This is a genomic window from Arthrobacter sp. Y3221087 (assembly GCF_059089905.1).
Genome location: NZ_JBNHFE010000001.1, coordinates 671,772 through 728,277 on the forward strand (window position 1 = coordinate 671,772; position 56,506 = coordinate 728,277).

54 protein-coding genes and 1 pseudogene (2 of these 55 only partly in view) are annotated in these 56,506 nt (G+C 62.0%); 29 read left to right on the forward strand and 26 right to left on the reverse strand.

Features of this window, described 5'->3' with window-relative positions:
* Positions 1–280, forward strand: partial view of an SGNH/GDSL hydrolase family protein gene (locus tag AC5RUO_RS03190; protein ID WP_494010362.1) — the end only. It extends 587 nt beyond the left edge of the window; the window shows 280 of its 867 coding nt (coding positions 588–867); its start codon lies off the left edge, out of view; its stop codon occupies positions 278–280.
* Positions 281–373: 93 nt separating this feature from the next.
* On the opposite strand, the gene AC5RUO_RS03195 is transcribed toward AC5RUO_RS03190, so the two are convergent.
* A complete protein-coding gene (locus AC5RUO_RS03195) occupies positions 374–835 on the reverse strand; it encodes a hypothetical protein (RefSeq protein ID WP_494102791.1) in 462 nt (153 codons plus the stop codon).
* A gap of 349 nt (positions 836–1,184) precedes the next feature.
* On the opposite strand from AC5RUO_RS03195, the gene AC5RUO_RS03200 reads away from it, so the two are divergent.
* The 7 genes from AC5RUO_RS03200 to AC5RUO_RS03230 all read left to right on the forward strand — a co-directional run bounded on the left by AC5RUO_RS03200 (position 1,185) and on the right by AC5RUO_RS03230 (position 6,971).
* Positions 1,185–1,592 carry an MmcQ/YjbR family DNA-binding protein gene (locus AC5RUO_RS03200; RefSeq protein WP_494103369.1) on the forward strand — a complete coding sequence of 136 codons (408 nt, stop codon included), beginning with the start codon at positions 1,185–1,187 and terminating at the stop codon, positions 1,590–1,592.
* 401 nt (positions 1,593–1,993) lie between these two features.
* Positions 1,994–3,013, forward strand: coding sequence for a 1,2-phenylacetyl-CoA epoxidase subunit PaaA (paaA, locus tag AC5RUO_RS03205; RefSeq protein WP_494102792.1), 1,020 nt, complete (start codon positions 1,994–1,996; stop codon positions 3,011–3,013).
* Positions 3,010–3,432, forward strand: a complete 423-nt coding sequence (gene paaB / locus AC5RUO_RS03210; RefSeq protein ID WP_494102793.1) for a 1,2-phenylacetyl-CoA epoxidase subunit PaaB — start codon at positions 3,010–3,012, stop codon at positions 3,430–3,432. Before paaA ends, paaB begins: the two co-directional genes overlap by 4 nt.
* On the forward strand, positions 3,429–4,349 hold the full coding sequence (gene paaC, locus AC5RUO_RS03215; RefSeq protein WP_494102794.1) for a 1,2-phenylacetyl-CoA epoxidase subunit PaaC: 921 nt from the start codon (positions 3,429–3,431) through the stop codon (positions 4,347–4,349). The genes paaB and paaC overlap by 4 nt, the downstream gene beginning before the upstream one ends.
* Positions 4,350–4,357: 8 nt before the next feature.
* On the forward strand, positions 4,358–4,903 hold the full coding sequence (paaD, locus tag AC5RUO_RS03220) for a 1,2-phenylacetyl-CoA epoxidase subunit PaaD (protein WP_494103370.1): 546 nt from the start codon (positions 4,358–4,360) through the stop codon (positions 4,901–4,903).
* 9 nt (positions 4,904–4,912) lie between these two features.
* Positions 4,913–6,154 carry a 1,2-phenylacetyl-CoA epoxidase subunit PaaE gene (paaE, locus tag AC5RUO_RS03225; protein WP_494102795.1) on the forward strand — a complete coding sequence of 414 codons (1,242 nt, stop codon included), beginning with the start codon at positions 4,913–4,915 and terminating at the stop codon, positions 6,152–6,154.
* A 31-nt stretch (positions 6,155–6,185) separates the two neighbouring features.
* Positions 6,186–6,971 carry an enoyl-CoA hydratase/isomerase family protein gene (locus AC5RUO_RS03230; RefSeq protein WP_494102796.1) on the forward strand — a complete coding sequence of 262 codons (786 nt, stop codon included), beginning with the start codon at positions 6,186–6,188 and terminating at the stop codon, positions 6,969–6,971.
* 75 nt (positions 6,972–7,046) lie between these two features.
* Here AC5RUO_RS03230 and AC5RUO_RS03235 read toward each other — a convergent pair whose 3' ends face one another.
* The 9 genes from AC5RUO_RS03235 to AC5RUO_RS03275 all read right to left on the reverse strand — a co-directional run bounded on the left by AC5RUO_RS03235 (position 7,047) and on the right by AC5RUO_RS03275 (position 15,585).
* On the reverse strand, positions 7,047–8,480 hold the full coding sequence (locus AC5RUO_RS03235; RefSeq protein WP_494103371.1) for an ABC transporter ATP-binding protein: 1,434 nt from the start codon (positions 8,478–8,480) through the stop codon (positions 7,047–7,049).
* 2 nt (positions 8,481–8,482) lie between these two features.
* Positions 8,483–9,367: an ABC transporter permease gene (locus tag AC5RUO_RS03240; RefSeq protein ID WP_494010365.1), complete on the reverse strand. Its 885-nt coding sequence runs from the start codon at positions 9,365–9,367 to the stop codon at positions 8,483–8,485.
* A complete protein-coding gene (locus AC5RUO_RS03245) occupies positions 9,367–10,356 on the reverse strand; it encodes an ABC transporter permease (protein WP_494010140.1) in 990 nt (329 codons plus the stop codon). Before AC5RUO_RS03245 ends, AC5RUO_RS03240 begins: the two co-directional genes overlap by 1 nt.
* 17 nt (positions 10,357–10,373) lie before the next feature.
* A complete protein-coding gene (locus tag AC5RUO_RS03250; protein WP_494102797.1) occupies positions 10,374–11,927 on the reverse strand; it encodes an ABC transporter substrate-binding protein in 1,554 nt (517 codons plus the stop codon).
* A 28-nt stretch (positions 11,928–11,955) separates the two neighbouring features.
* A complete protein-coding gene (locus AC5RUO_RS03255) occupies positions 11,956–12,438 on the reverse strand; it encodes a Fur family transcriptional regulator (RefSeq protein ID WP_494102798.1) in 483 nt (160 codons plus the stop codon).
* Position 12,439: 1 nt separating this feature from the next.
* On the reverse strand, positions 12,440–13,354 hold the full coding sequence (locus AC5RUO_RS03260; RefSeq protein WP_494010143.1) for a metal ABC transporter permease: 915 nt from the start codon (positions 13,352–13,354) through the stop codon (positions 12,440–12,442).
* Complete coding sequence (locus AC5RUO_RS03265) at positions 13,354–14,142, reverse strand: metal ABC transporter ATP-binding protein (protein ID WP_494010144.1); 789 nt, start codon at positions 14,140–14,142, stop codon at positions 13,354–13,356. Before AC5RUO_RS03265 ends, AC5RUO_RS03260 begins: the two co-directional genes overlap by 1 nt.
* 3 nt (positions 14,143–14,145) lie before the next feature.
* On the reverse strand, positions 14,146–15,183 hold the full coding sequence (locus tag AC5RUO_RS03270; protein ID WP_494010145.1) for a metal ABC transporter substrate-binding protein: 1,038 nt from the start codon (positions 15,181–15,183) through the stop codon (positions 14,146–14,148).
* An 81-nt stretch (positions 15,184–15,264) separates the two neighbouring features.
* On the reverse strand, positions 15,265–15,585 hold the full coding sequence (locus tag AC5RUO_RS03275; RefSeq protein WP_494102799.1) for a hypothetical protein: 321 nt from the start codon (positions 15,583–15,585) through the stop codon (positions 15,265–15,267).
* Positions 15,586–15,736: 151 nt separating this feature from the next.
* Between AC5RUO_RS03275 and AC5RUO_RS03280 the strand changes: the two genes are divergently transcribed.
* Both AC5RUO_RS03280 and ykgO read left to right on the forward strand, forming a co-directional pair.
* Positions 15,737–16,834, forward strand: a complete 1,098-nt coding sequence (locus tag AC5RUO_RS03280; protein WP_494010147.1) for a GTP-binding protein — start codon at positions 15,737–15,739, stop codon at positions 16,832–16,834.
* A gap of 29 nt (positions 16,835–16,863) precedes the next feature.
* On the forward strand, positions 16,864–16,986 hold the full coding sequence (gene ykgO / locus AC5RUO_RS03285; RefSeq protein WP_011693081.1) for a type B 50S ribosomal protein L36: 123 nt from the start codon (positions 16,864–16,866) through the stop codon (positions 16,984–16,986).
* Between the two features lie 586 nt (positions 16,987–17,572).
* On the opposite strand, the gene AC5RUO_RS03290 is transcribed toward ykgO, so the two are convergent.
* From AC5RUO_RS03290 to AC5RUO_RS03305, 4 genes are all read right to left on the reverse strand, one after another.
* Positions 17,573–18,748, reverse strand: coding sequence for a serine hydrolase domain-containing protein (locus AC5RUO_RS03290; protein ID WP_494102800.1), 1,176 nt, complete (start codon positions 18,746–18,748; stop codon positions 17,573–17,575).
* A gap of 600 nt (positions 18,749–19,348) precedes the next feature.
* Positions 19,349–19,762: a PadR family transcriptional regulator gene (locus AC5RUO_RS03295; protein WP_494051230.1), complete on the reverse strand. Its 414-nt coding sequence runs from the start codon at positions 19,760–19,762 to the stop codon at positions 19,349–19,351.
* Positions 19,749–20,180, reverse strand: coding sequence for a hypothetical protein (locus tag AC5RUO_RS03300; RefSeq protein ID WP_494102801.1), 432 nt, complete (start codon positions 20,178–20,180; stop codon positions 19,749–19,751). The genes AC5RUO_RS03295 and AC5RUO_RS03300 overlap by 14 nt, the downstream gene beginning before the upstream one ends.
* A gap of 777 nt (positions 20,181–20,957) precedes the next feature.
* Positions 20,958–21,749, reverse strand: coding sequence for a GAF domain-containing protein (locus tag AC5RUO_RS03305; protein WP_494102802.1), 792 nt, complete (start codon positions 21,747–21,749; stop codon positions 20,958–20,960).
* 381 nt (positions 21,750–22,130) lie between these two features.
* On the opposite strand from AC5RUO_RS03305, the gene AC5RUO_RS03310 reads away from it, so the two are divergent.
* The 7 genes from AC5RUO_RS03310 (at position 22,131) to galU (ending at position 27,951) form a co-directional block, all read left to right on the forward strand.
* On the forward strand, positions 22,131–22,286 hold the full coding sequence (locus AC5RUO_RS03310; protein ID WP_494010166.1) for a hypothetical protein: 156 nt from the start codon (positions 22,131–22,133) through the stop codon (positions 22,284–22,286).
* A 191-nt stretch (positions 22,287–22,477) separates the two neighbouring features.
* Entirely contained in the window at positions 22,478–23,005 is a 528-nt protein-coding gene (locus AC5RUO_RS03315) for a hypothetical protein (RefSeq protein ID WP_494102803.1), read from the forward strand.
* Between the two features lie 2 nt (positions 23,006–23,007).
* The gene (locus AC5RUO_RS03320) at positions 23,008–23,289 is read left to right on the forward strand and encodes a PqqD family protein (RefSeq protein WP_494102804.1); all 282 of its coding nucleotides are present in this window, start codon (positions 23,008–23,010) and stop codon (positions 23,287–23,289) included.
* A gap of 19 nt (positions 23,290–23,308) precedes the next feature.
* Positions 23,309–24,502, forward strand: coding sequence for a PqqD family protein (locus AC5RUO_RS03325; protein ID WP_494102805.1), 1,194 nt, complete (start codon positions 23,309–23,311; stop codon positions 24,500–24,502).
* 11 nt (positions 24,503–24,513) lie between these two features.
* Positions 24,514–26,094 carry a tyrosine-protein kinase domain-containing protein gene (locus AC5RUO_RS03330; protein ID WP_494102806.1) on the forward strand — a complete coding sequence of 527 codons (1,581 nt, stop codon included), beginning with the start codon at positions 24,514–24,516 and terminating at the stop codon, positions 26,092–26,094.
* A gap of 8 nt (positions 26,095–26,102) precedes the next feature.
* Positions 26,103–26,999 carry a nucleotidyltransferase family protein gene (locus AC5RUO_RS03335; protein WP_494102807.1) on the forward strand — a complete coding sequence of 299 codons (897 nt, stop codon included), beginning with the start codon at positions 26,103–26,105 and terminating at the stop codon, positions 26,997–26,999.
* A 61-nt stretch (positions 27,000–27,060) separates the two neighbouring features.
* Positions 27,061–27,951: a UTP--glucose-1-phosphate uridylyltransferase GalU gene (gene galU / locus AC5RUO_RS03340; RefSeq protein ID WP_494102808.1), complete on the forward strand. Its 891-nt coding sequence runs from the start codon at positions 27,061–27,063 to the stop codon at positions 27,949–27,951.
* A 15-nt stretch (positions 27,952–27,966) separates the two neighbouring features.
* On the opposite strand, the gene AC5RUO_RS03345 is transcribed toward galU, so the two are convergent.
* From AC5RUO_RS03345 to AC5RUO_RS03365, 5 genes are all read right to left on the reverse strand, one after another.
* Entirely contained in the window at positions 27,967–28,368 is a 402-nt protein-coding gene (locus AC5RUO_RS03345) for a VanZ family protein (protein WP_494102809.1), read from the reverse strand.
* A 190-nt stretch (positions 28,369–28,558) separates the two neighbouring features.
* Positions 28,559–29,152 carry an LPXTG cell wall anchor domain-containing protein gene (locus AC5RUO_RS03350; RefSeq protein WP_494102810.1) on the reverse strand — a complete coding sequence of 198 codons (594 nt, stop codon included), beginning with the start codon at positions 29,150–29,152 and terminating at the stop codon, positions 28,559–28,561.
* Between the two features lie 181 nt (positions 29,153–29,333).
* A complete protein-coding gene (locus AC5RUO_RS03355) occupies positions 29,334–30,929 on the reverse strand; it encodes a DUF4012 domain-containing protein (protein WP_494102811.1) in 1,596 nt (531 codons plus the stop codon).
* 301 nt (positions 30,930–31,230) lie between these two features.
* Complete coding sequence (locus AC5RUO_RS03360) at positions 31,231–32,667, reverse strand: sugar transferase (protein WP_494102812.1); 1,437 nt, start codon at positions 32,665–32,667, stop codon at positions 31,231–31,233.
* A gap of 133 nt (positions 32,668–32,800) precedes the next feature.
* The gene (locus AC5RUO_RS03365; RefSeq protein ID WP_494102813.1) at positions 32,801–34,177 is read right to left on the reverse strand and encodes a tyrosine-protein kinase domain-containing protein; all 1,377 of its coding nucleotides are present in this window, start codon (positions 34,175–34,177) and stop codon (positions 32,801–32,803) included.
* A 445-nt stretch (positions 34,178–34,622) separates the two neighbouring features.
* Here AC5RUO_RS03365 and AC5RUO_RS03370 point away from each other — a divergent pair, with 445 nt between their 5' ends.
* Together AC5RUO_RS03370 and AC5RUO_RS03375 are read left to right on the forward strand one after the other, a co-directional pair.
* Positions 34,623–35,765, forward strand: coding sequence for a glycosyltransferase (locus AC5RUO_RS03370; RefSeq protein WP_494102814.1), 1,143 nt, complete (start codon positions 34,623–34,625; stop codon positions 35,763–35,765).
* Between the two features lie 193 nt (positions 35,766–35,958).
* Positions 35,959–37,134 carry a lipopolysaccharide biosynthesis protein gene (locus AC5RUO_RS03375; RefSeq protein ID WP_494102815.1) on the forward strand — a complete coding sequence of 392 codons (1,176 nt, stop codon included), beginning with the start codon at positions 35,959–35,961 and terminating at the stop codon, positions 37,132–37,134.
* Between the two features lie 817 nt (positions 37,135–37,951).
* Here AC5RUO_RS03375 and AC5RUO_RS03380 read toward each other — a convergent pair.
* Together AC5RUO_RS03380 and AC5RUO_RS03385 are read right to left on the reverse strand one after the other, a co-directional pair.
* Complete coding sequence (locus AC5RUO_RS03380; RefSeq protein WP_494102816.1) at positions 37,952–38,659, reverse strand: glycosyltransferase; 708 nt, start codon at positions 38,657–38,659, stop codon at positions 37,952–37,954.
* Positions 38,660–39,066: 407 nt separating this feature from the next.
* Positions 39,067–40,353: a nucleotide sugar dehydrogenase gene (locus AC5RUO_RS03385; protein ID WP_494102817.1), complete on the reverse strand. Its 1,287-nt coding sequence runs from the start codon at positions 40,351–40,353 to the stop codon at positions 39,067–39,069.
* Positions 40,354–41,029: 676 nt separating this feature from the next.
* On the opposite strand from AC5RUO_RS03385, the gene AC5RUO_RS03390 reads away from it, so the two are divergent.
* The gene (locus tag AC5RUO_RS03390) at positions 41,030–42,181 is read left to right on the forward strand and encodes an O-antigen ligase family protein (protein WP_494102818.1); all 1,152 of its coding nucleotides are present in this window, start codon (positions 41,030–41,032) and stop codon (positions 42,179–42,181) included.
* Positions 42,182–42,208: 27 nt separating this feature from the next.
* Positions 42,209–42,307 (forward strand): annotated as a pseudogene (locus tag AC5RUO_RS03395) (MinD/ParA family protein); the annotation flags it as partial.
* 138 nt (positions 42,308–42,445) lie between these two features.
* Here the strand turns inward: AC5RUO_RS03395 and AC5RUO_RS03400 are convergent.
* The 3 genes from AC5RUO_RS03400 to AC5RUO_RS03410 form a co-directional block, all read right to left on the reverse strand.
* On the reverse strand, positions 42,446–42,703 hold the full coding sequence (locus tag AC5RUO_RS03400; RefSeq protein WP_494102819.1) for a hypothetical protein: 258 nt from the start codon (positions 42,701–42,703) through the stop codon (positions 42,446–42,448).
* A 15-nt stretch (positions 42,704–42,718) separates the two neighbouring features.
* On the reverse strand, positions 42,719–43,960 hold the full coding sequence (locus AC5RUO_RS03405) for a hypothetical protein (protein ID WP_494102820.1): 1,242 nt from the start codon (positions 43,958–43,960) through the stop codon (positions 42,719–42,721).
* Between the two features lie 403 nt (positions 43,961–44,363).
* Complete coding sequence (locus tag AC5RUO_RS03410; RefSeq protein WP_494102821.1) at positions 44,364–44,570, reverse strand: hypothetical protein; 207 nt, start codon at positions 44,568–44,570, stop codon at positions 44,364–44,366.
* Positions 44,571–44,957: 387 nt separating this feature from the next.
* Between AC5RUO_RS03410 and AC5RUO_RS03415 the strand changes: the two genes are divergently transcribed.
* The 3 genes from AC5RUO_RS03415 (at position 44,958) to AC5RUO_RS03425 (ending at position 49,539) form a co-directional block, all read left to right on the forward strand.
* The gene (locus tag AC5RUO_RS03415) at positions 44,958–46,049 is read left to right on the forward strand and encodes an acyltransferase family protein (protein WP_494102822.1); all 1,092 of its coding nucleotides are present in this window, start codon (positions 44,958–44,960) and stop codon (positions 46,047–46,049) included.
* A gap of 1,791 nt (positions 46,050–47,840) precedes the next feature.
* Positions 47,841–47,990: a hypothetical protein gene (locus AC5RUO_RS03420; RefSeq protein WP_494102823.1), complete on the forward strand. Its 150-nt coding sequence runs from the start codon at positions 47,841–47,843 to the stop codon at positions 47,988–47,990.
* Between the two features lie 325 nt (positions 47,991–48,315).
* On the forward strand, positions 48,316–49,539 hold the full coding sequence (locus AC5RUO_RS03425; protein WP_494102824.1) for a MinD/ParA family ATP-binding protein: 1,224 nt from the start codon (positions 48,316–48,318) through the stop codon (positions 49,537–49,539).
* A 47-nt stretch (positions 49,540–49,586) separates the two neighbouring features.
* Here AC5RUO_RS03425 and AC5RUO_RS03430 read toward each other — a convergent pair whose 3' ends face one another.
* The gene (locus AC5RUO_RS03430; RefSeq protein ID WP_494102825.1) at positions 49,587–50,051 is read right to left on the reverse strand and encodes an Lrp/AsnC family transcriptional regulator; all 465 of its coding nucleotides are present in this window, start codon (positions 50,049–50,051) and stop codon (positions 49,587–49,589) included.
* Positions 50,052–50,212: 161 nt separating this feature from the next.
* Here AC5RUO_RS03430 and pdhA point away from each other — a divergent pair, with 161 nt between their 5' ends.
* Genes pdhA through AC5RUO_RS03445 form a run of 3 tightly spaced genes read left to right on the forward strand, consistent with a single transcriptional unit; the run spans position 50,213 to position 54,106 of the window.
* Positions 50,213–51,463 carry a pyruvate dehydrogenase (acetyl-transferring) E1 component subunit alpha gene (gene pdhA / locus AC5RUO_RS03435; protein WP_494102826.1) on the forward strand — a complete coding sequence of 417 codons (1,251 nt, stop codon included), beginning with the start codon at positions 50,213–50,215 and terminating at the stop codon, positions 51,461–51,463.
* Positions 51,460–52,572, forward strand: a complete 1,113-nt coding sequence (locus tag AC5RUO_RS03440; protein ID WP_494102827.1) for an alpha-ketoacid dehydrogenase subunit beta — start codon at positions 51,460–51,462, stop codon at positions 52,570–52,572. The genes pdhA and AC5RUO_RS03440 overlap by 4 nt, the downstream gene beginning before the upstream one ends.
* A 4-nt stretch (positions 52,573–52,576) precedes the next feature.
* Positions 52,577–54,106, forward strand: coding sequence for a dihydrolipoamide acetyltransferase family protein (locus AC5RUO_RS03445; protein ID WP_494102828.1), 1,530 nt, complete (start codon positions 52,577–52,579; stop codon positions 54,104–54,106).
* Between the two features lie 105 nt (positions 54,107–54,211).
* Here the strand turns inward: AC5RUO_RS03445 and AC5RUO_RS03450 are convergent, their stop codons facing one another.
* On the reverse strand, positions 54,212–54,433 hold the full coding sequence (locus AC5RUO_RS03450) for a hypothetical protein (RefSeq protein ID WP_494010193.1): 222 nt from the start codon (positions 54,431–54,433) through the stop codon (positions 54,212–54,214).
* A gap of 357 nt (positions 54,434–54,790) precedes the next feature.
* Between AC5RUO_RS03450 and AC5RUO_RS03455 the strand changes: the two genes are divergently transcribed.
* Together AC5RUO_RS03455 and AC5RUO_RS03460 are read left to right on the forward strand one after the other, a co-directional pair.
* The gene (locus AC5RUO_RS03455) at positions 54,791–56,317 is read left to right on the forward strand and encodes a sensor histidine kinase (protein WP_494010194.1); all 1,527 of its coding nucleotides are present in this window, start codon (positions 54,791–54,793) and stop codon (positions 56,315–56,317) included.
* On the forward strand, positions 56,295–56,506 hold the 5' end (the start) of the coding sequence (locus AC5RUO_RS03460) for a response regulator (RefSeq protein WP_494010195.1). Its footprint extends 460 nt past the window's final position; the window shows 212 of its 672 coding nt (coding positions 1–212); it begins with the start codon at positions 56,295–56,297; the stop codon falls past the right edge of the window. The genes AC5RUO_RS03455 and AC5RUO_RS03460 overlap by 23 nt, the downstream gene beginning before the upstream one ends.

Consider the following 56,506-nt stretch of genomic DNA (forward strand, 5'->3'; position numbering starts at 1 on the left):
GCATGCCCTCCAGCCGATGGAACCCAGGGAGCTGCCGGAAAGCAGCTGGCGCCAGGCTAGGACCAGCGACGTGATGTGGGCCAGGGACCATCTGATCCCTTGGGCGCTGCGGCAACTCAGGCACCAGGCGACCAGAGAGGAACTTCGGGCGAAGCGGCCGGAGGCCAGCCCGGTACTTCCGATGAGCAGCAGTCCGGGGCGCGCGCACGCGCAGGACCCGCAAAAGTCAGTGCCCGGCGTCGAACGGTTTCTTAACCCCAACCAGCTTCTATTCGGCTGACAGGGCAGACTTGCAGTATGCGAAGTTTCGGGGTGGAAGAGGAATTCAGCGAGCACAAGGCCAGCCAGCGTCCTAGTCCCACGCCTTAAGCTGTCAGTTCGCCACAGTAAAGGGAACCACGGTCACCCCGGAGTTCGTCGACTCCTGCCTGTCATCGCGGCAGGACGTCCGCAGGTGCAACTTGTGCACGCCGTTGGACAGGGTCCTGGTGTCGATCGAGATGGGGGCCGCGCCCGAGGGCTCGGACCCGTATGGCTCTGCCGCATCCACCAGCACTGCTCCGGGGCTGGGCGGAACGGCGTGGAAGTCGGGGTCGATCGCAACGAAGGAGTGGGACGCCGGGCGCGAGTCACTGCCGGAGTGCGTGGTCAGGCCCACCAACGGACTCCAGATGCCGGACACCGGGCCGTCGGGAAGGGGAACCGAACGGAACGAGGCCTCACAGTACCCGGCGCGCGTGTACCAACCCTTGCCGCGCAGAAACGCGTCGTCCGATACGTCCGAGCCGGACCTACCATTTTGGATGTTGACCTGCCAATTGAAGTTGGCCCGCATCTCCTTGCGTTGTTGGGCTGGTCAACGTCCGGCATCCACCACGACTGGGTGTCCACGAACTGCCGGGTTTCCGGGTAGATGGTGCTGTCGGCGCCCGGCGCGCCCATACACAGTCCCGGCTCGGCCCTGGCAGGTCCCGAGTGCATTACGGGCAGGCCAAACAGGCGGACAGTATATGCCCGGGCATTGAGGCAAACCAGACTTGCCTCTTGCTGGCGGCAAGCATGTGCGGGCGACCAGGATATGCCCGGACGCCCAGGAGGCGTACGACGGCGGCACGCACCTACCAGCCGTACCTTCCGGTATTGCCCCTCATCGCATGCGGGGCTACCTTGTCGCCATGGATCACATGGCCGTACCCGGGGACGTTGGCGCCATCTGCAGGGGCCTGCCGGAAGTTGAGCTTGGGACTTCCTGGGGTGACCGTCCAACGTACAAGGTTCCCCGCGGGCCGAAAGGTCGCGGTTTTGTCATGTACCGGGCGCCGCACAAAACGGCCGTGGACCCGGAAACCGGTGAGCCCTACCGCGACCTGCTGGTCATCGTGGTCCCGGATGACGCCGCTAAGGCAGCCCTGGTCGAGGACCCGTCCGTCCCCTTCTTCACCGTTCCGCATTTTGACGGCTACAACGCTGTCCTGGTGCAGGAGTCGCGGCTGGGCGAGATCGCGCGCGACGAGCTGGCCGAGATCATCGTCGAAGCCTGGGCAGCGCGGGCGCCGAAAAGGCTGGTGACCCAGTTCTTCGCCGGCCGTTGAACGCGTGCATCGGCGTCGGGAAGAGGGCAGCCGTAGGTGATAGAGGGCCGCCATAAGTGAGCGCGCGTTCTAGGAACAGCCGCCATAAGTGAGCGCGCGTTCTGGGAACAGCCGCCATAAGTGAGCGCGCGTCTGGGGAACAGCCGCCATAAGTGAGCGCGCGTTCTAGGAACAGCCGCCATAAGTGAGCGCGCGTTCTGGGAACAGCCGCCATAAGTGAGCGCGCGTTCGGGGGAGAGCAGTCATAAGTGAGCGGGCGTCGCAGGGAGAGCAGTGATAAGTGAGAGAGCGTCGCAGGGGGAGGGGCGGCGCTTGACGGCCCCAAATGCTTCCGCATATCCTGAACGAACGGTCGGTAAATAATTCCGCACGTCCCAGAAGGTCATTTCATAGGAGCAACCATGGCAGCGCAGAACCTGCAGTCAGTGCCCGCTGAGCCAACAGCCGGAACCAGCGAAGCGGCAGAAGCGGAGGCCCAGGCCCACTTCGACCGCGCCATGGCCGAGGACTCACGCATCGAGCCCAGGGACTGGATGCCGGCGGCCTACCGCAAGACCCTGCTGCGCCAGATTTCCCAGCACGCGCACTCCGAGATCATCGGCATGCAGCCCGAAGCCAACTGGATCAGCCGGGCCCCCAGCCTGAAGCGCAAGGCCATCCTCATGGCCAAGGTCCAGGACGAGGCCGGCCACGGGCTCTACCTCTACTCAGCCGCGGAGACCCTCGGCCAGACCCGGGACGAAATGATGGACGCCCTCATCGCCGGCAAGGCCCGCTACTCCAGCATCTTCAACTACCCGGCCCTGACCTGGGCGGATATGGGCGCCATCGGCTGGCTGGTGGACGGCGCAGCCATATGCAACCAGGTCCCGCTCTGCCGCGCCTCCTACGGACCCTACGGCCGCGCCATGGTCCGCATCTGCAAGGAGGAGTCCTTCCACCAGCGCCAGGGCTTCGAGATCCTCCTCGAGCTCTCCAACGGCACCCCCGAGCAGAAGCAGATGGCCCAGGACGCCGTGAACCGCTGGTACGCCCCGGCCCTGATGATGTTCGGCCCGCCGGACGACGATTCCCCCAACTCCAAGCAGTCCATGGCCTGGAACATCAAGCGCTTCAGCAACGACGAGCTCCGCAGCCGCTTCGTCGGCATGATGGTGGAGCAGGTTAGGGTCCTGGGCCTCACCCTCCCCGATGACCAGATCCGCTTCAACGAGGACACCAAGAAGTGGGAGCACGGCCCCCTGAACTGGGACGAGTTCCACGAAGTCCTGGCCGGCCGCGGCCCCTGCAACGCCCAGCGCCTGGAGCGCCGCAGGGAAGCGCACGACGACGGCGCCTGGGTCCGCGAGGCAGCCGCCGCTTATGCGGACAAACAGCGAGCAAAACAATCAGCAAAGATGCAGAAGGAATACGCAGCATGAGTCCCCACGGCAACCCGGAAGAGCCGGCAAGCGCGGCCGCAGAAATCAAGCGCGAAGCCCCGAAGGCGTCGCCGGCGGTTGAGCCAAGTGAGGTCAAGGCCCCGGCATCACAGCCGGCACCGCAGGAGCACCACGACCGCTCCGCCTGGGGCCTGTGGGAGGTCTTCGTCCGGTCCAGCCGCGGCCTGAGCCACGTCCACGCCGGCTCCCTGCACGCACCGGACGCCGCAATGGCCCTCCGCAACGCCCGCGACCTCTACACCCGCCGCAACGAGGGCGTCTCCATCTGGGTGGTCCCCGCGGAAGCCATTGCCGCCAGCGACCCAGACTCCAAGGGCTCCTTCTTCGAGTCGCCGCAGGGCAAAGACTACCGGCACGCCACGTACTACACCAAGAGCGAAGGGGTGAAGCACCTGTGAGCACACCCGAAGCAACAGAGACGACAGGCCATGGCGACATCTCCACCGGCGTGGCAGGCGGCGACAGCAACGCGTCTGCCACCCGCATCACCCCCGGCAACGCCCTCCGCCCGGAGGACATCGCCCTCGAGGTGAAGACCGGCCTGGCCAAGCCCAGCGAGGACATCGCCGAGTACGCCCTGCGCCTCGGCGACGACGCCCTGATCCTCGCCCAGCGCCTGGGCCACTGGATCTCAAGAGCCCCCGAGCTGGAGGAGGACGTGGCCCTGGGCAACATCGCCCTGGACCAGCTGGGCCACGCCCGCTCCTTCCTCAGCTACGCCGGCGGCGGGCTGACGAACGAGGACGGCAGCACCAAATCCGAGGATGATCTGGCCTACTTCCGCCGCGAACACGAATTCCGCTCAGTCCAGCTGTTCGAACAGCCCAACGGCGACTTCGCTGCCACCATCGCCCGCCAGTTCGTGGTGAGCTACTACCAGTTCGAGCTGTACCGCCGGCTCACGGAATCAACGGACGAAACGCTGGCCGCCATCGCAGCCAAGGCCGTGAAGGAGGTGGACTACCACCGGGACCACAGCGCCCAGTGGGTCCTCCGGCTGGCCGGCGGCACCGAGGAGTCGAGAACCAGGATGATCCACGGCCTGCGCCTGATGTGGCCGTACGTCAACGAACTGTTCCAGGACGATGACCTGACGCGCCGGCTCGCGGAGGCGGGTGCCGCCGTCGCGCCTTCCAGCCTGCGGGAGGACTTCGACCGGCTCAGCGGAGAGGTCCTGCGCGAGGCCGAGCTGGAGGTGCCGGACGTCCCGGCGGCCCCCGGCGGCGGCCGGCACGGCAAGCACTCGGAGCACCTGGGCTACATCCTTGCGGAGATGCAGGTGCTGGCCCGCGAGCATCCCGGAGCCAGCTGGTGACTACGGCCATGTACATCTCGGACTTCGAAACCCGGACCCGGACCCCGCGGCAGAAGGCGTGGGGCATCGCCGCCACGGTGTGCGACCCGGAGATCCCGGTGCTCACCATCGAGGACCTGGGCATCCTTCGGGATGTCCAGGTAGAAGATTACGACGCCGGCACCGCCTCCGCGGGCGCCGCGCCGAAGATGCGGGTCACCATTACCCCCACGTACTCGGGCTGCCCGGCCATGGACGCCATCCGCGACGATCTGAAGGCCGCGTTCGCCAAGGAGGGGTACACCGACGTCGAGGTTGACCTGGTCCTGGCCCCTGCCTGGACCACGGACTGGATGACCGAGGCCGGCAAGGCCAAGCTGCGGGAGTACGGCATCGCCCCGCCAACCGGCAAGGCCGGCCACCAGGGCCCCGTCCGCCTGAGCCTGGCCGTCAAGTGCCCGCAGTGCTCCAGCCTGAACACCCGGGAACTCACCCGCTTTGGTTCCACGTCCTGCAAGGCGCTGTACGTCTGCAATGACTGCAAGGAACCGTTCGACTACTTCAAAGTCCTGTAAGGAAGCCCCATGCCTGTTGTCCGCCAGACCGCCGCCGAAGAGGCGCAGGCCACCGGCCGCCGTCGTCCGTCCTTCCACACCCTCGCGGTGAAGGAGGTGCGCCGGCTGACCGAGGACGCCATCGAGGTCTCCTTCCACGTGCCGGCGGAGCTCGCCGGCCAGTTCGACTATCTGCCCGGCCAGTACGTGGCCCTGCGCACCACGCTGCCGGACGAGGCCGGCGAACCGAAGGAAATCCGCCGCAGCTACTCCATCTGCGCGGAGCCGCGCAGCTTCGAGGACGGCACCAGCGAGATCCGGGTGGCCATCAAGAAGGACCTGGGCGGGCTGTTCTCCACATGGGCCAACGCCGAGCTGAAGGCGGGGGACACCCTGGACGTGATGAGCCCGATGGGCGCGTTCGTATCCAGGCACGGCCGGGACGGTGTGGCCGTGGAGCAGAACCGCATGAACTCCATGAACAACCCGGAGGAGCTGGCGGGGGACGTCGCCTCCAACGGGGAAGCGAGCTTCGTGGCCATCGCCGCCGGCTCGGGCATCACCCCGGTGATCGCGATCGCCCGGACGCTGCTGGCCGCCAACCCGGACACCCGGTTCGACCTGATCTATGCCAACAAGGCCGCCATGGACGTGATGTTCCTGGAGGAGCTGGCGGACCTGAAGGACAAGTATCCGCAGCGGCTGGCCATCCACCACGTGCTGTCCCGCGAGCAGCGGATCGCGCCGCTGCTGAGCGGCCGGATCGATGCCGAGAAGCTCCAGCAGCTGCTGGGCACCGCCATCCACGCGGATGACGTGGACGAATGGTTCCTGTGCGGCCCGTTCGAGCTGGTGCAGCTGTGCCGGGACACCCTGGCCGAGCGCGGCGTGAAGCCGGAGAACGTCCGGTTCGAGCTGTTCACGTCCGGCAAGCCGGACCGCCCGGAGGGGAACGCCGGCCGTCCCGTGCTGGTGGACGAGTCCAAGGAGACGTACAAGATCACGTTCAAGCTGGACGGCCTGCAGGGCGAGGTGGCCAGCCCCACGCACGCCCGCGAGTCAATCCTGAACGCCGCGCTGCGGGTCCGGCCGGATGTGCCGTTCGCGTGCGCCGGGGGAGTGTGCGGCACGTGCCGGGCCAAGGTGGTCACCGGCAGCGTGACCATGGACGAAAACTACGCGCTGGAGCAGGATGAGCTGGACAAGGGGTACGTGCTGACCTGCCAGAGCCACCCCACCAGCAAGGAAGTCACCGTCGACTTCGACGTCTAAGTCTTTGCCCGGTCTCAACCAAGGAGCCTGAATGATTTCCCTTTCCATCAGCAGCGGCGTGGCCGAGGTTGTGCTGGACGCACCGCAGAAGCTGAACTCGCTGGACGAGCATGCGCTCAACGAGTTGCGCCAGGCGTACGACGACGCTGCTGCCGCCGCCGAGCGCGGTGACGTGCGGGCCCTGCTGCTGCGGGGGGAGGGGCGCGCCTTCTGCGCGGGCCGGGACATCCAGAACGTCACGCCGGAGAGGGACGACGCCGCGGCGTACCTGGGCGGGCTGGTGGAGCCGCTGCTGAAGAAGATGGCATCCTTCCCGGCGCCCACCTTCGCGGCGGTGCAGGGCGCGTGCCTGGGCGTGGGGCTGGGGCTGGTGCTGGCCACGGACGTGGTGTATGTGGCGGAGAACGCGAAGTTCGGGTCCCCGTTCGCCAAGCTGGGCGCCACGCTGGACTCGGGCGGCCACTGGTACTTCACCGAGCGGCTGGGTATGCACCGCACGCTGGACCTGATCTACACGGCGGACCTGATCTCCGGCGCCGAGGCGGTGGCGCAGGGGCTGTTCAGCCGGGCGATGCCGGCGGACACGCTGCTGGACAGCACCCGGGAGATTGTGGCCCGGGTGGCGTCCGGTGCCACGGGCGCGTTTGTGGCCAGCAAGGAGCTGGTGGCGCACATCCGGGACCAGCGCCTGGGCCTGTGGGAGGCAATGCAGGAGGAAAACAGCGAGCAGGCGCGGCTCTGCAAAACCGAGGACTATGCCGAGGGCTTCCGGGCGTTCCAGGAAAAGCGGGAGCCCAGGTTCACGGGCAGCGTCTGAGCCACCCGCTGGCACGCAAGAATGGGCCGGGCACGGTCTCCAGCAGGAGGAGACAGTGCCCGGCCGTTTTGCCGTTTAGGCGAACGCTTCGGCCCTTTCCACAGATTCTTCTGATATTCCCAGCGGGATGCTGCGGTGGGTCACGGCGCCGGCAAGGGTGCTGTCGTGGGTGACGAGTACCAGGGCGCAGCCCTGGCGTTCCACCTGTTCCATGAGGCAGGCCATGGTTTCCTCCTGGGTGATGAGGTCAAGGCGTGAGGTGGGTTCGTCGGCGAAGACCAGGGCCGGTTCCAGGAGCATCGAGCGGATGATGGCCAGGCGCTGGAGTTCCCCGCCGGAGACCTGCCCGGGGGTGCGGGCCAGCAGCGCCGGCGCGAGGCGCAGGGCGGCCATGAGCTCGTCCAGGCGTTCCGGGTCCAGCCGGTGGCGCCGGATGAGGTCCCCGAAGGAATCCCTGAGTGCCACACGCGATGGAAAGGCCAGGGCGGGGTCCTGGTAGAGCTTTTGCAGCCGGCCGCCCTGGAGCGCCGGGGAGTGCTCGATTGACCCGGCATCCGGGGGCAGCAGGCGAAGCAGGACATTTCCCAGGGTTGTCTTGCCGCTGCCGCTCGGTCCGCTCAGTGCCAGCCGCTCCCGGGGGTGGATAGCCACGTCCAGGCCGGAGAAGAGCTGCTGCTTCCCGAAGGCCTTGGCGAGCCCTTCGCCGCGGATCAGGGCCGGACCTGTTGGCTCCGGTGCTGCCGGGGCCGCTGCCCAGGCGTGGCGCCAGTTGGCGGGTTCGGCGGCAAGCAGGCGCCGGGTGTAGGGGTGGGTGGGTTCGGTGAGGACCTGCCCTGCGGGTCCGTGTTCGATGATGTTGGCGTTTTGCATCACCAGGACGTCGCCGCCGAGTTCACGGGCAAGCTCCAGGTCGTGGGTGATGGTCAGCAGGATGCCATCGTTGCTGGCATGCCGTTTCAGCAGTGCCGCCAACTCCGTCCGGGCACGCTCGTCCAGGCCTTTGGAGGGCTCGTCCGCGATCAGGACCTGGGCTCCGCCGATGGTGGCCGCGGCGAAAGCCACCCGCTGGGCCATGCCGCCGGAGAGCGTATGCGGGAATGCGCCCGCCGCATGGGCCAGGCCCAGGGCGGACAGCAGGCTCCCGGCGAGGCTCCTGGCGCTTTTCCGGTCGGTCCTGAAGCCGGCCGCGGCTTCGGCCACCTGGTCCCTGGTCCGCATGGTCGGGTCCAGGGCCAGCATGGGTTCCTGCGGCAGCAGGGACATGACCGGGCCCCAGAGCTTGCGCCTGTTGCCGGGCTCGGACAGGTCGTACGCCTCCCCGTCCATGCTGAGGCTTCCCCTCGCGGTGAGGTTTGCCGGAAGGGTGCCCATGATGGCATGGGCCAGCAGGGACTTGCCGGAACCGCTCTCGCCTACGATCGTGACGGGACGTCCGGGCGTGAAGTGCAGGCTGTCCGCCTCCACCAGGGTTGTCCGGCCGTGGGTTACTACCAGGTCGTTCAGGCGCATCGTCACGGGCGGGACTCCTTGTTTCGCAGGCCCAAGAGCCCGGTGAGGATGGTGATGAGGACCAGGACAGGTGCCAGGGACATCCAGGGCGCCTCATGGTAGTAGGGGAAGGCTTCGGTGATCATCTGCCCCAGTTCCGGCGTCGGCGGCCGGACGCCGACTCCCACGAAGCCGAGGGTGGACAGGGCCAGGATGGAGGATCCGACGCCGAAAGTCGCCATGGTGGCCAGCAGCGGGCGCAGTTCGGGCCAGAGGTGCCGGCGCACGATGTGCACGGGCCCGAGCTGGAGCAGCCCGGCTGCCTCCACGGCCGGGCCGGCCAGCACCAGCCCGCTGCGGGACCGGATCATCCGGAAGTACTCCACCCACTGGGCCAGGGCGAGCCCGATGTACAGTGACCACAGCTCGCCGTTGGCCAGGGCCGAGAAAATGAGGACCACCAGGAGCGCCGGAAGCGCGATGAACGCTTCCGAGAGTCCATGAAGGACAGTGTCCGCCCATCCTCCCCGCCAGGCGGCGGTGATGCCGGCCAGGGTTCCGAGCAGCAGCGCGGTGCCGACGCACAGCAGGGCCATCAGCAGGGACAGGCGGGTGGCGTGGGCGAGCCGCGCGATGACGCTGCGGCCCAGGTGGTCCCGGCCCAGTGGCTCGGCCAGGCTGGGGGCTTCCAGGAACCGGGACAGGTCCTGGACGGCGTGGCCGGGCCAGAGCAGCGGCCCGGCCAGGGCGAAGAGCACCAGGGCGGCCAGCAGCACCGCCGCGGCGCGCTGGGCCCCGGAGGCGGCGGCGAACCAGCGGGTCCGGCCGCGGACCAGGGTGGAGGCGGACAAGCTGTCCGGCCGCGGCAGCTTGTCGCCGGCGGGCCGGTTGCTGAGGATAGAGGGCATCACAGGACCACCTCCCGGCGGCGCGGACGGGGGTCGATGGCGGCGGAGCCCAGGTCAACGGCCGTGTTAAGGGCGACGACGAGGAGCGCCAGTGCCACGGCCGTGGCCTGGATCATGGGGATGTCCCGCCAGAAAATAGCGTGCACCAGTGCGTGCCCCAGGCCCGGCCAGGCGAAGAGGCTTTCGACGATGACCACGCCTTCGATCAGGATCAGCACCTGCACGCCCACATAGGCGATCAGGGTCACCCCGGTGTTCCTCAGCACGTGCCGGAAGAACACCAGGCGGGCGCTAAGGCCTTTGGTCTGGGCGAAGTGGACGTACCCCGATTCCCGGACCTGCACCACGGTGTCGCGGGTGACGCGGGCGAAGAGCCCGGAGAGGCCCACGGCAAGGGTGGCTGCCGGCAGCACAATGTTGCCTGCTTCACCGTGCCCTGCGGCCGGCAGCACCCCAAGGTGGACGGAGAAAACCAGGATCAGGACCAGGCCGAGGAGGAACGGCGGAAGTGCCCGTGCTCCGGAGACCCAAAGGTTGGTCAGCCGGTCCATGGCGCCGCCGGGTTTGGCCGCGGCCAGGGCGCCGGCGGTGGCGCCGGTGGCGAAGGCGATGGCCAGCGCCGCCACGGCGAGCTGGGTGCTGCTGGACAGGTAGAAGGCCAGTTCCCCGGCGACGTCGGCCCCTGTCACCAGGGAGGTTCCGAGGTTGAAGGTCAGCAGGTCGGCGATCCAGTCCAAAAGCTGCTGCCAGAGGGGCCGGTCCAGTCCCAGTTCAGCGCGGACGCTGTCCGCTGACGCCGCGGTGACCTGGTCGTAGCCGTAGCGGCCGGCGGCGATGCGGAAGGCGATGTCGCCGGGCAGGTTCTGCACAATGGCGAAGCACGCTGTGGAGACCAGCAGGACGACGGCGGCCGCCTGGACGGTGCGTTGGCGAAGGATGCGGGCGGCAGGTCCGGAAAGGACCTGCAGGCTCGCTGCGGGTGTGTGCACGGAAGTTCTTTCCCCTTTTACTTGGCCCAGCTGAGGTCCGTGAGCCGCCAGGAGCGTTCGAGCGGATCGAGGACCAGGCCGTCAACCCTCTTGCTCACCACGGCGCTTTGCCGGTACCAGGCGACGGGGATTACGGGCAGTTCGGACTGCAGGATTTCGGTCACCGTCCGCCGGTTCTCCTCCGGTGTGCCGGTGCCCGTGCCGGTGGCCATGGTGGTCAAGGTCGAGGTCAGGTCTGCATTGTTCCAGCCCATGGCGCCGTAGTCCGCGCCCTCGGGAGCGAAGTCGTCCGCGAGGGTCACCAGTGCGTCGGGTACAAGTGCGTAGTTCCGGGAAAACAGTGCCAGTTCCAGGGAACCGTCCTGATGGCCTGCGGGGATCTCGCTGGAGTTGCCGATCTTCACGTCAAGGGCAATGCCCAGGTCTTTGAGTTTCGCCTGGATGGCGGTGGCCAGCAGAGGCAGCTCGGGCCGGTCGGGGAAGGTGCGCAGGCTGATCGAGAATTTCCGGCCCTCGCGCTCCAGGGTGCCGTCACTTCCGGGTGCCCAGCCTGCCTCGGTGAGCAGTTTGCGGGCTTCTTCCATGTTGTGGGTCAGCGGCGCGGCGTTGTCCTGGTGCCATTCCGGCAGCGACGGCGGGAAAAGCTGGGTGGCGGCCATCTCAGGGTCCCGGAGCAAAGCTGTTGCCATCGCTTCGCGGTCCAGGGCCAGGCTCAGGGCCTGGCGGACCCGGACGTCGCCCAGGATTTGGTGGCCCGCGTTGACCTTCAGCAGGATGCTCCGTGGGAGGGTGACCTGTTCGATGTCCTGCTTGCCGGCCTGCCTGATCCGCTGCAGGCTGGTGGGGTCCATCCCGAAGGTCACGTCGGCCTGGCCGCTTTCGGCCATCAGTGCACGGCTTTCGGACCTACCTACTGCCTGGTAATGGACTTCGGTGATGGCCGGCTTTTCGTCCTTCCATTGCTCGGAGACAGCCAGCTCAATGGTGCCCGGCTGTTCCAGGCGGGTCACCTTGTAGGGGCCGGAGCCCACCACGTCGGTGACCGTCCGGTCGGCCCCATACGAGCTGGGGGCGAGAATCTGTGTGCTGGTGTGGGCCAGCACGGCGGGCAGCGGGGCATAGGGCTGCCCCAGGTCCACGCGCACCGCGCCGTCCTCGGCCGTGACGGCCTTCACCGGGACAGCGGAGAAGGGGCTGCCGGCTTTGCCCCGGGCGGTTTCCAGTGCAGCGGCGACGGCCTCTGCCGTGACGGGGGTCCCGTCGTGGAAGCTGGCACCCTCGCGGAGGGTGAAACGCCAGGAGAAGTTGTCCGGGGAGGCCTCCCAACCGGTGGCGAGCCCCGGCCGCAGTGCCCCCTGGTTGTCGGCGTCCACCAGGGTTTCGGCAACCTGCAGGCGGGTGAAGAACCCGCCGCTGGTTGAGGGGTCCAGGCTGTGCAGCTCGAACTGCCCCACCACCTTCAACGGCTGCTCCGGAGCCTGGCCTTTGGTCGCGCCTTCCCCCGCGCAGCCGGCCAGCATCATTACCGCGGCCGCTGACGCCCCGGCCATTCTCATCGTGCGCCCAAGCATGGTCCGCTCCTCTTATATCGCCAAATGTTCAAGTTCCAACGCGCCATCGTACTTGCAAATGATTATCATTACCAAGCAAGTAGCGGCGGGTGGGCGGGAACGGGCAGTAGGAGCTTAGGCCTAAGCCCCTGTCCTCACAGCCGGCGCAGACGCCGAGGAGTTCAACGGCGTGTGAGACGACTGTGAAGCCATGCTGGCGGGCGGTCCGATCTGCCCAGCGTTGGACGGCGGTCTCGGTGACTTCCACGGTGTATCCGCACTGGCGGCACACCAGGTGGTGGTGGTGTTCCTGGCGCTGGCAGCGGCGGTACCGGGTTTCGTTGTCTTCGCTGCGCAGCACATCCACTTCGCCTTCCCGGGCCATGGACTGCAGAAGCCGGTACACCGTGGCCAGGGCCACCGATTCCCCGTCCTCGCGCAGTTTCGCGTGCAGCTGCTGCGCGCTGCGGAACTCCGGCGTGCGCTTCAGCAGCTCATCAAGCGCGCAGCGCTGCCGGGTCCGGCGCTCCACGCTAGGCGTCCTCGTGAAGCCGCAGATCGTCGTCGGCATCCAGGTGCGGGCCGGAGGCCTGCTTCGGCCGCGGAAGGAGGGGCCGCACGAGGGCCACAACAGCGTAGACGCCGATAGCGAGGACCACGATGGTGGCCCCGGGGGACAGCCGGTGGAAGTACGTGATGGACAGCCCAGTAACGCAGACCGCGGCACCTATGATCATGGCGGTGCCCATCGTGGCACGGAAGGACTTGGCGGTCAGCTGGGCGATGGCAACCGGTACGATCATCAGCGCCGAGACGAGCAGGACCCCTACCACCCGCATCGACACGGAAACCGTCAGGGCTGCCAGCACTGCGATGAGGATGTTCAGTGCCCGCACGGGAAGGCCGGTGGCGCGGGCGAATTCCTCATCATGGCTCAGGGCGAAGAGGGCTGGCCGCAATCCCAGGCCGATGCCCAGGATGAGCACGGCCAGGCCGGCGGCGAGCCAGACGTCCAGCGCCGTGACGGTGGAAATGGAACCGAACAGGTAGCCGGTGAGGTTGGCCGCGGTACCGCCGGCCACTCCGATCAGGAGCACTCCGCCGGCGATGCCGCCGTAGAAGAGCAGGGCAAGGGCCACGTCACCGCTGGTCTTGCCCTTTTCCCGCACCACTTCGATCAGCACCGCCCCGATGATGGCGGCGACGACGGCCCCAGGGACAGCGAGCAGGTCGTGGGGGGTGAGCCCTGCCGCGCTTCCGGCGAGCCAGCCCATGGCCACGCCTGTCAGGGCGACGTGCCCGATCCCGTCCCCCAGCAGGGCAAGGCGCCGCTGGACCAGGTAGGTGCCCATGACGGGCGCCGAGATGCCCACCAGCACAGCGACCATGAGGCCGCGCTGCATCAGCGGGCTGGCGAGCATGGTTGCCATGGCGTCGAAGAAAGCCATCACCACTCCGATCGCAGGTCAGGGACGGTATGCCCGGGCAGGGGAGGGTCGGCGTGCGCGTGGACGTGGTCATGGTCCGGGTGGTCGTGGCCCGGTGCGGCTGCGGGCGGCGGGCCGTCGAAAATGACCCGTCCGCGGCGCAGCACCACGGCCCGCTCCACCATGCCGGCCAGTTCGCCCAGTTCGTGCAGCACCACCAGGATGGTGGTGCCCCGTTCACGCATCCGCCCCAGGGTGCGGGCGAGGGCCTCCTTGGATGCGCGGTCGATTCCCGCCAGCGGCTCATCGAGAATGATGAGATCGGGTTCCCGCACCAGGGCGCGGGCGATCAGTACGCGCTGCTGCTGGCCGCCGGAGAACACCTGGACGCTGTCATGGGCGCGATCGAGCAGCCCCACCTGCTCCAGCGCCTCCAGCGCTTTCCGGCGGGCAGCGCGGCCGATCCGCAGCCGCCGGTTGTCCAGCAGCCCGGAGGCCACCACTTCGACGGCGGTGGCGGGCACCCCGGAGCTTGGCCCCAGCCGCTGCGGGACGTAGCCCACCCGGGACCAGGGGACTGCGCGTCGGGCGGCGGTGACGTCCGCGCCGTAGATCTCGGCGGTTCCGGAGGTTACCGGGACGATGCCCACCAGCGCCTTGACCAGGGTCGATTTACCGGAGCCGTTGGCTCCGAGCAGCGCAACGGCTTCGCCCTCCGGGACGGTGAGATCGATGCCGTGCAGGATGGTCCCGCTTTCCACGGACACCTGCAGCTGCCGGGTCCGGATGGGCGGCTGGTGGGCGGCCACGGCCTAGGCGCAGTCCAGGGCGGTGCGCAGGGCTTCGAGGTTGCTGCGCATCACCTTTTCGTAGTCGGAGCTGTTGTCTGTCAGCCCTTCGAGCGGGTCCAGGACCGCGGTTTTGACGTTCAGGTCGGCGGCGAGTGTTTCAGCGACCTTGGGGTTGACCAGGGTCTCGGTGAAGATGGTGCTCACCCCTTCATCCTTGACCACCTGGCCGATTTCGGCCAGCCGTGCCGGTGACGGTTCGGTATCCGGTGCCAGGCCCGAAATGCCGGCCTGGTTCAGGTCATACTTGTCCGCGAGGTAGCCGTAGGCCTCGTGGGAGACGACGATGGTGCGCGTCTTGCAGGTCTTCAGGCCCTGGCTGAAGTCCTCATCCAGTTTCGTCAGTTTCCCGGACAGGGCTTCGGCGTTGGCCTCATACGCGGCGGCGTTGGCCGGGTCGGCGTCGGCCAGTTCCTCCGCTACGGCGTGGGCCGTGTGGGCGAGGCGTTCGGGGTCGAGCCAGAAGTGCAGGTCCTGGCCTTCATCGGAGTGGCCTTCCTCCGTGTGGCCTTCTTCTGAGTGGGCTTCCTCGGAGTGGCCGGCTTCCGTTTCCTCCGCGTGCCCGTGTTCCGCCGCGGCTTCGGTCTGGGTTTCCGTGCCGTGGTCATGTTCCGAGTGCCCGGCGGGGAGGGTTGCTTCTTCCGAGACGTCCAGGGCGCGGGCGGGGGACGCCTGCTTGATGGCTTCATCGACGGCGGGCTGGAAGCCGGAAAGGTACACTACGGCGCCGGCGTTTTCCAGGGAAGCCACGGCTGCCGGGGAGAGCTCGAGGTCGTGGGGCTCGGTCCCCGGAGGGGTAAGTGATTCAACCTCCACCTTGTCTCCTCCCACCTGCTCCACCACGTACTGCAGCGGGTAGAAGGACGCCATGACCTTCAAGGGCGCAGCGCCTGCGCCGGACGTGCCCGAGGGGGAAGCCTCCCCGGAGCCAGAGGCGCAGGCCGTCAGTGACAGGGCGGACAAAAGGGGCATGGCGAGAACAAGCCGGGTACGGGGTTTCATGTCACCGATTCTCATGTGAATGAGAATCAGTGTCAATTGACGCCGATAGGTGCGGTCCCGTCCTGGCGCCCCGTCCGGTGGTCAGTGCTCGTCGTAGTGGTCCCCGTGTTCGGCATGGCGGTGGCCGTCGTGGAGGTAGTCCACGTGGTCGCCGTGGGGCACCGTTTCATGCTGGCAGTCACCTCCGTGCCGGTGCTCGCTGGCCGTATGTTCGGCCGGATCGTCGTGTTCGTCGTAGTGGTCCTCGTGGGCGGCGTGGCGGTGGCCGTCGTGCAGGTAGTCCACGTGGTCCCCGTGCTGGACGGTTGCATGGGTGCAGTCGCTTTCTCCGTGCGTGTGCTCGGTGAGGGTGTGTTCTGCTTTGACTTCCTCGGTCATGATGGCTCCTTCAATGCCAGTCATTCATTGTGGCTGTTGCGGTGCGGTTCCCCGCTGCGGGGGATGGTGTCACGGATGACGTGGGCCAAATATACGCTTATGGGCTTTCGAGGGACAGGGGATGCTTCAGCACGTCAATTGATAATGAGAATCTTTCTCATGTAGCATCTGGGTCATGCCTGTGACTGTTGTGAGCTCCCTTGACATCCTTAGCCGCCAACAGGCGTGCGCCGCGCTGGCGGCCGGATCGCCCGGCGCCCTTGTCATCCTTCATGACCTGTTGGAGGACGGCGTGGTGGCCCGCCGGGTCTACCAGGACGGCCGATGCATCGAGCGGGAGGAATCTACGCTGGAGCATGGCTGCCTGAGCTGCACCGTGCGGTTGGACGTGGTGCCAGCCGTGGCCCGGTTGGTGAGGGCTGGCCTGCGCATCATTCTGGGTTTGCCTCCGGCTGTGGCTTCACAGACCGCGGTGCAGGCCCTCCGCAAGGGTCTTGGGAACTCCCTGGTGTTTGATTCGGTGGTGCTGGCCTGTGCCCCTGACGCAGTGGAAGACCAGATCTGGGACCATCACACGCTGTTCGAGTCCGGGTTTACTCCCGTCCCGGAGGATGACCGGACCCCGGGGGAGTTCCTGATGGGGGAGCTGCTGTTCAACGACTCGGTGGTGCTGGCCGATCCGGCCCTGGTGCCGGTGGATGCACAGGCACGTGCCCGGGGTGTCCAGCTCATCAAAGAGCTGGCGCCGCACGCCGCCGTCACCGAAAGCAGCGGGGACATCCGGCTGGGGAGGCATAATCTTGCGGACGCTGCAGCCCGGACAGTGCCAGGCTCGGTCCGTGTCCCCGTTGCCTCCTCTGCGCCTTTCACCACGGTGGTGCAGAAGGTTGAGCGTCCCCTGCACCCGGAACGTTTCCGGCATGCCCTGGCAGCGCTCGCCCAGGGATGCTGCTGGTTGCGCGGACGGATCTGGGTAGCGTCAGCGCCGGCCTGCCGGATCTCCATCCAGGGCATTGGGCCACGTGTCTGGCTGGAAAACACGGGCCTGTGGCAGGCCGGACGGCCTTCCCTGCCCGGTGTGCCGGCTGCGGAACCCTACGGCGCCGGAATGGAATGGCATCCCGAATTCGGCGACCGGGGAACCGTCCTGGCCGTCACCGGCGATGCACTGGACGCCGCCGAAATCCGCGCACTGCTGAAGGCATGCGAACTGACGGAAGCGGAAATGGCGTCCGGCACCACCTCTTTCCCTGATCCTTTCGGACTGAACTAACCAACAGCAACATCACTGAGGAGCACAACATGAAGGTAAGAAACTCCCTGCGGGCACTGAAGAAAATCCCCGGTGCACAGATTGTCCGCCGCCGCGGCCGCACTTTCGTCATCAATAAGAAGAACCCGCGCATGAAGGCGCGCCAAGGCTGAATCCAGGCCCCGAAAGGCTCTTCTTCCTCCGGGCGCCTCCGGACGGACATCACCACAACAACGGCCAGACCCGATACGGAACACGTCATGCCCAAAAGCAGAATACGGAAAAAGGTGCAGCAGAAGCTGACGCTGGAACGGCAGAGTAAACAAACGGAGCGTACGGGCTGCGCAACCAGCTGCTGCCCGCCTCCTGGTCGCCAAGGCTCCAAAAGCTAGGGCCAGGCACAGCCGGAGGGACGGCGCGGTGCAACCGTCCCGCGGACGGCTGCGCATCCGCTATTTTTGTCTCTTCTCCCTGGCCTGCAAGAGGGCCAAGATTGGCTTTATAGCGCTGTTGGTTGTCGGCTTGAGCGGCCGCCGGCGGATGGGAGAAGACCGTGCTCGCTGGAATGCTGTGCAAACTCAATATCCGCCATCAATGGCATGTTGAACACACCGACGACGGGGACCTCTACAAACGATGCCTGCGCTGCGGCAAGGACGCTTATGGCGGGGACGGCGCTTCCGACGGTTGGGCGCTAAGGCGGTGGTGGTAGGGCCACCGGCATCCCGAAAGCCCCTCCTGAGCCGGGGGACGCGTGGCCTACGGGCAGAGCCGGTCCAAGGTCTCTTGGAGGGCGGAGACCATTTGGTCATCCCACAGATTGAGCTTGTCATCCGTCTCCGGATCCTCAAGGGGTGTGGGCATCGGGGGCGGGATCAGGGTCATGCTGGCTTGGTACCGTCCGTCGGTGCTGGCAACCGAGGCGGTGCGGTAGGTCCAGAACCCGCCCAAACCGCCGAACCGGTGGTTGTCATCGCAGTCCTGGTTCCACTTACGCAGTCCGAGGCCAAACAGGGGGATGGCCTCCGTCTTCATCATTTCCTGCAGTGAAGCCGTGGACAGCAGGTCTCCACGGAACAGGGCTGCATAGAAGTCGTTGATATCGGACATGGTGGAAAGCGCTCCGAAGGCAGGTGACCCCAGAATGCCCGGGGCTTCGGTGATATCGAGGCGTTCCCCGTCGTATGTGATGTAGCCCCGTATGACGGAGGGGTTGGCGGCTGTGGCCGGATCAAGGGACGTGCTCTCCAGTTTGAGCGGATCAATGACGTCCGCCCGCAGCACCTCGGTAAACGGCTGCCCCCGGAGTTTCTCCACGAGCTGGCCGAGCGCCATGTAGTTGGAATCGGAATAGCGGAAGGAGCCCACGTCCCGGGCGTCCCATGGCAGTTGGGCTGTCAGTTCCAAGGCCCGTTGGGTACTGATGTCTTCCGTGACGACCCGTGGGACGTCGTCGGCGGTTTTCTCGGTGACCTCTTGGAAGGAGTGCATGCCGGATGTGTGTCCCAGGAGTTGCCGGACGGTGATAGGTCCGGGCGGCTTGAGTGCGGTGGTGAAACTGTCCAGGATGCCGTTCACAGGATCGTCCAGACCGATCAGGCCCTCCTCCACCAGCTTCATGACCGAGACGGCGGTCATGGACTTGGTGATACTGGCGACGAACACCTGGTCCTCGGGCGTCGCCGCCTCCCTTGACTCCAGGTTGCGGACGCCGTAGGCCCGGGACCAGGTACCTTCCGGCCACCTGACTTCCGCCACCACAGCAACGGAGCCCTGGTCAACAAAAGCGCGCATGGTGTTATCGATTGACTTGGCGGGAGGCGGCGCGCTGCCAAGGGAAACGGGGGCGGGAGCCGGCTCTGAATAAGTACACGCGCCCAGGGCCAGCGCCATCGCAGCCAACGCGCTGAGGAGGGGCACTCGGGATGTTTTCATGACGCCGCCAAATGTCGATGGCAAAAGAGCTGAAAGGGCGGCCGCAGGACGCAGCACAGCCTTCCGGTCTGGAATTAGAAGGCTAAGCGGCCATCGCCCGGCACGGTCAACCGACTGGGTGACCGTGGCTGCAGGTGTTTTCCCCTGGCAAAACGTCGTGACCCTGAATGCAGGTGGCCGACGGAGGTGGCGGAGTATCGTGCGCCAGGAAAAAGAGGCTGCTGTGGCCGCCGGCGATGGCGGCGTCCTCGCGCTTCAACCAGGATGTCCGCTGAGGGCCCTCTTTAGCCTCACTTTTGTGGGAACGGTGGCTGTTCCTGAATGGGTTACCGACCACGGCTGACCGCGACCTTTCCAACGACCCGTCGCTGCAATGCAGTGATTTCCGGTACCACGAGTATAGGCTCGCACCCCTTTTGACGACAGAGACACTGGCGCAACCCACGGAAGCAGGTAGGCCCGGACCGGAAGACGGGTAACAACTACTGCTGACCGTGGGTCTGCCTCGTCTATAGACTCCGGGTCCAGCCCACTTCGCTCGGAAAATGCAGGAGGATCTGATGGCGAACCACGCTCATCGTTGTGATTGGCAATGGTGCGTTAGCGTGGTTGGGCGCGTCGGGCGGCAGCGGTTGAATCTCGGAAGAGTTCGGTGTTCACGTACGCCATCGGCCCTTGGAGGTAGCTCGCCAAAACCCGCTCGCCCGAGGCGGTGAGCTCGTAGATTTTGCGCTTGGCGCCGGTGCCCACGACAGATTCCTGGCTATGGGTGATGAGGTTTAGGCCTTCCACTCGCCGTAGGGCCCGGTGCATGCTCTGCTCGTCCACCGCCAGGTGGCCCTCGCTAAGGTCGATGATGAAGCTCCGGATTTGTCCGGACCACCGCGGTTCTTCAGATAGGGCTAGCAAGATGAAGAGCATCAGGGTGCTCTTTTTGTGAGTATCGGTCCAGGCGGCGAGGACTTTGCGCTCATAGTCGGACAGTTCGTCTGCTGCCGGTTCAGACCTCGACATGCTCATAACCTCTGCTGAGCATGGCGCCGATCGTATGCACCAGAAGCCCAGTCCCCCACAATACACTCATCGACAACAGTGGACCGGACCACCCCTGCTGCAGCACCTCAGCGCGTCCGCTAAGCATCAGGATCCACGCGTGTACCCAGAAACTGCCGTTGATGATCAGGAAAGCGACAGCGTGGGCGAAGTACGATGCGTACGCGCGTTGGCGCAACGCGGTCGCATTCCTCATTGCGAACACCACCATATAGAGCGCCACTGCGGCCAGCAGCAGCATGGTGCCGGCTGTGATCTGTCCGTCCGCAATGAAGGCTGTAAATCCTTGGACAATCAGAACCCCCATTACCAGGGCTCCCGTGTAGCGGGCGAGTGTTTGATTCGTGATCGGGATGATGCCGTCGGGTCGGGTTTTCATACTAAGCTCCTTAGTAGACTATAGGCATAGTACCTTTGGTTATTACCCCAGTCCAGCGAAAATGGGGGCCCCCGGCCCGACCTGCTTGTCCCGCATGCCGAACGCTTGCTCGCTGAGGGAGGCTCGTTACCTAGTGCGTGAATCTCCGCCTGGTGGCGATTCTCGTAACTATGTCTTTAGGCAAAGCCTCTAAGACTTCTCTCGGACCTCCCTGACCATCCCGCCGCGAGAGTGCTATCTGAAGGCCGAGTAGGAGCGGTCGAAAACGACCCTTTTTGAATGCGCTTTTGAGCGCAGCCAGGGGAGCGGAAGAAGCGGGCCAATTTTGCCGCTGCCTGAGCGGCCAATTAGTTTTCGACCTGCCGCCTCGTATGTACCTCGGGGCTCTGTTGCTCATAGCGGGCCAGAGATTCTTGAGCTCGCTGCTCAGGGGGAGAAGAGGCGGGCGGCATTGAGTACCCCACGCCGCGGCACCAGGTGTAGTCGGCGTCCGGGCCGAAGACTTTCTCGGGCCCTAACAGCGGATTTCGAGTAGAGGTCGGATGTGGACTTCTATTGGCAGCCGCAGGATTGCCTGACGGCCACGTCGTCTGCGCCGACGTAGGGCGAACGAGTCCACGAACCAGGAGCGCCAGCCTCAATCGACAAAACCATACCGGAGCTGTGGTCAGTGGTGGTTCCCAGAGTGCGGCTCCGCCGATGTTGTCGTTGCCTTTGCCTCCCACCCTGTCTATCGTTAGGAACCCTATTCAGAGTTTCTGGCTGTGCAACCCGCAGCTAGTTCCTTGCATCCACGAGGTTTTGGACGATTGCGGCGAGTATCCGAAGTACTTGCTGTTCAGATGGCGGAAAGCTCCGGGGTTGTTGGTCGATGATGCACAGGGTGCCGATGTTCCAGCCGCGCGGCCCATGCAATGGATAGCCGGCGTAGAAGCGGATATGGGGCTCGCCGGTAACGAGCGGGTTGGAAGAGAAGCGCTCACTGGTGAGCGTGTCGTTGATGATGAGCATTGAGTTGTGTTCCACGGTGGCCGCGCAGAGCGCTATTTGCCTGGGAGTCTCCTCGCGGAGGGGCCCGATGACAGACTTGAGGTACTGGGTGTCTGCGCCTATAAGCGACAAAGAAGCAGCCCCGACATTAAAGAACTTTCTGGTGGCAGCGACGATCCGGTCGAAAGCTTCCTCCGGACCGGTATCTAACAGGCCTGTTCTGTGCAGTGATTTCAGGCGTTCTGTCTCGGCTTGTTCGGGCGTAAGAAGAAACCTGCCCGCGGCTCCAAGCGACGAGAGCCCATGCTCCAGGATCCTCTTCTTGTTGGCTGGGTACGGCTCGGGCCGTCCGAGCTGTATGTGGTGTGCGTGGCTGGGATGTGGTCCCGCCGCGAGACGGTAACCGTTCCTGCCACCAGGGTCGTGTTCAGCTTTGGACCGGGTGTGGGCGCCCTGGATGTAGGTGTCTACCTCGAACTTCGACCAGCGGGAATGACCGGAAGTAGCGGGCAGGAGTTTTCGGGGATCTATACCGAGCGTGGCGGCGAGCTCAAGCCGGCGCTGCAGTTCCTCATCCATGAATCCACCTCCAACAAGGTCTCGTCTCACTTATCCAAAAAAAGCAACGTTAATAAGGCTACTTACTACTTTGCCCCTCGGGCTAGTCGTGGGTCTAGAAACTCACTTCCGCTGGCCACGGGCTGCACTCTGTCAATCAGTGGCCCATCCGCAGTGAGGGTAGGTCTGCCGCCTTGCTTTTAGGTAGGTACGGGAGGCCTGCTGGAACGGGTATTGCCTACTCGTGATTCCCACCTCCGCTGGTAGTTCACTGGAAGTGCCGGCGAGGAATGGGAGCTTGCCACTACGGCTCCCGCTCCGCAACGTCGCCGGCACCACCATTGCGGCGGCTGAAACAATGAGTCCCCGGCGGGCCCGGACCGGCTCAGGAACGGCGGAATCATGCGAGTCCGATTGTCCACAGAGGACGGCACCAACCTCGCGGCCTGCCCCCACCAATTTGTTGGCCGGTGCGATGACTGTTCCGCGGCGGCAGGCCTGGAGGAATCCGGCCAGATGGTGACGGATGAAGGCGGAACAACGTTCTCCGCCGAGTGAGAACCGAATCTTGACTGAAGCTTGAGTCCCACTTGCAGGGATCTTTATCCCCGTTGGAAAGAGTAGAAGAGGCCGGAGTTCGCCGGCCCAAAAGCACAGCGTCGGCCATAAGCGGCTGACCACGCTCAAAAACTACTCCGGGGGCTTATTTGTCTGGGATTTTGCAGGAAGAAGTTGGCAACGAAAGCGGTGTGAGCCGCCGCAGGGTAGTCGCAGGCGTTGCCTGGTCGCTGCCGGTCATTGCTACAGCCATTGCCGCGCCGGCAGCTGCAGCGTCGGGAATTTCGGCGATCACACGCCTAAGTGCTGCTTCCACTATCAGCCTCGCCAGTTCAGCCACCGGTCAAGGTACCAGCCGCCCGGGCACGGGCCCGGCGAATTTCCAGATCATCAACAGCGGCAGTGCGTTCACTGGTGCAATCACCGGAACGGTCAACATCAAGCCGATCGGGATCGCAAGCGCGGGTGTCGGCATTCACTCCATCACGTCCGCCACACTGACGTCCTCGGCGTACACGAGTGCCCATGAGTACAACGCCACGTTCACCCTCGCCCAAGAGGTCCCGGCCGGCCAGACAGTAAGTGTCCCCATCTTCTTCCAATACCAGCGTGTCAACCCGGCACCCTCCGGCACTCTCGCTTACACCCTGACGATAACCCTGCGTCTTCCCGACAACACGAGCCGGATTATTACTGGCACCGTGACGGTCAGCTACTAGCGATGGTCTGGAAACGTGGCGGCCTGGTGGCCGAAGTATGCAGCGAACGCCGGAGCCGGGTTGCCCTGCTCCATGTGGATGCAACCCAGCCCGTGGTCCTGGAGGGCACGGCCGCGGTCATCTGGGACCTGATCGACGGCCAGCGAACAGAACAGTCCATCCTCGCGGAACTTGAGGCCACCTTCGAGGACCGGACAGGGCAGATGCACTCCCAGGTGGAAGGCTTCCTGGCCAGCCTGGAGGCACAGCGCCTGATCGAGGCTGCGCCCGGCAGTGGCCACTAGCAGCTTCATGCCCGGGAGCATGGGGCGAAACGCCCTCGTGTCCTGGGAGAAGCGCCTGTTCGAGGAGCTGGCCAAAGGCAGCGACCTGCTGTGCGTGGACATCCTGGGAGTGCAGTTCGGTGTCCGCTGGGGCCGCGCCGTCACCCGGCAGCAGCGGGAGGGCATGAGCGCGGCGTGGGCACGCTGTGCCAGCGTCCGCCAGCACATGCTGCCGCCGCTGCCGGAGGAACCCACGGCTGACCTGCAGTTCACGGCGTCGGTTGCCCACCGGTCCGTGACGCACGACGGCGGCACGTTCCACCTGCAGGCCGCCTCCTTTGACGAGTTGGCCGAGGTCCTCACCACCAGGCTCACGCTGGGGGCGATCCTGGCCAACGCCGGCGAGCTCACAATGCTGCACGCCTGTGGAATCGCGGATCCCCTGAAGGGTGCGGTGGTGGCACTGGTGGCCAAGTCGGGAACGGGCAAGACCACCGCCGCTTCCGTGCTGGCAAAGAGCTACGGTTACGTCACGGACGAGACAGTGGCCATCGCCCATGACGGTTCCGTAGTGCCGTACCCCAAGCCGCTCTCCGTGAAGCACAGCCAGAGCACGTACAAGCGCCAGGTGGGGCCGGACGAACTGGGACTCCTGCCGGTCACTGCCATGCCCTTCATCCAGTCCGTCGTGCTGCTTGACCGGGTCCAAGGCGGCGCAACTATGGCCTCGGTGCTGAAGAAGGTCCCGCTGGCCGACGCCGTGCTCGCCCTGCTTCCGGAGACCTCCTCGCAGGCCGAGATTGGCGCACCGCTGCAGTCGCTCTGCCACCTGATCGACGACGTCGGGGGAGTGTGGCAGTTGACCTATTCGGAGGCTGAAGACCTGCCGGCGGCTTTGGAACCGTTGTTCCGCGAACAGTCACGGTCCGGGCCGGAATGGGAAGCCAGGGTAGCCGAGGTTGCCGGGTCAGGAGACGTTCCGGAGGGCTGGTTCCGGCGTGCAGCGGCCAAGGATGCCGTGGCCATCGGCGGCGACCTCCTGGTGATGCTGGAGACCCAGGTGGTGCGGCTCAGCGGGATTGGCCCGGCCATCTGGGAAGCAGCCGCCGGCCCTGTCCAGCTGGAGGACCTGGTGGAGGCCGCTGCCAGGGTGCACGGCACGCCGGAAGGCTACCGGGCCGCCGTCGTACGAGCCGTAAAGCAGCTCACCGCGCAATCAGTTTTGGAAAAGTAAGGAAACCACCCATGACCACACCAGCCGCCGCTGCGGAAGCTCCTCCCGGCCTGGACCTGACGGACTACCTCCGCGTGGTCCGGGCGTACTGGAAGGGGATTGTCGCCCTCACCCTGCTGGCCACGCTCTCGGCGCTTGGCTGGACGGTGCTGCAGCCCAAGATCTACTCGTCGGACTCCAGCGGCATTGTGGTGACGCCCGGCTCTGACAACGTCAGCCTTTCCCTCGCCGGCGACAGCCTGGCCAAGGCCAAGGTCAAGAACTATGAGTCCGTGGCGAAGTCGCGGCTGGTGGCGGAGCGCGTCATCGCCGCCCTGGGGCTGGACACCACTGCTGACGCCCTCCTTGGCAGCATCATGGTGAAGGTCCCGCTGGACACCGCAGAGATCCGGGTGACGGCCCAGTCCACAGATCCGGCTATGGCGCAGCGCGTGGCGGATGCATGGGTCAATGGCCTCGCCGCCCAGGTGGAAGCGATAGAGACAGTGCCGCCCGCCCAAGCGGCTGTGGAGTCCGGGGCGGCGGCAACGCCCGACGCCGGAACGCCGGCGGGTGCCACGGCTACCGCGGTCCGGGTGCTTCCGCTGGGCAAAGCCGTCCTTCCCACCAGCCCCTCGTCCCCCAACACCAAGCTGAATCTTGCGCTGGGCGCACTCGTCGGCCTGGCGCTCGGCATGGCCTATGCGGTGGTCCGCCGGCACCTCGACCGTCGCGTCCGCCAGGCTGCCGAGATCGAGCGGCTGTTCGGCGTCCCCGCGATCGGCACCCTTCCTGCGGACCGCCGTCTCGACGGCAGGAGCAGCGTCCTGGACCCGGGCACCACCGAGCAGATCCACGACGCCGGGGGAGCGATGGCCGAGGCCCTGCGCGAGCTGCGCACCAACCTGAGCTTCCTGGATGTGGACCAGCCGCCCCGGATCATTGTGGTGACCAGCTCAGTACAGGCAGAAGGCAAGTCCACGGTCACCGCCAATCTCGCCGTCACCATGGCTGCGGCCGGCGAAAACGTGGTGGTGGTCGACGGCGACCTCCGCCGCCCCACGCTGGTGGACGTTTTCAACCTGGTTCCGGGCGCAGGAGTCACCGATGTCCTCACCGGCACCGCCGAGCTTGACGATGTCCTGCAGCCCTGGGGCGCACTTCCCAACCTGTCCGTCCTTGGCTCGGGCCGCATACCCCCGAACCCCAGCGAGCTGCTCGGATCCCGGGCGATGAAGACCATGCTCACTACCCTCGCCGAACGTGCCGTGGTCCTGATCGATGCCCCGCCGCTGCTTCCGGTGACGGACGCTGCTGTGCTCTCACGCGTGGCAGACGGTGCCATCGTGGTGATCCGGACCGGCAGGACCACACAGGAGCAGCTGGCCCAGTCCCTGGGGAACCTGGACAAGGTCAGGGGCCGCGTGCTGGGTGCAGTCCTGAACTACGTGCCGACCCGCGGGACGGACGCCTACTCCTACTACGGCACGTACACCTCCACTCCTGCCGCGGTGCCTGCAGCCGCTGCTGCGCTGCCCGCACGTGCCGTCCCGGATTCGCCAGCGGAAAGTGCCGTGGAAGCTGCCCTGAGCGGGCGCCGGGCCAAGAGTTAGCGTTGTCCGTGGCAGACCAAACCGATAAGGCCCAACTCAGCATCTCCGAAGGCGTGCTGCTGGCTCATGCCCTGGTCGCGCGCGTGGCGGACAGCTTGAGCGTCCGCGCCTTCTTCATCAAGGGACCGGCCAGTGTGATGCAAGGGCTTCGCCAGCCGAAGACATCAGCTGATGTGGATGTCTTCGTGGACCCTGCCGGTCTCGAGGCCACGCTCCAGGGCTTACGGGAGCGGGGCTGGCGCCAGCGCCCTGTGGATCCGGACACAACCACGTTTCCCAAACACGCTGTCACCCTTCATCACCCGGAGTGGCCGTGCTGCATCGATGTCCACTTCCGGTTTCCCGGGATGGAAGCTGACCCCGCTGATTGTTTCGAGGCAATCTGGGCCCATGCAGAGGACTTCGACCTTGCAGGGCAGACCGTGCGGGTTCCGTCACCCGCCCTCGCAATTTTGATCCTGGCACTGCACGCGCTCCGGTCACCACACCTGCCTGCCTGTCGGCAGGAACTCGCGTTCCTGACACAACAGGTCTGGCGCCAGGGTCAAGCGCCCGTCGTCCTGGACATCGCCGTAGCCACAGGCTCCCTGGCGGCAGTACGGCCCTTTCTTGAAGGCCTCCTCGAGGATTCAAATGAGGTGCAATGGCCGCAGCCGTCCACGGAATGGCGCAACCGCCTAATGGCCCGGGAACCGGGCAGCGCCCGGCTTCTTGCCATCGTCCAGGCCCCACGGCGGGACAAAGCGAGGCTGTTGTGCCGGGCCGTCTTCCCGCAGCAGCAGGTCTTTCTGAGCGGAAACATCTACGCGGACATGTCGTGGCGCGGGCAGGTCATGCACCATCGGGCGAGATGGGCCCGGTTTCTGCGTGCTGTTCCTCATATCGTGCGGGATTTCTGGGGCTGACGCGGCGCGGGAGCATGCCACAAAATTGCCATTGTCCACCGCTGATTTGTAAGGTTCACCTATGACTACGGGGAAAGCTATCACCAAAGCCGTCATTCCTGCTGCCGGATTGGGGACTCGCTTCCTGCCCGCCACCAAGGCGATGCCGAAGGAAATGCTGCCGGTTGTTGACCGGCCCGCCATCCAGTACGTCGTGGAGGAAGCCGTGAACTCGGGCCTCACCGACCTGCTGATGATCACGGGGCGCAACAAGCGCTCCCTCGAGGACCACTTTGACCGCGAGCCGGGCCTGGAGCGGGTACTGGAGGAGAAGGGCGACAAGGAGCGTCTGGAGTCCATTAAGTACGCTTCGGAACTGGGCCCCATCCACTATGTCCGCCAGGGCGAGGCGAAGGGCCTGGGCCACGCGGTCCTGTGCGCCAAGCAGCACGTGGGCAACGAGCCGTTTGCCGTCCTGCTGGGCGATGACCTTATTGACGAGGCCGAGACCCTGCTGAACACCATGATGGAGGTGCAGCAGAAGACAGGCGGTTCCGTGATCGCCCTGATCGAGGTGGACCCGTCGCAGATCAGCGCGTACGGCTGTGCCGACATCACGGCCGTCGAGGGTGAGGACTACGTCCGCGTGAACAGCCTGGTGGAGAAGCCGGCCGTGGGTGAGGCGCCGTCCAACCTGGCCGTGATCGGCCGGTACGTGCTGCATCCGTCCGTGTTCGGCGTCCTGGAGAACACCGCGCCGGGCCGCGGCAACGAGATCCAGTTGACCGACGCACTGCAGACCCTGGCCGCTGGCGAGGGCGAAGGCTCCGGCGTGTACGGCGTGGTCTTCAAGGGCCGCCGTTTTGATACCGGGGACAAGCTGAGCTACCTCAAGGCCGTCATCACGTTAGCGTCCGAACGCGTTGAGTTTGGTGAGGACCTGAAGACCTGGATGAAGGGCTTTGTGAACTAGTCACAGCCTATGGACTTACTGGAGGTCCGCCGCCCTAGGGCGTCGGACCTCCAGGCGTTTAACCGCCACAGCGGCCAGCAGGGCACCGATGACGGCTCCTGACGTGTTTGTCACGAGGTCCATAGGGCCTGAAAAGCGGTTGTGAAGAAACAGGAGCTGGCCCAGCTCCATGCAACCGGAAATGAGCAACCCGAATGCCCCCAACTGCCACCAACGTTTTTTAGGAAATGCAAGGGCACTGACCATTCCAAAGGGAACAAAGAGTGCCACATTGGCCGAGGCCTCCACGAACCTGTAATTGAACCAACGTGGAATCCCTTGCCGGTGAAGGAAGCTCAGGATGTCGGTGAGCTGTCCCTGAATGGGTTGATCTACCGGGCTAGGCCAAAAGGCTATAAAGGCCAGCGGGACCATCATTGCACCGAGAATGAGTTGCCAAAGACGACGATTGGAGAGGAGATGCAAAGGGCCCTCAGGGTTCTAAGCGGGGAGACAGTCGTTAGGAACATAGCTTGAGGGTTGGCTTGGGCGAAGACCGAAAACAAGAAGGTGGGTGGTCTCCTTTCCGGAGACCACCCACCTTCTGCGGTGTTAGCGAGTGATGCTGTTAGGCAGCAGCCTCTGCCTTAGCGCGGCGCCGTACAACCACTACGGAAGTTGCACCGGCAGCCAGGGCGCCAGCACCAACCAGGGTCCAAAGGACCAGGCCGGAGTCGGCACCAGTGTTGGCCAGGCCGGCGCCGGTGTTAGCCAGCGGGGCGCCGCCGGTGTTGGCCAAGGAAGCAACGACGGTTACCGTGACGGGTCCAACAACAACGCCGGACGTGTTGCCCGTTGCTGTCAGCGAGTAGGTACCTGCTTCGCTGATGGAAATCGGAAGTGAGAAGCGGCCCTGTGCGTCCGCAACTGTCGAAAGCGTCTGCGGAGCCTGAACGACGGGAATCTTGGCCGCTACAGCAGCACCACCGGCGATGCTCGCGCCGTCCGATGCCGGGGCCTGGCCCGGAGTGACGGTGATGGTAAGGGTTTCACCGGCGAGGAAGCCCTGGCCGCTGAAGATGAAGTCTTCACCGGGACCAACGACGCCGTCAGAAACGGCGGCCTGCGGCGGAAGAGCGGGGTAGGTGGCTGCCATTGAAGGTGCCGCGCCTACAAGTGCGATAGAACCGGCAAGAGCGAGTGCTGCGAGTGTTTTCTTCATGTGTCCCCCCGGAGACGTTTAAGTTTTTTGATGTACCCGATTTGGGGAGTACTTCCCCTCCGCACGAGACCCTGTGCAGAACTACGGATATATATCCCAACAAAAACCGTACCATCTGCTCTTCGCTGTGAGCAATCTCAATCCAGTTGGTTTACATAGTGTTAACTCCTTCTCCACCCGCCTAGCTGCAAGAAGCGCTTTCTGTAGGCAACGTAACGTCCTTTACAGACTGAACAGTGGGTGTGACAACTACGTTAGGTTCGGTGTGCTGAACTATCTTAGCGAAGGTGACCTCAACAGTTTTGGTTTCCCCAGGCGCCAACTGCACGGCAAGTACTGCTACCGGGCGGTTGCTGTGAACATGGGGGGCAAATCCTGTTCGCTCGCCGTTGAGTTTCGCTGTTTCAACTAGAGCCTGAATTGGACCGTAGGTCACGATGTTTGTTTGCACAGATCCAGGAGTGACCCCAAAGACACCGTCACCCGTCACGTAGGCAGGCAATGCTTGCCCAGCATTAGACGGTGCCGTGTTAGTGCTCGTGATCCTGACACTGGTTTGCTCGTATCCGTCTTTGGGGCACTCCTTGACTAGCTGGACAGTACGTTTGACGTAGTAGTCCATCTTCGCCCCGGTACCGTCGTTGAAGTAAACACCAAATTGAGCGGGGGAGATGCTGGGGCCGCTCACAGAGCCACTCAGGGGGTAACGGGCAAGGACCGACTGCTCCTCAGTTGTAGCGGACCAGACAAGCACACGTCCCTCCTCTGTGCCGCGGACGATACCTGCTACGAGTCCTTTGGCATCCCCTTTTCCATCCGACAGAGCTCCAAAGATCTCCTGAGCAACGGCGGCGAAGTAAACATCTTGAAGCTTGGGTTGCTCAATTTTTGAGTAGACGTCCGACAGGAGTGTTTTAACTACGTTCTCGCCATTTAGTTCCGTTGGCAGTTCAAGTGATCCTAGGATGTTTTCAGCGCCGCTGAGACTTATCGGGCCAGTGGCATCCAGTACATAGCTGAGTACTACTGGATCGATCGATATAACTCCGTCGACGCGCAGACCCGTCTTCTTCTCCCACATTGACTGTGCAATCGATGCAGCTGTCGGAAAGTCAGGTGTGAGGTTCACGTCTTGCATGTATTTTCCAACACGGGTTGAGTAGATACTCTGAGTTTCTTGGTCAAGGGGCAACGTTGGGCTCATCGAACCAAGTTCTCCGGCGCTGCTCTGTCCGGCGAGAGTCATCTTGCCCTTATCGAGTCGGAGCACGGCCAGCGCACCCGGTATGCCGCCCGAGGATCGGACCTCCGCGTTGTTCTGGATCATTAAGAGGTAGTTCCTCGGCGACTCGGAACCCAACATGCCAGGGACAATTTGCGCAGCGACAGCGGCAGAACTCAGTGCGTCCCTTACATCGTGCAGCTGGTTACGGACCTCGTTCAGAGGCTCCGCAACTTGTGGAACTAGCTTGCCGGTGTCGATCAGGTCGAGGCGGTCCGCAGACATGTCCACAGCTCGTGCCGCCGCGATGACATTGGGCGAAGCTTCTTCTAAGGGTTGGAGGTCCGTCCCGGAGCTTGTGGGGACCAAGGTATTCCAGTCTAGGGATCCGAGGACGCTTACCAGTGGAACAAGACCGAGACTCGTCACATCGTCCGCTGCTCGCGCAACCTCTGCGACAGCCCCGAAATTAGAACCAAGCCCGGGTATGCCTGCAGCCAAGACCCAGAGAGGTTGACGCGTCTCTTCCGATGCTAACGATGTGTGCTGGCGCATCTGCTCCACGATTGTCTTTGCGCTATCACGGTTACTGCGTTCCACTTCTTGTTTGAGGGATGGCAAGAGTGAAGTTGCGGACTCTAGTTCTCTTTGGACTTTTGTTGCCGTTGAACCCAACCAAACTGCCCAAGCCACTCCGCAGGCCGCAATAGTGGCGAGCAAAATTGTGATCATCAGCACGCGCTTGCGCATATTCCGCGAAGATTCTTTCCGTCCTCTTTTATGATCGGCAACTTTGAGGTTACGCATGGTCGTAATTCCTAGTCTCTTCGCGTCAGTAGAACTCGAGTCCGCAAGCCTAATACGCACCCGTGCTGTGGAATACTGCCCGGACAGTGCGGAGGATGATAACCAAGTCTCCGAGTAGAGACCAGTTTTCCACGTAGTAGAGGTCCAGCCGGACAGAATCTTGCCACGACAGGTTGGAACGACCGCTTACCTGCCAAAGTCCGGTCAATCCTGGCTTAACAAGGAGTCGTCGCCGCACATCACTTTCATAAGCTTCTACCTCGCTGGGAAGCGGAGGTCGAGGACCAACTAGACTCATCGAGCCCTGCAAAACATTGAAGAGCTGAGGAAGTTCGTCCAGGCTGTACTTTCGAAGGTAATAGCCCGCGGTTGTTATTCGCGGATCATTCCTAATTTTGAACAGGACTCCATTACCTTCATTTCGCTGGCTAAGCTCAGCAAGTCTGGCCTCGGCATCAACAACCATGGAACGAAACTTCAGCATATAGAAGCTAGTACCTTCTATACCGATACGGCGTTGACGGAATATAACTGGACCTGGACTTGTGAATTTGATGATTAGGGCTATTACTAGCATCAGGGGGGATAACGCGATGACCAGAAGGAAAGACACGGCGATGTCCAACAAACGTTTCGCTACTCGCTGCCCTCCTTCCAAAGTGGGGGTGGTGACGTGAATTAGTGGAAGTCCCGATACTTGCTGGGTGTGAATGCGCGGGCCGGCTATATCTGTCAGAGCCGGAGCCATGATCAGCGCGATATTTCGGGAGGCCAGTTCCCACCCAAGATGGCGGAGTGTCTGTGGATGAAGCTGAACGCCTGCCGATACTGCAACCCCGTCCACACGACTGCGTTCTATAGCATCGAGAATCGGTTTCGTTTCGGTGGAAGTTCCCAAGACTGGTAGGCCAGACTCTCTCTCTCCGGCGGTAGTGTCCCGGGCGCCCGGCATGTAAGCCGCTACCGGCTTGTAACCGGCCTCTTTGGAGCGCTCCAGCGTCCTAGCAAGGTGAGCTACCGCGCTGGAACCCCCGATGAGAAGCAAACGGGACATGCTATGACCCTGAAGTCGCTTGACGTTTAAGTGTTGCCGCAGCAACCATCTAGCAAGAAGAAGGCCAACGAGGCCAACAGGAAGAGCGAAGCCTACATAACCACGAGCAGTGTCTATTTGAAGTACGTAGGAAAAAATAGCGATAAGACCAAAGAGCCAAAGTGAGGCGGCTGCAACACGCTTGTATTCATCCGGCCCGGATCCTAGAACACGGCTGTGTCGACTATTCCAAGCGCCTAACATAATCCACCAAGCCATGATAATGGCAATCGATAAGAGTGCGTAAACGACTTCGCCCTCTTGTAGGGAGATTATCGGCTCCAGTCCAAATCTTACGATATAGGCACCCAATACAGCCCACGTTACGACAAATGCGTCGACCGCCCGCAACAATTGTGACGTCTTATTGCGCCACTTTTCGTTGGCCCCCAAAGCTGTGACCTTTCATTGCTATTGGCTTGCCCAGTCTCGGTGTTGCCAGTACTTAATTTGTTGAACGCAGCACATTCCAATATAAACCTGCAAGCGTTATACGCCTCGCGAAGCGGTTTACCCAAAGTTAAACCTAGACTGCTGGAGCCTTGTCCTTTGGAGCCTGATGGCTGTAATAAGTATAGGAATAAGCGTCAGGGCCCTTGCTAGGAAGTTGATTCAGCACCACTCCCAGAATATCGCCCTTAACCATTTCCAGGGCTGACAATGATTTCTGAAGATCAGGTACTTTAACGCGCGATGAGCCAATAACCAAGACAACCCCGCTGACCTGCTGAGCTAGAACGGCCGCGTCCGTAACGGGAAGGAGCGGTGGGGCGTCGATGATCACTGCATCGAACGCTGACTCTAGACGCTCAATAAGGTCTCGCATGGCTGGGGAGCCAAGGAGTTCACTTGGATTGGGTGGGATCTGACCCGATGTCAAAACATACAACCCGTGTTCGCCCCATGGTTGGACCAGATCATTCACGTCGGCAGCACCAATGAGCGCTGTCGTTAGCCCAGCATTTCGGTCTAGTCCCAGGTAGTCATCAACCTTGGGCCGTCGAAGGTCCGCATCCACTAACAACACATTCTTGCCGCCTTCCGCAATAGCGATTGCTAAGTTGGTTGCCGTGGTCGTCTTGCCTTCTCCAGGCAGCGAAGACGTTATAAGTATTGCGCCAGGCTTATGTCCGACATTCGCAAACTGCAGGTTCGTGCGGATTTGTCGAAATGATTCGGCCCTCGGGCTCTGGGCCGGGACCTGCGTTAGGAGTGGGCGCTTGGGGGCGTCGCTGTCGAAAGAGATGCCGCCAAGAATGGGCGCATCGGAGACTTGGCGAAGGTCGCTTTCTCCTCGGATGGCTGTATCTAAAGAAGACCGAAGCACTGCGAAACCGACACCAAGGCCCAACCCTACGACCAGCCCTAGGACAAGGTTCAAGCTTGTCGCCGGCGCGGAGGGGTTGGTAGGGGCGGTGGCAGGGGTAACTACGGAAAGTTTGACCAGGGAGTTGCCATCTGCTGATGGACGTTCTAGTGCTGCGACTGTTTTAACCAGGCTGTCACCAACAGCCTGCGCGATTGCGGCGGCCTGAACAGGAGATTCGTCTTCTGCAGTAATAGTGATAATTACTGTGTTGAGGTCAGCGCTGGCTGCGACATCTTTAGCCAAGAGATCCGGCGTCGTGTCGAGCCCCAAGGCGTCGATTGCTGGCTGCAGAACCGCCGGAGTGCTTACAGTTTGTACGTACGACTGAACACGCGACTGGCTGAAGGTATTGCCCTGCTGCAGGTCTTGAACCGTGCCCGAGGACTGAATTGCTACAAACAGTTGAGTCTGGGCTTTGTAGGTTGGCTTGAGCAGCAATGAAACAGCCCCTGCAACGAGGACACCGAATAAGCAGAAGGCCAAAATTGCGGTCCATCGCCGGCGTAAAATCCGAAAGTAATCGCCAATCTCCAAACTAATTACCTCTCAGAGTCCTGGTCGTTATGGCCGTAGGAAGTCACTACCACAAGGCACGGATGAGGAGGAGTTGACTCTCCTTAATGGGCCCAATGTACAAAGATACACGTCGCCCACCTGCCTCAGCGCCGATGGTCGGTTGAGTCAAGCTTGTCAACGAACCTGTAACAATGCAGTCCATTCGGTGCGCAGTGAACGAAGTCGTCACGGTAGGGAAGACGAACTTAGGCTTATGATAAGCGGCGCGCTCAACGCATTGTGAGGCCGTAGTACATATAGAGCCAAGCCACGGTGCTGCAGGTCAGCCATGAAGCGGGAAAACGGTCTGCCGCCTGCCCAGCGCAGTCTGTGCCAGGAGTACCATGTCGAACGGTCTTCCCGCTACACGTATAGTTGCCATGTTTGCATTGATCGGTGAGGTAAAGATTTGGGGGCTCAGGACGTGGCTAAGTCCGTAGCGATTATAGGGACTCGGGGCTACCCGAGTTATTACGGTGGGTTTGAGACTGCCGTTCGTAAGCTTGCTCCTTATCTGGCGGATCAAGGCTGGAGAGTAACTGTCTACGGTCGAGATGGTGCACTGAGGGACGACGATTCCGGTAGAGATGCTCGGGTTAAGTCCGTTATCACGCTGGGCTTGGAGCGTAAGTCCTTGAGTACGCTGTCGTACGGGCTTACGGCTGTCCTTCATGCTCTTTTGCACCGACCTGACGTAGCACTGGTCATGAATGTCGCAAACGGCTTCTGGATTCCCTTATTGCGCATGCGAGGCATCCCCGTGGTCGTCAATGTCGACGGCATCGAGTGGGAACGCGCAAAGTGGGGTCGTCTCGCAAAAAGCGTTTTCAAAATAGGCGCCCTCCTTACTGCCAAATTCGCAGACACACTTGTAACCGATGCTCGTGAAATTCAGCGACGGTGGCAACGAGATTTCGGTCGTGACAGCGTCTTCATCCCCTATGGCGGTGAGGAAACGTCGGCGCATGAAACGCCCCTGGGGCTCACCTCCAGGCGCTACGTGTTGATCGTGGCCAGGTTCGTACCCGAGAATACAGTCAACGAATTTTTCGATGCAGTCGAGTCAATAGGGAAAAATTATCCCGTGGTTATAGTGGGTTCCTCGGGTTACGGCGGGGAGCTTGACACCCGCGCTCAGCAGCTATCGAAACAGCCGAACGTAACATGGCTTGGCCACGTTAGCGACGATGCCCTGTTGTTCGCTCTATGGGAGAACGCTGGTGCCTACTTCCATGGTCATAGCGTGGGTGGAACGAATCCCGCCTTGGTCCAAGCCATGGCCTGCGGTGCCCCAATTGTGGCTAGGGATACTGTCTACAACAGAGAAGTTCTCGAAGGCACCGGGGCGATCTATGTCGATCCTGAGGGCGCGAAAATCGCCGATGCCGTTGAGACCATGATGTCGTCACCCGAGCGCCAAAATGAGGTCGCTGTCGGCGTGCGCAGACGTGCGAGCAATGCTTATTCTTGGGAAGATGTCTGCTCATCTTATGACGATGCAATTAGTGCTTTCTTAACTAAATCACCTTTGTCGTTACGTCAGTCAACTGTCAAACGAGATATGTGATTTCAAGGCGGCGGTTGCAAGCATCTACGAAAAGTGCTCTGAATGGTCCAGAAGTTGGGTTGCCTGTAGATGCAGGTACGTGCTTGAACACGAGTAGGGTGTTTCTCATTAAGACTAATTCGTTCACTGCTCGTGCCGGCAGACACATTTGTGTGGCCATAAGAGAACTTCGCAGCTCAGCGGTCAGCGTATAGTGAAATACTTCTTGCAACTGTGCCGCAAGGTCATTACACACCAATCCGTGCTTGCGCAACTAGTTTCCACAGTGAGTGCCGTATTAGTCGTTGTGATTCTTTCGCGTCTGTTATCAGATGAGGACTACGCCGACTATGCAGTAGTCACTGCCCTTTGGGCCATTGGAAATGCCATAGCTGGTAGCGGTATCGGTACCCGCGTCGCAAGGATGTCGGCCGAAGGCTGTAGACAGATCACCTTCAAGACCTCCGAGATTATTCTGATGTTGTCAGTTTCAACAATCTGCGGACTTTATATCGCCTGGTTGCGGACATCTTATGTAGAAGGGTTGTTGGCTGCGTTTTGTATGCTGACGTTTCCGTTAGCTGAAGCGAGTATTTCATCTGAAGTCGGCGCGGAACGCTTCCAGCGTTATTTCCTTCTGTTGTCCCTCCGTGTCGTCGTACCGATCGTTATTCTCGCCCTAGCTGCTGTAATGGGCCCGATCGAGCTCATTCAGGCGTTTATTAGTGTCGCTATTGGAAACGTCTGCTGCCTACTGCCTTGGTCTAAGAGATGGTCATCCGAAAGATACGTGGGTCCTTCATACTCTAGTCATTTTGTGGGTGCCATGAACCTCGGTCTGTGGATAATTGCGAGCGCGGACCGGATAATCCTTGGAAACCAAGTCTCACCAAGTCAATTGGCCGTCTATGCTCTTACGTATGGTTTGTTGGACCGTTTCTACCGAGCGCTGTCGAATGCTTTTATCACTCGCTCATTAGGCCCCTCCTATAAAGGCCGTCGCGTTGTTCCCCACTGGAAGTATTATGTCGCCTCTTTATTAATCTTTGCCATATGTATCCCAGCAACAAAGTGGGGAACGGAATTGGTGTCCGGTGGCCGCTACTCCCCAGATTTCGTTCTTGTCACTTTGATCTCGGGAGCTGGCTTGCTGATGTTCTGGAGTGCACCTCACTACGTTTCCTTGCTGGCAAGCGGACACTATAAGGCAAGTGTATTAGTAGTTAGCTTCATCGCAAGTGCCAATGTTTGCTGCAATTTGGCACTAGGTCAGGCATTTGGCGTAATTGCCGCTGCTATCATCTCCTTATCATCCTACTTCGCTTGGTTTCTTTGGTTGTTCGGTTCGGCAGGTGCTGGTTCCGCGAAGGTATCAAGAAAAAATCCGTGAGAGCCGGAACAGCGCGGACGCGGGACAACGAAACTCGAGCTCGGTCTCTTATTAGTGAGGTAGTCGAAGGCTGCGGCCAGGCTTAGGATATTGAGCTGCCTGTTCGGACCTCATAGCCGTCCGTTGGTTGCAAGATGAATGTTTTCTACCGCCAAAGATGACTTTGTCGTCGTTCCGCGGCCGGTTAACTAAAACGCCAACAGCCGCGACTTCAAGACTATCCACAGCGAAAAGGCCACGACGTTGTGCCAAGTAGAAGTTATAGGCGATTTTATTGCAATGCGTCGACTCTGCCCCTTGGTGCCCTGAGGAAAGCTAGGAAGGGAGGTTGACCATCGATGGCTTCTACTGTCTTCTTGGTGGTACTGGCAAGAGCCGACCGCGGGGGAAACGGCTTGTCCGGGCCGTGCCTGCTTCTTTGGCTCCCCTGGAATCGCTATTCCGACAACCAACGGAAGTACGGTTTACTTTAATCCACCGGTAGATCTGCATCAGCTTTATCTCCAAAACGGAGGATTCGGGGTTACCTGGCGGAGAGCTGACAACGTTTACCGACACTAGTATGATTCCAGGTCTGCAGATCTGCAGATCGACCGTAGAAGAATCAAAAGGTGGATGCTCATGTCTGGGGTGGTATGTATGTAAATGCCACCCCAGACATGAGCTCCGCGAAGTTCGTCATTATAGATAAATGTCAGTGTGTTGAGTTACAGATAGGGGGCGAATCGTTCGCCTACTTTTTGGCAGCCTGATGAGGGATACTTCAAGCGTTGTTACTTCAGAGGCAGTGACCGGCGGCCTCCAAAAAGCCGCATGCCTAAACGCCCATCATATCCAAAATGGTTTGTGTCTTTGCTTTCCAAGTTAACTCGGGTGGAGTGTCATAGGGTGATCGTGGGACCCGGCCGTTTATCAAAGCCTGCTCGCGAATAAGGCGGGAATGATCAACTGATTCAGCGACCAGCACGCCAGGCATTGGTCGTTCGCGAGTTCCAATAATTGGTGTCGTAATGACCGGCAGTCCGGCAGCGCGATACTCATAAATCTTTATTGCATCGCCCCCTACTTGCCCACTTGTAACACCGTGGGGCACCCACCCGATGTCAAAAGTCTGCAGCAATTCAGGGATCTGTGCATAATGAACGTCGCCGATCAGCTCGAGATTTCTGCATTTTTTCAGATCAGCGCCCACACGCCGGTTAAGCACTGGGCCGGCAAATACGAAACGCCATTCAGGATTCTGTTCAACTGTTGTCTTGATTAGATTGACATCTAATCGATGCCCAATTTTGCCGATATAGCCGACCGTGGGCCGACCAGTCGCGGTGCTGTTGAGCTGAAATTTTTCTGGATCGCAGCCATTAGGCATCAGGACTGCATCGCTGCGACCGTAGCTGAGTGCAAGCTTGTAGGTGGACTCAGAATTGGCGGTGATTGAAGACGCGTGCTTGAAGAGCCGTTCATAACTGGCTTTTGTTTCGTGTTGGAACGATTGAAAAGCCGCGTGCTCGAGCCAGTTGTCCAACAAGTCAACGTGCAACGGTCCTCTATGCTGCCTAACCTCCTCGCGAAGTCCCAACATGGGGTTCCACACAATAGTAGGTTCGTCAGTTACCAGAGGCCTGTAGTGGCGAACCGAGCTTACCCACCAGCGTTTTGGATTTCCAAGGGGAGGAACAGTGAGAACAGTTCGGAAGGCGTCGCGAACATTGGGGAGCTGCGCTTCAGTACCGGAGTTCCGTATCGCCAGATTTCTAAGCGGAAAAGGGTCAGGCCGGGAGTGCACGTTGATTCGTGACGCAGGTCTAAGCCGAGATATCCATTCAAGGACGTGCGCATCGCGGGTTCTATAACCCTCGGCGAGCATCTTGTGGTGGCCATGCATTGGGAATGCATGAATGGTTAGATCGGTAAGCATTTCAGGCTCCCGACTCACAGACGCGTGATATCGGTTGTGGCTGTCAGCTTCCCTCGAGTATCCAAAATGGAGCAGCCAGAGTTTGCGATCGCTGCCATATCGAGGGCATCGTGATGCTGAAGGATAATCACCAAGTCAGTCGCTTCGGGCGACATCTTTTCCTCGGGAACAAACGCCAAGCTCGTGCCCTCTTGAAGCGGATCCCAATCAGCGTAGTACGGATCGTTAAATGTAACGGTAGCTCCCAGCGACGACAAGCGTTTTGCTATTTCCAAGGCTGGAGACTCGCGCTTGTCTGAGATGTTCGCTTTGTAAGTGACACCAACCAGCGTAACCGTGGAGCCGTTAACGGAAAGCTTCTTCTCATTTAGCTTTTCTTGTGCTCGACTGACGACGTACTGCGGCATAGAGTTGTTCACTTCCTGAGCCAACTCGACCAGCCGGAATGGGTATCCAAGTTTCGCATTCACGGTGTAGGAAAGATAACTGGGATCGATTGGAATGCAATGCCCCCCAATGCCGGGCCCAGGGTAGAATGGTTGAAATCCGAAGGGCTTCGTGGCCGCTCCGCGAATTACTTCCCAGATATCGATCTCTAGTTCATGGCAGTAGCGCGCGAGTTCATTTACCAGAGCGATATTCAGCTGGCGGTACGTATTCTCGAGAAGCTTGCTGAGTTCCGCCTCCTTAACGCCGCTTAGGGGCACGACGACGTCAACCAGTAATTCGTAGAGACTGACACCACGCTGACGGCACTCGCCTGTTACACCGCCGACGACTTTCGGCGTGTTTTGGAGAGTGTACTTAGTGTTTCCAGGGTCGATTCTCTCGGGGGAGAATACCAAGAACACCGTTTCGCCTACGACCAGACCCTGCGACTCCAGCAGGGGCTGGAGGACTTCTTCGGTTGTACCGGGAGAGGTGGTGGACTCAAGTGAGACCAGTGTTCCGGGCTGTATATTTCTTGCTACCGCCAGCGAAGCGGACTTCACCGCTGACAGATCCGGCGAACCGTCAGCAGACAGAGGCGTTGGCACGCAAATGATGACGCTTTTTGTCCTGCTAAGGACCTCATCATCACTAGTTGCCCTGAACCCACGCGACAACATCGTCTCAACGGCGGCATCCGAAATATCGTCGACGTGCGATTTCCCGGAATTCAGGAGGTCGACAGTCTCTCTGTTTTTGTCGAGACCCGCCACTCGCAGTCCCTGGCTGGCCGCTCGTTCTGCAAGCGGTAGCCCTACATAACCGAGACCAACGACCACGACATCCATAGTGTGGTCTTGTTTTGCAATCATGCGGTGTCCCCTATATCGAGCATGAGTATTTTAGGCGTGTTTCACACTGGTCCAAGTGGCCGTCCGGAAAGCACAGGTACAAGTATATGGGCTACTCGCACCATGGAGGGTTTCAAGTGAATCTTCATGCGATCACAAATGCCAGACTGGAACATCTTGGAGATCCGTCCTGGTGCTTTGCTGTGTTTTCGTCGGCTCGGAAAGTTGGTCCATATCTTGTTGAGCTGCGGATAGCACGGCGAGGGTTGTTCTATCCGCGGCTACGGGGCTACCACCCGAAGGATGCCATGATGCTTTCATTGAAAGAAACACTTTGAGTGGGACCGGAGGGGCGGCTGCAAATGCAGGCGCGGTGTCAGTCTTGCTGTGAACGTCCCAGGCCGTTGCTGTGCAAGGCCTCACGTAGATCGTGTTTGGTGGCACGGGGCCATGCGGCTACTCTCTACTAGTGGGCAAGTGGGGGATGATGGCGATAGTCGCTGTAGTCATTGCGACTTTAACGGGCGCCATCGTCCTTGCGGCAAACAGCGAACCTTTGTCTGGGGTAGGCCTTGCCGCTGCGGTCGTTGGCCTGATCTGGGTGTTTTGGCCACGTAGGCAGGGTTCCCTTCCGCGGCGGTACATCATCTTTCTAGCCGCCTTCGTTTTTTCGGCTGTCTTGCCGCCTAGCTTGGGCATGCCTATCCAGATTTTCGCACTCGCGGGTGCATTTATTGAATGGGTTGTTGCCCCTGCTGCAGAGCGGCGAGGCAACACTGTAGTTTTCACGGCAGCCCTGTTCATCGCCTTCTGGGCGCTTCTGGTTTTCCATTGGAACGTCCCTGACGTATCGACAGGGATGCTTGGGTTCCGAAAGACTGCCTTGGCTGTTGCCGGAGTCGCTTTAGGCGCTGCAGTGTCGGAGCGCCTAAGAGTGCCGGTGGAACGCCTCATCATAAAGCTACTCACGGGCATTTTGGCAGTTTCCATTGCTGGGCACCTCTGGGTGCCGGCAATCAATGCCCTTTCTCCCAAGAATGATGCTGACATTTATACAGGCTTATATGGTGGTGAGGCGCGGATGCAGGGCTTGTTCGCCGGCCCTTTTCATGCCGCTCTTGCTGGCGTTTTCTTGGTCGGATGGGCCTTAGTTCGGTGGAAGTCCTCCCGTTTTCTGCCCAAGGTTGTGCTTCTTGTTGGTGCTATTGGTATGTACCTCACCCTTGTCCGGACTGCGTACGTTGCTTTAGCGCTTGTAGTTTGCGCACTTATCATCCTGGCGTCTTCAGTGACTGCTTTCTTGAAAAGGGCTGCACTGGTGGGGAGCGTTGCAGTAGTTGCGCTTATGGTGGGGGAGGCGTTAGGTGGGGGCAAAGTTCTCACCGTTGTGGAGTCCATCGGCAACTTTGCCACTGACGGCAGATTCTTGAACCGACTGCCTGAGTATGCCCTTGGGCTCTCAATGTTCCAAGAATCTCCCATCATCGGAATGGGGGCGGGCTCCGCCGGCGATACTCTCGGTTCTGCTTTCGGTGCGAACCCCCATGTGACGCCACACAACCTCCTTCTTAAATTGCTTGTGGAGGGCGGCCTGATCGGCATGGTGCTGTGGCTTTTGCTTATTTTAGCGCTGTGGCGTTCTATCGACATCCGCACACCGGAAGGCACCCTGGCTGTCGTATCAGTATTAGCAATGTTCGGGCTCGGTATAACAGGCTCGGCTATCGAAGCTTTGCCAGTGACATACCTAATCTTCGCGATAGCTGGACTTGGGGTGCAACGAGGCCCTTCAAAGGCTCCACCGTCTACGCACCACATAGGGGCCTGGCAGGCCATCAGTCTTCGCTAAATGGACGATCTTATTGGTATAGGCCACGGGGCCGCTCGCGGCGATTTGGTAACGCTAGACGTGTTGAAGGCGGAGACGCGTAGAACTTTCAAAGAGATAGCGGCCGCGATTGTAGACGCTTACCGCTGGTCAGGATCGCCAACAGCCATACGAATGCACAGTTTAGGGAGGCCAGCACTGTCATCGGAAGATCCATAGTCGCAAACGACACCGTCTGTCCCATACCGCCGGACGTATCAGGCATTGAAGCTCGAGATGGGCGATTTAGCCCTTTGCGACTTCAACGCGTGCGCGTTCTAATGCTTCCTCGGGAGTCCTTCCCTGTATACCGGAGAGCCATCGATCACCCAAAGCGACAATGAAGCAGTGAGGGTCAGAGGTTCGATGAATCTTATAACCTTCGACCTCGAGCACTGGTGTGTTCGCACCCTCCCCTACGATCGCGCGCAGCCGTTGAAGCTCGGTTTCTGAACTTGCGAGTGCAATTCCCGCCTGATTGAGCAGGTAAACAATTCCGTCCATATGATGCTTCTCCTGTTATGAGGTTGCGTAGGCGGGGATTACAAGAGCATTGCCCGACGGGTCGATGACTCGCAGATATTTGGTCGGACTAGCTGGAAGCGGGGCCGCGCCCCCACCCATTCCGACGGTCGTTTGTACCAAACCTGAGTCGTTCCAGCGGAACCCACTGGAAGTAAGGGATACCATCGTTATGGTGTCCGCTGCGTTTCGAGCTTGAATTGAGCTTCCGATAGCGCGCAGATTGCCGGTTGCGTCTATCGACACAACCTTTGTGTTATCGCCCCTCAATGCCTGGAAGAGGTCGCCGGTCTGACCCTGGCTGGCTTTCAGGCGCAAGGCAACTGTTGCGGCCGACGCATTGTTGTTATTGATTACTAAAGTCCCGGGGGTTCCGTCACCCACACCTGCCCCGAAGCGTCCTGTTCCGGCTGGAGCGACGGCGAATAGGACGGTATCACTACTGTTGCGGACTTGGAAGAGATCTGAGGCTTGTTCTTTTAGGCCTTTGATGCCAAGCCCTACTGAGTCTTTGTCCTTTGGCCGCAGGGTGGCCAAAACACTATCTCCGACACCAGCCCAAAGCGTGAAGTTGGTTTCCCCGATGATCTGGTTTTCCAAGTACATACTTGCTGCCTGCCCGACCATGAACCCAGAGGGCAACGGGGGTGCTTGGGTAGCTCTAAACAAAGCAAGGTTTCGTACTACGCCAGTGGGGGTGCCAGATGTGTGGAAGTTGGCTAAAGATGAGGACAGGAGGTTGATGTCGTTAACTCCTCCGGTAATTACGAGGGAGTCTTCATGAGCGGACTGCCCGGCTCCTGTGTTCGTAACCCCGTTTAAACGCAGCTCAGACGCTCCCGCATCGTGAACCATGCCGCCGAGATTTCCAGCGACCCGGTGCTGGATATAGAGCCCCTGACTATTCAATGTGGGGTTGATGCGCGGCTCGCTCGCAATCCAGAGAACAGTGTCGTAGTTGGGCGTGAAGTTGTGGTTGAATTCCAGCTTTCCAGCTCCCTTGAACGACTTCTTCCCTGTTAGCGTGTCGTCTCCGTCTTGCGTGACGTACTTTGCGGAAAGATCGGGAAGTTGGGCGTGATAGATCTTCGCGTTTGAGTCCAAACTAGCGACGCCGGAAGGAGAACCTTTTTCTGCGACTGGTACATAAGTGTTAGGCGAGGCTTTATCGCCAGGACCGGCTTGCGCACTTGTGGCACCTAATGCTGACATTGCCGAAGCGCCTGTGAGTGCAGTCACCAGGCTTCCAAAACGTAGAAGATGACGCCGCCCCACAGCGGTGTCGCCTTGCCGGGCCGGCTGATCATTGATTCCAAACGGGGGGACCATACCCAGAAGTTATTGCTTTGAGTGTTTCTGAAACCACAGTATTGGTTACCCGACTTGCCGTGCAGGTAGTACTCAGTAGATACGAGGTTACGCATGAGGAATTGTGGCGAGCTGGTGCTTTCTAAGAGCTGCCCACAGTCGACTGTTTTACTTTTGACATGGGCGAGCGGTATGACGCCGGAGCCAGCGGCTTTACCCCGCGTATCCACACGCCAACATCAGCAAAGCTTGCCTGTCCAGCACGCGACATGGACTACAGCTGGCCGAAAATCACTGGCGCTGGTGGATGTTGTACATGGTGCGCCCCAGCAGATCACGTCGAAGCCGCCGCCCACAAGGCGGTGGTCTGTCGGCGATAGCGCCCAGCTGCTCGCATCATGTATGCGGAGGACTTCTGCGCCGCCGTGATCGGATCCACCATGGCCGCGAACGGGAACAGCAGCCCGTCACTGGTGAGCCGGTCAATCTGCGTATAGGTGTGGGCCCGGGATATGCGGAGGTTCTCCGTCGACTGCGTCACGGACATATGGCGGTCCCGCTAACGCTCGGCCGCTTATCAGCGAAGGTTCCACATGGGAAGCTTGCGCTGACTATTCGCCCGCTAGCAACGGCAGCCCAAAATTCCGCACACCACGAGCCTCACAATACAGGACGTCCCATTTTTCGGTTGCTCCGGCAGCGTCCACCTGCATAAGGGGGTAACAACCACGGCCAAGATCATTGCAGCTTGTAGCATGATCTTGGCCGATACATAGGCTTTGGTCATCCCGGATGCTCATCCTAGCGATCTGAACCTCTGTCGTTGATGTAACATAACCGGATTTATGGCCCGCTGGCATAGGAGCCTCTGGTGTCTTAAGCGGATAGACTGACCAAGTTTGTTTCGGGCTTAAATGGGGGACGACGCATGGCGCATCGAATTTCGAGTATTGACGGATTGCGTGGCATAGCCATCGGCCTAGTGCTGTTGCGGCATTACATTCCGCCCGCCTTCCCAAACGCCGGAATCATCGGTGTCGACCTATTTTTCGTGATATCCGGCTTTGTCATCACCGGCACCATGTTTTCCGAGCACTCCAAGTTCGGTCGGATCAGCCTCCGCGACTTTTTCGTACGGCGGGCACTACGGCTACTGCCGGCATTGTATTTCATGCTGGCCATATACATTGCGGTAGTGGCGGCGACCAAGGGCGCCCTGGGAACAGACTTGGGAGGCGCGGTTCAAGGAGCACTGATGTCGGTGCTCTATGTTTTCAACTTCGGCGCTTCGCTGGGCGTCACCCCTGAGGAGTTGGGCCCGCTTTGGACTCTCAGCGTCGAGGAGCAGTTCTATATCCTCTGGCCCTTGGTGCTGGTGGCACTGATATTCCGGAAAGCGTCCGGCAGGGGAATAGTCATGGGCCTAGGGTCTGCCATTATCGTGTTTTGGCTTGTCCGCCCTACGACATGGATGTTACTCGGCAACTCGATCTACAATCTGCCGACTACATGGGCGGATGCTCTCATTCTCGGGGCGATGATGGCAGTCGCAAAGCGCTATGGCATTGTCCCAACTTTCATGCGTCATTTTCCGACACTGCGCATCCTGCAGGGAGCGGCGTGGGTTGTTGTTCTCGGCACGATCTTCCTGCCCGAACTGAAGTCCTCATTTGCCGGTTACGCCTTCCTGCTGCCGCTCCTCGCGATATCAATGGGTGTTATTGTCTGGACCGCTGCTGAAGCTCCCGAGATGCGAACCTCCAAACTCTGGGCCTGGAAGCCAATCGTCTGGCTAGGTGGCATCTCATACAGCCTTTACCTCTGGAATTACCTGGTGCGCGAATGGACGATGGCCGCGATCTCCGCGAACCCGTGGATCGCCCTTGTTGTTGGCGTGCCAGCTAGTTTCTTGCTCGCGTGGGTGTCCCTACGGTTCGTAGAAACACCCATGTTGAAGCTGAAACACCGCTTCACGCGGAGCGCCGCCCTTGCGCCGAGGCCCCAGCCGGTGGACAGCTAGGCAGGCTGGACGTTCCCCGATCCCTACCGGGACTTCTTGCCTGTTCAGCGACTCAGGGAGCTACCCAGTTTCTTTGAACAGTGTCTTTAGTTTTGAGTAGAGGTCGTGATCAGCGCGAGACTGGGGAGGCCTGTCACGCTCCTCGTCGGCATCTGGGCTGTCGCCATCGTGAAGGTGATCCGCAGGACGGCAAATCTCCAATGCTGGAGGAACGTAACCGAATTTAAGTTATCCCCTTCAGCCGAGAATTAGGATCAAGCCTGAGCCCTCAATTAGTCTTGGCTCGGCCGCCTTCACACGTACTCATCAGTTGCGTGAAGTGTGCCGGAGGGCCCCGCGCTAGTCACGTTGCTACGGGGCCCTCATCGCGGGTAATCCATGTGTCCCTATGATGGAGGGCCTTATGGACGATTTCATCGAAGTTATCGAGTTCGCTGTGCAGCATGCCCGGTGGGTTCGGGCGCTTGCTGGCGCGCTGGCACTTCACGATATCTGCGCTGCCATGCAGTCCGACAACTCATAGGACTGCAGGCTCTAAGTACAAAAATTGGGTTCGAACCTATCGAGCGTAGAAGTACCCACGGCCTGACCCGGACGAGATGTATCAGGTGCGATGCAGCCGGTTGCATCAGGCACGTCAGCGACCTTGAGATACACCCGAATCATTTTCGCTGGCCCAGAGTCACTTCTTACACTCCACAACAACCTTGTCAATAATGAGGTCAAGTCGGCATTGACCCTTGACGTCCCGCGTTCTGCGCAAATGCCATGGAGGGCGGTGAAGGTTTGGCGCCCAGTCCGTTGAGTGGACCGCCAACTACCGCAAAAACATCGAGGCGATGATGACGTGCCGACCGGAAGGTTTGGCCCCTTCATCGGCGGTGGCCGGATACTCACCTGAAACAGCGAAACTGCCACCCGCTAATCCTGGCTAGGTTCCGTCTCCGCCAGTAAAGATCAGAGCCGTGTATTTCGGTCAAGGCTCCGACGTGCGAGTAAAGGTATCTGATCAGGCGAGTACGACTGCGGGTGCATGCTGCTCCTAGGGCTGTGACAGTATGGGGAGATCCGCGGTACTTGAGTGCCCTGCCCAATGTAGATTACGCCGCCGGCTGTGGGGTTGCAGCAGGGGACGGTGACCGCGTTGGCGATGGCGAGAACGCCTAGGTCGGCTGCGACGCTGGTGGTGTTGATCCGGATGCTCTGCGTGACCTGCAAGGAGCGTTCAGTTCGGACGACACCTATCGAGCCCCGGTACAGGTTCGTGTCGCAGACGTCCGTTCCGTTCTCCCGCTCGTGCCTTCCGTTGGCGTCGAACATGAACCAGTCATTCGCGTCACCCGCAACCAAGACCTTGAGGATGTGGTCAGTAACGGCGACTGCCTTGGCGGCGTTTGCGCGAAGCTGCTCAGCGTGGCGGACGGGGCAGTGAAGAAGCGGTGGTTCGATGCTCCTGCCCAGCCCGCGCTGACAGGGACCGACTGGTCCCCGCCTTCGCCGACGCCGCGTTGCCGCTTTTGAGCGAAAGCCAAAAGCCTGTCATTGCGTCATGGGCAGGTATGGGGAATATGCGCCGCACGAAACTCACGACGAAAGCCAGGCCCGCGAAAATGAGCTTAATTTCGTAGGTTTTACTAGGTGCTTAGGCGATCGGGACCCAGGCAGTAGTGATGATGGTATGGCGGAGATAGCTTCTGCAACTGGCAAGACCGCTGCCGACGTGACTTGTCATTCCGCGTGTCACGTGCTTAGGTCATGGCGATGGGGATCACTTGAACGATGGAGGCTGTTGTGGCTTTTTCCGAATTTGCCTTTGCGCTGTGCGCGCTGCTGGGCACACTGCTGGTTCCCTTCGTTGTTCTGTACCAAGTGCTGCGGCTCAAGCGCCGAGCCGTGCGGATCACTGTTCCCGCCCCCGCCCCTCGACGTGACCGCCAATAGCCATGCCATACGTCGACATTAACCCGCACAAGGGCCGCCCGAAGTGGCAGGGATATGCTGTCCTGACCGTTCTGCTAATCCTCACGGCCGCCGTCGTGGGTGCTGGTCTCACACGCATTTGACCTGCTCTGGAGGCCAGACCCCCTAGACTTACTGTTTGAATCAGTGCCGCAGAACCTTTGCCGAACGTCCTGGGGGGACAGACATGCCCGATCCGGCGAATCAGAACGCACGCGCCCATGCAGACGATGCAGGGCAGCCTCAGCGCCGTCGCCGCGACCTTCGTCGCGCCGAAGGTGACCTGACGGATGTCCGGACAGGAACCATGCCAGCCGTAACACCAGACACCTCCAGCCAGCCTGACGCCGGCCGACCAGCAACGCCCCGGACCTCCTGGGCCGAGGCGGCGGCCGCAGCCGATGAAGCGAAGCAAGCCCCGCCTGTCCTCGCCCCCACCCGGGCGCCGGCGTCTGCAGAGCCAGCGACTCCCGACAGCACTGCCGCCAGGCAGCCCGCTGCTGTCCGGCAAGTACCGCCGATGCCGGAAGATGCGCCCTCGGATACTCCGGCCTTTCGGCGCAGCCGGCCCACTGTTGCTGACACTATTGCCGACAGCCCCATGCCGGACTTCATCAGCTCCCCGGGGCTGTTCGTCAAAGAACAGAAGCCCCGTCCCGTGGGTGGCTTCCGTGGCGCCCTCTACAAGCTCACGGGCGGTGCCTGGAACCTTGGCCCCGGTGCGAAGCAGCGCCAGGAGGACGAACTGGCCCGGCGTATCTCGCGCCAGCTACAGGGCAGCTACAACACGGCCGTGCTCAGCCTCAAGGGCGGTATCGGCAAGACCTCGACGACGGTAGGCGTCGGCTTGACTCTGGCCGAGTACCGGGGCGATGCCCCGTGCGCAATTGACGCAAACCCGGATTCGGGGGATCTGGTGGAGCGCGCACTGGGGGAGGGCATCTACCAGCAGGCCAGCCCCCGTACGATCACTGACCTTCTCAAGAACATCGAGTCCGTGGATTCGCTGACCGCCTTGGCACGCTACATGCACGCAGCCGGCCGGCTGCACCTGATTGCGGGGGAGCAGGACCCGGAGGTGTCCGACTCTCTGACCGCCGAGGAGTACCTGCGGATCCGCAAGCTCGTCTCCAGCTACTACTCTGTTGCGCTGACCGACTGCGGTACCGGGGTGACGCACAACGCGATGAGCGGCATCCTGCAGTCCGCCGACAACCTGGTCATTGCTGCAGGCTACGCGGTGAGCGGTGCCAAGCGCGCCCGCAGCACGCTGCACTGGCTGGCCAGCCACGGCTACGAGGATCTGGCACGGAACGCCATCGTGGTGATCACTGACAAGGACGAGGTGTCCTCACGCGTGGACAAAGACGCCATCGAGGAGCACCTCGCCGGGATTTGCCGTGAACTGATCGCAGTGCCGCACGACCGCGGCGTGGCAGATGGCGATCTGGTCACCCTGGACGTCCTCAAGCCGGAGACCCGGCGGGCCTACAAGGAAATCGCCGCGGCGATCGTCGACGGGTACCGGTAGCTCCTGCAGTTGGCGTCCGCCGGACGTCCGGCACTTCGGCTAACGCATCACCGCGTGTCCACGTCCTCGAACACCAGGAACGTCTGGGTGTCCAGCACGCCCGGCATGGACTGCAGCTGGTCAAAGATGACCCGGCGCAGGTCGATGTTGTCCACGGCCCGGACCAGCAGGATCACGTCGAAGTCGCCGCCCACCAGGGCGATGTGGTGCACCTCGGGGATGGCGCCCAGCTGGTCGCGGAGTTCCCGCCAGGCGTCCTGCTTCAGCTTCAGGGTCACGTAGGCCGAGGATTTCAGCCCCGCCTTGATCGGGTCCACCACAGCTGTGAACCGGGACAGTACCCCTTCACCCGTCAGCCGGGCAATGCGGGTGTAGGCGTGCGCCCGGGAGATGTGGACGTTCTCCGCCACCTGGGTCACGGACATCCGGCCGTCTCGGGTGAGCTCGGCAATGATGCTCCGGTCGATGTCGTCCAGCGGCACCGGCTCCGTCCGCGCTTCCTGTGTTGGCATTTTGTCCACGACCCCCACTCGTAATCTGGCTCACATTTGCAAATCGTCTCCCAGTTTAGGGAAAGCTGAGCAGCTTCTCCACGATTTCCGCAGGTGCTGGATACGAAACCTCCCGCAGGTCAATACTGGGAAGGAATAGTGGCAACAGAAGGAACGGACCAATGACGATCTCCGCAGACCACACCGCGCCGGACACAGCAGGCACCGGCCAGGCAGGCATGCCGCACGAGGACGCGCTCACCGAAGCCGTCAAGAAGTTCGGCATCACGGCCGAGGACTACATGCTCCCGGCCCGGCACCAGATCCAGATGGTGGACCCGGACGGCCGGCTCAAACCCGACGCAGAGCAGGGCACGGAACCGGGCCACGAATACCCCCTGCCCGGCGATGACGAACTGCTGGCAGCGTACGAGCAGCTCGTCGTCGGACGCCGCGTCAACGACCAGAACTCCGCCCTGGTCCGGCAGGGCCGCATGGCCGTGTACCCCTCCAGCCACGGCCAGGAGGCCTGCCAGGTGGCGGCCGCCCTGTGCCTGTCCGACGGCGACTGGATGTTCCCCACCTACCGCGACGCCGTCGCCGTCATGACCCGCGGCGTGGACCCCGTGCAGGTGATGACCATCTTCCGCGGCGACTGGCACGGCGGGTTCGACCCCCTCAAGAACAAGGTGGGCATCCAGTGCACCCCGCTGACCACCCAGCTGCTGCACGCCGTCGGCGTCGCGCACGCCGCCAAGCTCCGCGGCGAGGACACCGTGGTGCTGGCCATGTGCGGCGACGGCGCCACCAGCGAAGGCGACTTCCACGAGGCCCTCAACTTCGCCGCCGTCTTCCACCTGCCCGTCATCTTCTTCGTCCAGAACAACAAGTACGCCATCTCGGTGCCGCTGGCACACCAGTCCGTGGCGCCGTCGCTCGCGCACAAGGCCGTGGGCTACGGCATGGCGGGCGAACGCGTGGACGGGAACGACGTCGTCGCGCTCCTCGCCGTCCTGGACCGCGCCGTGAAGCTCGCCCGTGAAGGCTCCGGCCCCCTGCTGGTGGAGGCCAACACATACCGGATGCAGGCCCACACCAACGCCGACGACGACACCCGCTACCGGGAAAGCGCCGAGGTTGCCGAGTGGCGGGCCAAGGACCCCGTGAACCGGATGCGGACCTACCTGTCGGACCGCGGCCTGCTCGACTCCGCGGGGGAGGCCCGTATCGCCGAGAAGGCCGAGGCCGTGGCCGGGCAGCTCCGCGAGGGCCTCAGCGAGGACGTTCCCGTGGACCCACAGGAACTCTTCCGCCACGTGTTCGCCACTCCCACGCCGCAGCTGAAGGAACAGTCCGCCCTGCTCGCCGACGAACTCGCCCGCGACGCCGCAGCCCAGAACCCCGATTCATCAGCACAGGAGGCCGCCAAGTGAGCCCCACCGTCACCACCTCCTCCGAGGCCAACGGCAACGTTTCCGCCGCCACCGCCCGGGCGGCCGCGTCCGCCGCGGCCACCGCCGAAGCCGCCGGCCCGCAGCCGGTCACCATGGCCAAGGCCCTCAACACCGCCCTGGTGGACGCCATGTCCGCCGACTCCTCCCTCCTGGTCTTCGGCGAGGACGTGGGCACCCTGGGCGGGGTCTTCCGCATCACCGACGGGCTCACCAAAAAGTTCGGCGAGCAGCGCTGTTTCGACACGCCCCTGGCCGAGTCCGGGATCGTGGGCATGGCCGTGGGCATGGCCATCAACGGGATGCGCCCCGTGGTGGAGATGCAGTTCGACGCGTTCGCCTACCCGGCGTTCGAGCAGATCGTCAGCCACGTGGCCAAGATGCACAACCGCACCCGCGGGGCCGTGAAGCTGCCCATGGTGATCCGGGTTCCGTACGGCGGCGGCATCGGGGGAGTGGAGCACCACTGCGACTCCTCCGAGTCCTACTACGCCCACACCGCCGGCCTGAAGGTGTTCACCCCGGCCACCGTGGCGGACGGGTACCGGATGCTCCGCGAGGCCATCGACTCGGACGATCCCGTCATGTTTATGGAGCCCAAGAAGCTGTACTGGTCCAAGGACCTGGTGGACCTCGCGGCCCTGCGTGCTTCCTATGAGGAAGGCACGACGGCGGGCGCCACCACCGAGGGGAGGGCCGCCGTCGCGCGTCCCGGCACCGATGCCACGCTGATTGCGTACGGGCCGTCCGTTCCCACGGCTTTGGCGGCCGCCGAGGCAGCCGCGCTGGAGGGGCGCTCCCTGGAGGTCATCGACGTGCGGACCCTCGTCCCGTTCGACGACTTTACTGTTTGTGAATCTGTGCGGAAGACCGGCCGGGCCGTGGTGATCGCCGAGGCGCACGGCTTCGCGTCCGTGTCCTCCGAGATCGTGGCCCGGGTCCAGGAGCGCTGCTTCCACCATCTGGCCGCACCCATCCGCCGCGTCACAGGGTTCGACATCCCGTACCCGGCACCCAAACTCGAGAAGTACTACCTGCCCGGCGTGGACCGCATCCTCGACGCCGTCGACGACCTTCAGTGGGAGGACTGATTTCATGAGCGAGACTCGCGTGTTTTTGTTGCCGGACCTGGGGGAGGGGCTGACCGAGGCCGAGCTGGTGTCCTGGCATGTGTCTGTTGGGGACACCATCTCCGTGGACCAGCCGATAGCGGAGGTGGAGACGGCCAAGTCCACCGTTGAGGTGCCCTCTCCCTATGCGGGTGTTGTCGCCGAGCTGCACGGGCAGCCGGGGGAGACCATCGACGTTGGGAAGCCGCTGATCTCGGTGACGCCCGCTTCTTCCGGGGCCGCCGCTTCTGATGCCGCCCCCGCGCCGGAACCTGCGGAGCCTGTGACTGAACCTGCCGAAACGGAACTGGGCGAGCCGGTGGCCGAGTCCGCACCGGTTGAGCCCGGCGAAACCCACGTGGCCCAGTCCTACCGGGAGGAGGAGAAGGCCGGGTCCGGAAACGTCCTGATCGGCTACGGAACTCCCGGCGGCCACGGCACCGCCCGCCGCACCCGCGCCCGGAAGAGTTCGGTTGGGCTGGCTGAGCCGATCCCTTCGTCGGGTGAGCCTGTTGTAACCAACCCTGCGGAGGATGACCTCTCGCTGCTGCGTACCCGCGTGCCCGGGAAGCTTGGTGCCGTGATCTCACCGCTGGTCCGGCGCATGGCCAAGGAACACGGCGTGGATCTCGGTGAGCTCCACGGCTCCGGCGAGAGCGGGCTGATCATGCGCCGCGACGTCGAGGCAGCCATTCACCCCGTCGAAACCAAGCGGGCCGAAGCTATGCCGCGCCCGGCGGTGGAGCCTGCCGAAACTCAGTCTGCCGAAACGACGCCTGTTCAGGCTGAGGGCGTGGACGCCCGCACCGGCCTGGCCGTCTCCTCCCGCACTCCTGTCCGCGGTGTCCGCAAGGCCGTCGCCGCGAACATGGCCCGCAGCCGCTCGGAAATCCCCGAGGCAACGGTGTGGGTGGACGTGGATGCCACCGCGCTGCTGGAGCTCCGTGAGGGAATGAAGACCAACGGCGCAGAGGTCCCGGGCCTGCTCGCGTTTATCGCCCGTTTTGTCACAGCCGGGCTGAAAAAGTACCCGGAGCTGAACACCCGCATCGAAACGGCCGACGACGGGTCCCAGGAGATCGTCGCGTTCGACGGGATCAACCTTGGCATCGCCGCCCAGACCGACCGCGGCCTGGTGGTGCCGTCTGTCCGCGGCGCCGAAAAGCTGAGCGCCCGTGAACTGGACGCGGAGATCCGCCGGCTGACCGACGTCGCACGCCAGGGCAAGGCCACCCCCACCGAACTGGGCAGCGGCACCTTCACGCTGAACAACTACGGCGTGTTCGGGGTGGACGGGTCCGCGGCGATCATCAACCACCCGGAGGTGGGCATCCTCGGCGTCGGCCGGATCATCGACAAGCCGTGGGTGGTCAACGGCGAGCTCGCCGTCCGTAAAGTCACCGAGCTGACGCTGACGTTCGACCATCGGGTCTGCGACGGCGGAACGGCGGCCGGCTTCCTCCGCTTCGTGGCGGACGCAATGGAGAACCCCACCACCCTCCTGGCCGACCTCTAGCCGGAGTCCCGACGCTCTCTCACTTATGGCGGTGTTTCCTGCAACGCTCGCTCACTTATGGCGGTATTTCGATACGAAACCTTCCAAAACGCCGGCTGCCCGGACTCAGTGCCGTCGGGCGTCGTGGAGTTCCGCTGCCCTGCGAATGAAGTCGCAGTCGCTGGCGGAGAGGATACTTTCACCGTGCCGGTCCTGTTCAAACTCGGCACCGGTAGCCGCTTTGATCTCTGCCGCAATGGTTCTGGGAAGGATGCGGCACCCCGGATTATCCACCAGCCAATGCCGCGTTTCTGGTTCGAGCCGATCCCACAGCTGCTCAATGTCCATTACGTACCCCACCCTTTGTAATTTTCCTATGCATGAATGATGTGAGACGGAGGTAATCGCGGTGTCCCCTCCGCGTCTGCGGCCGCACCAGGAGACCCGATCATGGGAAATTTCTCCCACCTGGTGCGGAATCTTCTCCCCGTGATGAGTGAAAAGATTCTTCCGACATTGACCGATAGACGTTGTCGTCAATCGCGCCCATAAAAAGTGTGATCCCCTCTGGACGGGACGGTCAAGACCTCTTCTGAAACGGTCAAACCAACTAGCCAAAAGCGGGCAAACCGGGTGGTAGGGGTTCATCCCGGCTTCCTCCGCTTCGTGGCGGCTTCAAGTTGCCGCGGAGGGAACAATAGAGCCATGGCACGAGGAAATCGGCGCATCCTTCCCGAGGAGCGCAGGGGGCACAGGCGTCCGCGGCTGGGGCGGCGCCGGGAGATACCGGCATTCATCCTCGCTCTGGGGCTCCCGCCGCTCCTGCAGTTCCTCCTGGACCTTCTTCCCCACGACCAGCTGTCTACGGACATGCTGGTACACCTCACCGGCATTGTTGGTGTTGCGCTGCTCGGGGGGCTCTGGCCAGCCGTGCTGGCGGCCGTCGTCGCGGGGCTGACCGTGAATTACTTCAGCGTCCACCCCGTGGGGTCCCTGACGGTGATTGATCCCGAAAACGTCCTGGCGTTGTTCATTTTTGTCGTGGTGGCGGTGGCCGTGTCACTGGTCGTGGACCGCTCGGCCAAGCTCAGTAAGGAAGCACACCTGGCAGGGGCAGAAGCAGCAGTCCTCAGCGATCTGAGCCGGAGGGCTGTGGCCGAGGGGAACAGTATTCCTGCTTTCCTGGACAAGGTCCGGGAACACTTCCAGGTGGTGGGAGCCGGTATGTGGGTCAAACGGGAAACCGGCCCGGGCGGGACAGTGGTGTGGGAGCTTCAGGAATCCTCCGGCGGACCGCAGCCGGATGACGTTTCGGAGGCTGACGTTGCGGAGCAGCTGGACCGGGACCGGATCCTCACACTTACCGGAAAGGATCTCACCGATGATGAACGGCGGCTGCTGACCGCCTTTGGCGCCCATCTGCTGGCCATGGTCCAGCGTGAAGAGCTCACGGCGAGCCAGCGCGAAAACCTCCGTCTTGCCGAGGGCAACACCATGCGGACGTCCATTCTGCGGGCGGTGTCCCATGATCTCCGCACTCCACTGGCTGGCATCAAGCTCGCTTCCAGCAGCCTGCGTGATAAGACCATTACCTTCAGCGCGGAGGAGCAGGAAGAACTTCTGGCCACCGTAGAGTCGGGGGCAGACAGGCTGGACCGCCTGGTGAGCAACCTTTTGGATATGTCCAGGATCACGGCTGACTCGGTCGCACCCCTGATCCGTCCCGTTTATTGGGCAGACGCCGTAGGTGAAGCGCTCCGCGGCATGGACTCCGCGCGGCTCCGCGTTCTGTTGCCGGACAACATGCCCCCGGTCGATGCCGACCCGGGGATGCTGGAAAGGGTTATCGCCAACCTGGTGGAAAACGCCCTGAAGTATGCCCCCGAGTCGGATGTGGTGATCTCCGGAACTGTTGGCGGTGCCGGCAGTGCAAGAATTGGGGATGTTCCTGCCAGCGAACTTACTGTCGTCGATCGTGGCGCGGGCATCCCCGCTGATGAGGTCCTGGCAATGTTCCGCCCCTTCCAGCGCGCTGATGACACGACGGCCGGAACGGGGATTGGTCTTGGTCTTGCCGTGGCGAAAGGGTTCACCGAGGCCATGGGCGGGGTCCTGCTGGCCGAGCCCACTCCTGGCGGGGGCCTGACGATGGTGGTCCGGTTGCCGCTCTCCACGGGCGTAGCGCCCTCATCCGGCATGAAAGGACAGCGTGGCCACCGTTCTGATCGTTGACGATGAGGTTCAGATCCTTCGTGCCCTCCAGATCAATCTGACGGCCCGGGGCTACTCGACGGTGACCGCGTTGACCGGGAAAGAGGCTCTGGACCGGGCAGCACAGCATCCGGTGGACGTCATCATCCTGGACTTGGGACTTCCTGACCTGGACGGGGTTGAGGTGATCCGCAGGCTCCGGCGCTGGAA

Coding starts and splice junctions, on each gene's coding strand:
- AC5RUO_RS03200 (WP_494103369.1), top strand. CDS start 1,185: ATGGCCGTACCCGGGGACGTTGGCGCCATCTGCAGGGGCCTGCCGGAA.
- AC5RUO_RS03310 (WP_494010166.1), top strand. CDS start 22,131: ATGCGAGTCCGATTGTCCACAGAGGACGGCACCAACCTCGCGGCCTGC.
- AC5RUO_RS03355 (WP_494102811.1), bottom strand. CDS start 30,929: ATGCGCCAGCACACATCGTTAGCATCGGAAGAGACGCGTCAACCTCTC.
- ykgO (WP_011693081.1), top strand. CDS start 16,864: ATGAAGGTAAGAAACTCCCTGCGGGCACTGAAGAAAATCCCCGGTGCA.
- paaA (WP_494102792.1), top strand. CDS start 1,994: ATGGCAGCGCAGAACCTGCAGTCAGTGCCCGCTGAGCCAACAGCCGGA.
- AC5RUO_RS03415 (WP_494102822.1), top strand. CDS start 44,958: ATGGCGCATCGAATTTCGAGTATTGACGGATTGCGTGGCATAGCCATC.
- paaE (WP_494102795.1), top strand. CDS start 4,913: ATGCCTGTTGTCCGCCAGACCGCCGCCGAAGAGGCGCAGGCCACCGGC.
- AC5RUO_RS03235 (WP_494103371.1), bottom strand. CDS start 8,480: ATGCGCCTGAACGACCTGGTAGTAACCCACGGCCGGACAACCCTGGTG.
- AC5RUO_RS03455 (WP_494010194.1), top strand. CDS start 54,791: ATGGCACGAGGAAATCGGCGCATCCTTCCCGAGGAGCGCAGGGGGCAC.
- AC5RUO_RS03430 (WP_494102825.1), bottom strand. CDS start 50,051: ATGCCAACACAGGAAGCGCGGACGGAGCCGGTGCCGCTGGACGACATC.
- AC5RUO_RS03330 (WP_494102806.1), top strand. CDS start 24,514: ATGACCACACCAGCCGCCGCTGCGGAAGCTCCTCCCGGCCTGGACCTG.
- AC5RUO_RS03320 (WP_494102804.1), top strand. CDS start 23,008: ATGGTCTGGAAACGTGGCGGCCTGGTGGCCGAAGTATGCAGCGAACGC.
- AC5RUO_RS03260 (WP_494010143.1), bottom strand. CDS start 13,354: ATGGCTTTCTTCGACGCCATGGCAACCATGCTCGCCAGCCCGCTGATG.
- paaD (WP_494103370.1), top strand. CDS start 4,358: ATGTACATCTCGGACTTCGAAACCCGGACCCGGACCCCGCGGCAGAAG.
- AC5RUO_RS03400 (WP_494102819.1), bottom strand. CDS start 42,703: ATGGACGGAATTGTTTACCTGCTCAATCAGGCGGGAATTGCACTCGCA.
- AC5RUO_RS03270 (WP_494010145.1), bottom strand. CDS start 15,183: ATGAAACCCCGTACCCGGCTTGTTCTCGCCATGCCCCTTTTGTCCGCC.
- AC5RUO_RS03275 (WP_494102799.1), bottom strand. CDS start 15,585: ATGACTGGCATTGAAGGAGCCATCATGACCGAGGAAGTCAAAGCAGAA.
- AC5RUO_RS03295 (WP_494051230.1), bottom strand. CDS start 19,762: ATGTCGAGGTCTGAACCGGCAGCAGACGAACTGTCCGACTATGAGCGC.
- AC5RUO_RS03240 (WP_494010365.1), bottom strand. CDS start 9,367: ATGCCCTCTATCCTCAGCAACCGGCCCGCCGGCGACAAGCTGCCGCGG.
- AC5RUO_RS03385 (WP_494102817.1), bottom strand. CDS start 40,353: ATGATTGCAAAACAAGACCACACTATGGATGTCGTGGTCGTTGGTCTC.
- AC5RUO_RS03390 (WP_494102818.1), top strand. CDS start 41,030: ATGCCTATCCAGATTTTCGCACTCGCGGGTGCATTTATTGAATGGGTT.
- AC5RUO_RS03250 (WP_494102797.1), bottom strand. CDS start 11,927: ATGCTTGGGCGCACGATGAGAATGGCCGGGGCGTCAGCGGCCGCGGTA.
- pdhA (WP_494102826.1), top strand. CDS start 50,213: ATGACGATCTCCGCAGACCACACCGCGCCGGACACAGCAGGCACCGGC.
- AC5RUO_RS03230 (WP_494102796.1), top strand. CDS start 6,186: ATGATTTCCCTTTCCATCAGCAGCGGCGTGGCCGAGGTTGTGCTGGAC.
- AC5RUO_RS03425 (WP_494102824.1), top strand. CDS start 48,316: ATGCCAGCCGTAACACCAGACACCTCCAGCCAGCCTGACGCCGGCCGA.
- AC5RUO_RS03305 (WP_494102802.1), bottom strand. CDS start 21,749: ATGGATGAGGAACTGCAGCGCCGGCTTGAGCTCGCCGCCACGCTCGGT.
- AC5RUO_RS03450 (WP_494010193.1), bottom strand. CDS start 54,433: ATGGACATTGAGCAGCTGTGGGATCGGCTCGAACCAGAAACGCGGCAT.
- AC5RUO_RS03280 (WP_494010147.1), top strand. CDS start 15,737: ATGCCTGTGACTGTTGTGAGCTCCCTTGACATCCTTAGCCGCCAACAG.
- AC5RUO_RS03350 (WP_494102810.1), bottom strand. CDS start 29,152: ATGAAGAAAACACTCGCAGCACTCGCTCTTGCCGGTTCTATCGCACTT.
- AC5RUO_RS03290 (WP_494102800.1), bottom strand. CDS start 18,748: ATGAAAACATCCCGAGTGCCCCTCCTCAGCGCGTTGGCTGCGATGGCG.
- AC5RUO_RS03195 (WP_494102791.1), bottom strand. CDS start 835: ATGCGGGCCAACTTCAATTGGCAGGTCAACATCCAAAATGGTAGGTCC.
- AC5RUO_RS03325 (WP_494102805.1), top strand. CDS start 23,309: ATGGGGCGAAACGCCCTCGTGTCCTGGGAGAAGCGCCTGTTCGAGGAG.
- AC5RUO_RS03445 (WP_494102828.1), top strand. CDS start 52,577: ATGAGCGAGACTCGCGTGTTTTTGTTGCCGGACCTGGGGGAGGGGCTG.
- paaB (WP_494102793.1), top strand. CDS start 3,010: ATGAGTCCCCACGGCAACCCGGAAGAGCCGGCAAGCGCGGCCGCAGAA.
- galU (WP_494102808.1), top strand. CDS start 27,061: ATGACTACGGGGAAAGCTATCACCAAAGCCGTCATTCCTGCTGCCGGA.
- AC5RUO_RS03300 (WP_494102801.1), bottom strand. CDS start 20,180: ATGAAAACCCGACCCGACGGCATCATCCCGATCACGAATCAAACACTC.
- AC5RUO_RS03345 (WP_494102809.1), bottom strand. CDS start 28,368: ATGATGGTCCCGCTGGCCTTTATAGCCTTTTGGCCTAGCCCGGTAGAT.